General features: G+C 38.3%; 56 protein-coding genes, 2 tRNA genes and 1 other RNA gene (1 of these 59 running past the window's edge). 34 read left to right on the forward strand and 25 right to left on the reverse strand.

The window, feature by feature from the left end; all coding sequences use genetic code 11:
* Together N3C60_06450 and N3C60_06455 are read left to right on the forward strand one after the other, a co-directional pair.
* Nucleotides 1–369, forward strand: a 369-nt coding sequence (locus tag N3C60_06450; protein ID MCX8084541.1) for a PD-(D/E)XK nuclease domain-containing protein, incomplete at its 5' end; no start/stop codon positions are given.
* Nucleotides 370–481: 112 nt separating this feature from the next.
* Nucleotides 482–554: transfer RNA gene (locus N3C60_06455), tRNA-Arg, on the forward strand.
* A gap of 1 nt (nucleotide 555) precedes the next feature.
* Here the strand turns inward: N3C60_06455 and N3C60_06460 are convergent.
* From N3C60_06460 to N3C60_06490, 7 genes are read right to left on the reverse strand one after another with little or no spacing between them, the layout of a single operon-like run.
* Nucleotides 556–2106 (reverse strand): long-chain-fatty-acid--CoA ligase, encoded by a 1551-nt coding sequence (locus tag N3C60_06460; GenBank protein ID MCX8084542.1) that lies wholly within the window; start codon nucleotides 2104–2106, stop codon nucleotides 556–558.
* Entirely contained in the window at nucleotides 2096–2692 is a 597-nt protein-coding gene (locus N3C60_06465; protein MCX8084543.1) for a Maf family protein, read from the reverse strand. Before N3C60_06465 ends, N3C60_06460 begins: the two co-directional genes overlap by 11 nt.
* Nucleotides 2667–3188: a Gx transporter family protein gene (locus N3C60_06470; protein ID MCX8084544.1), complete on the reverse strand. Its 522-nt coding sequence runs from the start codon at nucleotides 3186–3188 to the stop codon at nucleotides 2667–2669. The genes N3C60_06465 and N3C60_06470 overlap by 26 nt, the downstream gene beginning before the upstream one ends.
* Nucleotides 3169–3534, reverse strand: coding sequence for a NusG domain II-containing protein (locus N3C60_06475; GenBank protein MCX8084545.1), 366 nt, complete (start codon nucleotides 3532–3534; stop codon nucleotides 3169–3171). The genes N3C60_06470 and N3C60_06475 overlap by 20 nt, the downstream gene beginning before the upstream one ends.
* On the reverse strand, nucleotides 3531–4481 hold the full coding sequence (locus N3C60_06480; GenBank protein ID MCX8084546.1) for an FAD:protein FMN transferase: 951 nt from the start codon (nucleotides 4479–4481) through the stop codon (nucleotides 3531–3533). The genes N3C60_06475 and N3C60_06480 overlap by 4 nt, the downstream gene beginning before the upstream one ends.
* Entirely contained in the window at nucleotides 4442–5416 is a 975-nt protein-coding gene (gene amrS, locus N3C60_06485; protein MCX8084547.1) for an AmmeMemoRadiSam system radical SAM enzyme, read from the reverse strand. The genes N3C60_06480 and amrS overlap by 40 nt, the downstream gene beginning before the upstream one ends.
* A complete protein-coding gene (locus N3C60_06490) occupies nucleotides 5413–6384 on the reverse strand; it encodes a polyprenyl synthetase family protein (protein MCX8084548.1) in 972 nt (323 codons plus the stop codon). Before N3C60_06490 ends, amrS begins: the two co-directional genes overlap by 4 nt.
* Before the next feature lie 82 nt (nucleotides 6385–6466).
* Between N3C60_06490 and N3C60_06495 the strand changes: the two genes are divergently transcribed.
* The 7 genes from N3C60_06495 to meaB all read left to right on the forward strand — a co-directional run bounded on the left by N3C60_06495 (nucleotide 6467) and on the right by meaB (nucleotide 14505).
* Complete coding sequence (locus N3C60_06495) at nucleotides 6467–7168, forward strand: hypothetical protein (protein MCX8084549.1); 702 nt, start codon at nucleotides 6467–6469, stop codon at nucleotides 7166–7168.
* Nucleotides 7169–7179: 11 nt separating this feature from the next.
* Nucleotides 7180–7557 carry a RidA family protein gene (locus N3C60_06500; GenBank protein ID MCX8084550.1) on the forward strand — a complete coding sequence of 126 codons (378 nt, stop codon included), beginning with the start codon at nucleotides 7180–7182 and terminating at the stop codon, nucleotides 7555–7557.
* A gap of 145 nt (nucleotides 7558–7702) precedes the next feature.
* A complete protein-coding gene (locus tag N3C60_06505) occupies nucleotides 7703–9247 on the forward strand; it encodes a methylmalonyl-CoA carboxyltransferase (GenBank protein MCX8084551.1) in 1545 nt (514 codons plus the stop codon).
* 18 nt (nucleotides 9248–9265) lie between these two features.
* Nucleotides 9266–10783, forward strand: a complete 1518-nt coding sequence (gene accC / locus N3C60_06510; GenBank protein MCX8084552.1) for an acetyl-CoA carboxylase biotin carboxylase subunit — start codon at nucleotides 9266–9268, stop codon at nucleotides 10781–10783.
* A 12-nt stretch (nucleotides 10784–10795) separates the two neighbouring features.
* Nucleotides 10796–11329, forward strand: a complete 534-nt coding sequence (locus tag N3C60_06515; GenBank protein ID MCX8084553.1) for an acetyl-CoA carboxylase biotin carboxyl carrier protein subunit — start codon at nucleotides 10796–10798, stop codon at nucleotides 11327–11329.
* A 48-nt stretch (nucleotides 11330–11377) separates the two neighbouring features.
* Nucleotides 11378–13525 carry a methylmalonyl-CoA mutase gene (scpA, locus tag N3C60_06520; protein ID MCX8084554.1) on the forward strand — a complete coding sequence of 716 codons (2148 nt, stop codon included), beginning with the start codon at nucleotides 11378–11380 and terminating at the stop codon, nucleotides 13523–13525.
* Nucleotides 13525–14505, forward strand: a complete 981-nt coding sequence (gene meaB, locus N3C60_06525; GenBank protein ID MCX8084555.1) for a methylmalonyl Co-A mutase-associated GTPase MeaB — start codon at nucleotides 13525–13527, stop codon at nucleotides 14503–14505. The genes scpA and meaB overlap by 1 nt, the downstream gene beginning before the upstream one ends.
* 4 nt (nucleotides 14506–14509) lie before the next feature.
* Here meaB and N3C60_06530 read toward each other — a convergent pair whose 3' ends face one another.
* From N3C60_06530 to N3C60_06560, 7 genes are all read right to left on the reverse strand, one after another.
* Nucleotides 14510–15940, reverse strand: coding sequence for a sodium:solute symporter family protein (locus N3C60_06530; GenBank protein MCX8084556.1), 1431 nt, complete (start codon nucleotides 15938–15940; stop codon nucleotides 14510–14512).
* Between the two features lie 189 nt (nucleotides 15941–16129).
* Nucleotides 16130–17530, reverse strand: coding sequence for an adenosylhomocysteinase (ahcY, locus tag N3C60_06535; protein ID MCX8084557.1), 1401 nt, complete (start codon nucleotides 17528–17530; stop codon nucleotides 16130–16132).
* A 53-nt stretch (nucleotides 17531–17583) separates the two neighbouring features.
* The gene (locus N3C60_06540) at nucleotides 17584–20127 is read right to left on the reverse strand and encodes a PhnD/SsuA/transferrin family substrate-binding protein (protein ID MCX8084558.1); all 2544 of its coding nucleotides are present in this window, start codon (nucleotides 20125–20127) and stop codon (nucleotides 17584–17586) included.
* 1 nt (nucleotide 20128) lies between these two features.
* A complete protein-coding gene (locus tag N3C60_06545) occupies nucleotides 20129–21064 on the reverse strand; it encodes an ABC transporter substrate-binding protein (GenBank protein MCX8084559.1) in 936 nt (311 codons plus the stop codon).
* Between the two features lie 20 nt (nucleotides 21065–21084).
* The gene (locus tag N3C60_06550) at nucleotides 21085–21663 is read right to left on the reverse strand and encodes an epoxyqueuosine reductase QueH (GenBank protein MCX8084560.1); all 579 of its coding nucleotides are present in this window, start codon (nucleotides 21661–21663) and stop codon (nucleotides 21085–21087) included.
* A 34-nt stretch (nucleotides 21664–21697) separates the two neighbouring features.
* Nucleotides 21698–23047, reverse strand: a complete 1350-nt coding sequence (locus tag N3C60_06555; protein MCX8084561.1) for a TrpB-like pyridoxal phosphate-dependent enzyme — start codon at nucleotides 23045–23047, stop codon at nucleotides 21698–21700.
* Between the two features lie 66 nt (nucleotides 23048–23113).
* Complete coding sequence (locus tag N3C60_06560) at nucleotides 23114–23665, reverse strand: XRE family transcriptional regulator (protein ID MCX8084562.1); 552 nt, start codon at nucleotides 23663–23665, stop codon at nucleotides 23114–23116.
* Nucleotides 23666–23760: 95 nt separating this feature from the next.
* On the opposite strand from N3C60_06560, the gene N3C60_06565 reads away from it, so the two are divergent.
* The gene (locus N3C60_06565) at nucleotides 23761–24444 is read left to right on the forward strand and encodes an AzlC family ABC transporter permease (protein ID MCX8084563.1); all 684 of its coding nucleotides are present in this window, start codon (nucleotides 23761–23763) and stop codon (nucleotides 24442–24444) included.
* On the forward strand, nucleotides 24413–24757 hold the full coding sequence (locus N3C60_06570) for an AzlD domain-containing protein (protein MCX8084564.1): 345 nt from the start codon (nucleotides 24413–24415) through the stop codon (nucleotides 24755–24757). The genes N3C60_06565 and N3C60_06570 overlap by 32 nt, the downstream gene beginning before the upstream one ends.
* 30 nt (nucleotides 24758–24787) lie before the next feature.
* Here N3C60_06570 and traF read toward each other — a convergent pair whose 3' ends face one another.
* The 3 genes from traF to N3C60_06585 are packed head-to-tail and all read right to left on the reverse strand — an operon-like array spanning nucleotide 24788 to nucleotide 27055.
* Nucleotides 24788–26275, reverse strand: a complete 1488-nt coding sequence (gene traF / locus N3C60_06575; protein MCX8084565.1) for a conjugal transfer protein TraF — start codon at nucleotides 26273–26275, stop codon at nucleotides 24788–24790.
* A gap of 2 nt (nucleotides 26276–26277) precedes the next feature.
* Nucleotides 26278–26730, reverse strand: a complete 453-nt coding sequence (locus tag N3C60_06580) for an ATP-binding protein (protein ID MCX8084566.1) — start codon at nucleotides 26728–26730, stop codon at nucleotides 26278–26280.
* Nucleotides 26708–27055, reverse strand: coding sequence for an STAS domain-containing protein (locus N3C60_06585; protein ID MCX8084567.1), 348 nt, complete (start codon nucleotides 27053–27055; stop codon nucleotides 26708–26710). The genes N3C60_06580 and N3C60_06585 overlap by 23 nt, the downstream gene beginning before the upstream one ends.
* Nucleotides 27056–27149: 94 nt before the next feature.
* Between N3C60_06585 and N3C60_06590 the strand changes: the two genes are divergently transcribed.
* From N3C60_06590 to N3C60_06600, 3 genes are all read left to right on the forward strand, one after another.
* Entirely contained in the window at nucleotides 27150–28793 is a 1644-nt protein-coding gene (locus N3C60_06590) for a putative manganese-dependent inorganic diphosphatase (protein ID MCX8084568.1), read from the forward strand.
* A gap of 142 nt (nucleotides 28794–28935) precedes the next feature.
* Nucleotides 28936–29463 (forward strand): TRAP transporter small permease subunit, encoded by a 528-nt coding sequence (locus tag N3C60_06595; protein ID MCX8084569.1) that lies wholly within the window; start codon nucleotides 28936–28938, stop codon nucleotides 29461–29463.
* A 10-nt stretch (nucleotides 29464–29473) separates the two neighbouring features.
* Nucleotides 29474–30784, forward strand: coding sequence for a TRAP transporter large permease subunit (locus N3C60_06600; protein MCX8084570.1), 1311 nt, complete (start codon nucleotides 29474–29476; stop codon nucleotides 30782–30784).
* A gap of 40 nt (nucleotides 30785–30824) precedes the next feature.
* Here N3C60_06600 and N3C60_06605 read toward each other — a convergent pair whose 3' ends face one another.
* A complete protein-coding gene (locus N3C60_06605; GenBank protein MCX8084571.1) occupies nucleotides 30825–31916 on the reverse strand; it encodes a TRAP transporter substrate-binding protein in 1092 nt (363 codons plus the stop codon).
* Nucleotides 31917–31997: 81 nt separating this feature from the next.
* Nucleotides 31998–33836 carry an ATP-binding protein gene (locus N3C60_06610; GenBank protein ID MCX8084572.1) on the reverse strand — a complete coding sequence of 613 codons (1839 nt, stop codon included), beginning with the start codon at nucleotides 33834–33836 and terminating at the stop codon, nucleotides 31998–32000.
* 101 nt (nucleotides 33837–33937) lie between these two features.
* Here N3C60_06610 and N3C60_06615 point away from each other — a divergent pair, with 101 nt between their 5' ends.
* The 5 genes from N3C60_06615 (at nucleotide 33938) to N3C60_06635 (ending at nucleotide 38209) form a co-directional block, all read left to right on the forward strand.
* Nucleotides 33938–34183, forward strand: coding sequence for a hypothetical protein (locus tag N3C60_06615; GenBank protein ID MCX8084573.1), 246 nt, complete (start codon nucleotides 33938–33940; stop codon nucleotides 34181–34183).
* Between the two features lie 59 nt (nucleotides 34184–34242).
* Nucleotides 34243–34332, forward strand: a tRNA-Ser gene (locus tag N3C60_06620).
* Nucleotides 34333–34366: 34 nt separating this feature from the next.
* Nucleotides 34367–34464: signal recognition particle sRNA small type (ffs, locus tag N3C60_06625), an RNA gene on the forward strand.
* 43 nt (nucleotides 34465–34507) lie between these two features.
* Nucleotides 34508–36379, forward strand: coding sequence for a SurA N-terminal domain-containing protein (locus N3C60_06630; GenBank protein ID MCX8084574.1), 1872 nt, complete (start codon nucleotides 34508–34510; stop codon nucleotides 36377–36379).
* A gap of 114 nt (nucleotides 36380–36493) precedes the next feature.
* The gene (locus N3C60_06635; GenBank protein MCX8084575.1) at nucleotides 36494–38209 is read left to right on the forward strand and encodes a methyl-accepting chemotaxis protein; all 1716 of its coding nucleotides are present in this window, start codon (nucleotides 36494–36496) and stop codon (nucleotides 38207–38209) included.
* A 22-nt stretch (nucleotides 38210–38231) separates the two neighbouring features.
* On the opposite strand, the gene N3C60_06640 is transcribed toward N3C60_06635, so the two are convergent.
* Nucleotides 38232–38564, reverse strand: coding sequence for an STAS domain-containing protein (locus N3C60_06640; protein MCX8084576.1), 333 nt, complete (start codon nucleotides 38562–38564; stop codon nucleotides 38232–38234).
* 108 nt (nucleotides 38565–38672) lie between these two features.
* Here N3C60_06640 and lnt point away from each other — a divergent pair, with 108 nt between their 5' ends.
* A complete protein-coding gene (gene lnt / locus N3C60_06645; GenBank protein MCX8084577.1) occupies nucleotides 38673–40142 on the forward strand; it encodes an apolipoprotein N-acyltransferase in 1470 nt (489 codons plus the stop codon).
* On the opposite strand, the gene N3C60_06650 is transcribed toward lnt, so the two are convergent.
* The 3 genes from N3C60_06650 to N3C60_06660 are packed head-to-tail and all read right to left on the reverse strand — an operon-like array spanning nucleotide 40139 to nucleotide 42259.
* The gene (locus N3C60_06650; GenBank protein MCX8084578.1) at nucleotides 40139–40324 is read right to left on the reverse strand and encodes a hypothetical protein; all 186 of its coding nucleotides are present in this window, start codon (nucleotides 40322–40324) and stop codon (nucleotides 40139–40141) included. The two genes, lnt and N3C60_06650, sit on opposite strands and share 4 nt — an antisense overlap.
* Nucleotides 40325–40382: 58 nt before the next feature.
* Complete coding sequence (locus N3C60_06655; protein MCX8084579.1) at nucleotides 40383–41690, reverse strand: HD domain-containing protein; 1308 nt, start codon at nucleotides 41688–41690, stop codon at nucleotides 40383–40385.
* Nucleotides 41669–42259 (reverse strand): hypothetical protein, encoded by a 591-nt coding sequence (locus N3C60_06660; GenBank protein ID MCX8084580.1) that lies wholly within the window; start codon nucleotides 42257–42259, stop codon nucleotides 41669–41671. The genes N3C60_06655 and N3C60_06660 overlap by 22 nt, the downstream gene beginning before the upstream one ends.
* 18 nt (nucleotides 42260–42277) lie before the next feature.
* Here N3C60_06660 and N3C60_06665 point away from each other — a divergent pair, with 18 nt between their 5' ends.
* Genes N3C60_06665 through N3C60_06710 form a run of 10 tightly spaced genes read left to right on the forward strand, consistent with a single transcriptional unit; the run spans nucleotide 42278 to nucleotide 49507 of the window.
* Nucleotides 42278–42751, forward strand: a complete 474-nt coding sequence (locus tag N3C60_06665; protein ID MCX8084581.1) for a YfcE family phosphodiesterase — start codon at nucleotides 42278–42280, stop codon at nucleotides 42749–42751.
* A gap of 8 nt (nucleotides 42752–42759) precedes the next feature.
* Entirely contained in the window at nucleotides 42760–44112 is a 1353-nt protein-coding gene (locus N3C60_06670) for an NAD(P)-binding protein (GenBank protein ID MCX8084582.1), read from the forward strand.
* Between the two features lie 3 nt (nucleotides 44113–44115).
* Entirely contained in the window at nucleotides 44116–45123 is a 1008-nt protein-coding gene (gene hemE / locus N3C60_06675; protein MCX8084583.1) for a uroporphyrinogen decarboxylase, read from the forward strand.
* Nucleotides 45116–46078: a ferrochelatase gene (hemH, locus tag N3C60_06680; protein MCX8084584.1), complete on the forward strand. Its 963-nt coding sequence runs from the start codon at nucleotides 45116–45118 to the stop codon at nucleotides 46076–46078. Before hemE ends, hemH begins: the two co-directional genes overlap by 8 nt.
* Nucleotides 46078–46932, forward strand: a complete 855-nt coding sequence (ubiA, locus tag N3C60_06685; GenBank protein MCX8084585.1) for a putative 4-hydroxybenzoate polyprenyltransferase — start codon at nucleotides 46078–46080, stop codon at nucleotides 46930–46932. The genes hemH and ubiA overlap by 1 nt, the downstream gene beginning before the upstream one ends.
* Complete coding sequence (locus N3C60_06690) at nucleotides 46932–47534, forward strand: UbiX family flavin prenyltransferase (GenBank protein MCX8084586.1); 603 nt, start codon at nucleotides 46932–46934, stop codon at nucleotides 47532–47534. Before ubiA ends, N3C60_06690 begins: the two co-directional genes overlap by 1 nt.
* Nucleotides 47518–47910, forward strand: coding sequence for a hypothetical protein (locus N3C60_06695; protein ID MCX8084587.1), 393 nt, complete (start codon nucleotides 47518–47520; stop codon nucleotides 47908–47910). Before N3C60_06690 ends, N3C60_06695 begins: the two co-directional genes overlap by 17 nt.
* Nucleotides 47911–47926: 16 nt before the next feature.
* Nucleotides 47927–48238: a hypothetical protein gene (locus N3C60_06700; protein MCX8084588.1), complete on the forward strand. Its 312-nt coding sequence runs from the start codon at nucleotides 47927–47929 to the stop codon at nucleotides 48236–48238.
* Nucleotides 48231–49067 (forward strand): HDOD domain-containing protein, encoded by an 837-nt coding sequence (locus N3C60_06705; protein ID MCX8084589.1) that lies wholly within the window; start codon nucleotides 48231–48233, stop codon nucleotides 49065–49067. The genes N3C60_06700 and N3C60_06705 overlap by 8 nt, the downstream gene beginning before the upstream one ends.
* Nucleotides 49064–49507 carry a hypothetical protein gene (locus tag N3C60_06710; GenBank protein ID MCX8084590.1) on the forward strand — a complete coding sequence of 148 codons (444 nt, stop codon included), beginning with the start codon at nucleotides 49064–49066 and terminating at the stop codon, nucleotides 49505–49507. The genes N3C60_06705 and N3C60_06710 overlap by 4 nt, the downstream gene beginning before the upstream one ends.
* Nucleotides 49508–49511: 4 nt before the next feature.
* Here the strand turns inward: N3C60_06710 and N3C60_06715 are convergent, their stop codons facing one another.
* A complete protein-coding gene (locus tag N3C60_06715; protein ID MCX8084591.1) occupies nucleotides 49512–51938 on the reverse strand; it encodes a FapA family protein in 2427 nt (808 codons plus the stop codon).
* 138 nt (nucleotides 51939–52076) lie between these two features.
* Here N3C60_06715 and N3C60_06720 point away from each other — a divergent pair, with 138 nt between their 5' ends.
* Genes N3C60_06720 through N3C60_06730 form a run of 3 tightly spaced genes read left to right on the forward strand, consistent with a single transcriptional unit; the run spans nucleotide 52077 to nucleotide 56464 of the window.
* A complete protein-coding gene (locus N3C60_06720) occupies nucleotides 52077–54410 on the forward strand; it encodes a hypothetical protein (protein ID MCX8084592.1) in 2334 nt (777 codons plus the stop codon).
* Entirely contained in the window at nucleotides 54389–55387 is a 999-nt protein-coding gene (locus N3C60_06725) for a phosphatidylserine decarboxylase (GenBank protein MCX8084593.1), read from the forward strand. Before N3C60_06720 ends, N3C60_06725 begins: the two co-directional genes overlap by 22 nt.
* A gap of 15 nt (nucleotides 55388–55402) precedes the next feature.
* Nucleotides 55403–56464: a prolipoprotein diacylglyceryl transferase gene (locus N3C60_06730; GenBank protein MCX8084594.1), complete on the forward strand. Its 1062-nt coding sequence runs from the start codon at nucleotides 55403–55405 to the stop codon at nucleotides 56462–56464.
* Here the strand turns inward: N3C60_06730 and N3C60_06735 are convergent.
* Nucleotides 56443–57105: a CPBP family glutamic-type intramembrane protease gene (locus N3C60_06735; protein ID MCX8084595.1), complete on the reverse strand. Its 663-nt coding sequence runs from the start codon at nucleotides 57103–57105 to the stop codon at nucleotides 56443–56445. The two genes, N3C60_06730 and N3C60_06735, sit on opposite strands and share 22 nt — an antisense overlap.
* Nucleotides 57106–57318: 213 nt before the next feature.
* Between N3C60_06735 and N3C60_06740 the strand changes: the two genes are divergently transcribed.
* Nucleotides 57319–57671: the start of an alkaline phosphatase gene (locus tag N3C60_06740; protein MCX8084596.1), read on the forward strand. Its footprint extends 1192 nt past the window's final position; 353 of the gene's 1545 nt are visible here — the first part of the coding sequence; the start codon lies at nucleotides 57319–57321; the stop codon falls past the right edge of the window.

Consider the following 57671-nt stretch of genomic DNA (forward strand, 5'->3'; position numbering starts at 1 on the left):
GATCTGGATGGATTTATCTCTGTTGTTAGCTCAATATTTGCCTCAATACCTTATGATGATGGGATGAGGCTTAATGAGGGTAGTTTTCACACGTTATTTTATCTTATGGTATCAGCTGGTGGCCTTCCAGCGAGGAGTCAGATGCTCAACTACAGTGGTAGGATAGATATGGTGTTGGAGATGAGGGATAAGGTGTATATCTTTGAGTTTAAGTGTAATCAGAGTGCAGAGGTTGCCCTTAATCAGATCAAGGAGAAGGACTATCATAGGCAGTACTTATTCAGCGGTAAGACCATATTCCTTATCGGCATAAATTTTAGTACCGAAAAGAGAAATGTCCAAGAGTTTAGATCACTAAAACTCAGCTAATCAGATCAGCCTATAAAAATTGAACAGGAAATCTGTGGGCTGATTACATTATTACCGCTTGCTTTTTAAATTCTAATGTACTAAAATCCCAATAAAGACTGCATTTTATATAGGGCGATTAGCTCAGGTGGATAGAGCATAGGTCTCCGGAACCTAGTGCGGGGGTTCGAGTCCCTCATCGCCCGTTTATTGCAACTGCTCCCTTTCTTGAAGCACCATCTCTTTAAGTTTCCTTTTCAAAACTTTACCTGTAGCTGTCATAGGGATATCTTCTTTAATATAAATACTTTTGGGAAGTTTAAAGTTTGCCAAATGCTTCTTTAAATACTCCCTTAAACCATTTATATCTACTTTTGCACCCTCTTTTGGTTTTATAAATGCTATAGGTACCTCACCACTCTGCTTATCCGGAATCCCAATAACCGCAGCTGCCTCCACACCTTCATATTGATACAGGTACTCCTCTATCTCCCTAGGATACACGTTAAGCCCTTTTACTATTATCAGATCTTTCTTTCTGTCGACTATATATATGTAGCCCTCTTCATCCAATCTTGCTAAATCGCCGGTAAAAAGCCATCCATTTCTTATTGTAAGAGCTGTAGCATCCTCCATCTTCCAATAACCTTTCATAACATTAGGGCCTTTGACGATCAACTCCCCCACCTCACCCACAGGCACTTCAACCTCATCATCATTAACTATCTTCACCTCTACACCCGGTAAAGCAGGCCCCACAGAATATGGTTTCTGTTTATTCAAAGGGTTTACAGATACGACAGGAGAAGCCTCTGAAAGCCCATACCCTTCGATAATAGGTTTTTTAAACTTATTATAAAACTCTTTGATAATCTCCTCGGGTAAAGGTGCACCACCACTTATATGAATTTTTATAGGATAAAGAAACTTGGCAAACCATGATGGTATGTTGGCTCTGGCAAGAGCTGTGTATATTTGAGGAACACCGAGAAAAAAGTTAGGCCTTTGGAAAAGCAGTATCCTTTTAAAAGATCTCTTCTTTAGCTCCATAATAGATGCTAGCACTATAATACCACATCCCACATAAGTAGGTAACAATACACTTGCAGTAAACGTATAGGAATGAAACATCGGTAGCACCAAAAGCACCTTGTAGGTATGATCAATCTTAAACACCTGCAAACATGCGTCCACATTGCTCAATAGATTGTTATGGGTGAGCATCGCACCTTTTGGGTGTCCAGTTGTCCCTGATGTATAGATAAACACCGCAAGATCTTCCCGGTTAATCTTTACACCGGGATGACTGTTCGATTCAGACATTGCAAGCTGGTAAAGGTTTAAAGATTCGAAATCACTATGATCAAACGTAAATATATTTTTTAAACAACTGTTAAGTTTCTTCTGATGTTTTACCACATCGGTGAACTTCGACGAGGTAACAAGCACTTTTGCCTCAGCATTTGAAATGATATACTGTATCTCCTCCTCCTTAAGAAAAGTATTAAGAGGTACAGCAATCCCCCCCGCTTTTGCAATGCCAAAGTATGTGATTATGAACTCGGGAGAGTTCTCTAAAAGTATACAAACCCTATCCCCTTTTGTAATACCAAACTTAAGAAACACTTTGGCTATTCTATTAGTAAGTTCATCTACTTCACTGTAGGTAAACTTCTTCCCTTCAAAATATATATACGTCTTATTTGGCCTAATCTTTGCATTAAAAGAGAGGATCTCTCCTAAATTGTTAAATTTCATGAAAACCCCCGTAAGGTCTTATTCCAAGCTTAGCAAACACCTCCAAAAGCTTCCCCACAGGTAATCCAACAACAGTATCATAGTTGCCATAAATCTTTTCCACAAACAGGCTACCCTTACCTTGAATACCGTAAGCACCAGCTTTATCCATAGGCTCTTCCGAATCGATGTACCAATTGATCATCTCATCAGTAAGCTTTTTGAAATAGACATCTGTTTTGTCATAAAACTGTTCGTGGATTTTATAATTTTTGTTAACAACCACCACCCCAGTAATCACTTCATGCTTTTTACCACTCAAAAACCTAAGCATTTCCTGGGCATCCTTCACATCCTTAGGCTTACCCAATATCCTGCCCTCACAATAAACTATAGTATCCGCAGCCACAATAAAAGCTTCATCATAGATCCTTGCTACGTCATAAGCCTTTATGGCTGCAACCCTCATCACCTGTTCCTCTATGGGATCTGTTTCATTAAACTCCTCTTTGGTGTTACTCGTGACATATTGAAAATTTATCCCCAACTTTGTAAAAAGCTCCCTCCTTCTCGGTGAACCACTAGCCAGTATAATCTTTTGATACATACGAACCCCTTTTATTTAAAACACTGTTTGATAAATAGCCTATCAAAAAACCTGTTACAACCGCTAAAATTATGAAATAAGGCAAAATTTTTAGAAAAGCAAGATCTTTTACAACAAAAAGTTTAATAATAATAAATTGCATCGTTATATTTGTAACACTTCCTACAACACTAACAGATACTAACGATGAGTATCTATTTGTCAACTTATGATAAAAATACATACTAACGATGGCAACCATCAAGGAGGGGAAAGCGATAATGAGTCTGAAAATAAACCCCGTCGAAAAAATTGCAGTAACTATTGATTTTATAGCACCAAGAATAAAAAGGTATTTCAGATCCAAAAGATACACCCCCATAACAACAGGTATATTGGACAACCCTATTCTAACAAACGGTATAGGCATAGGTACAAAGTTTTCTAATAAGCCCAAAATAATCGAAAAAGAAGCCAGAGCAGCTACCGTTTTTTCCTTATCTTGTAACACCATCATAATCCCTTTTCTCACATTCAATAACTATAGCCACCCTATTTGGCACACACACCGCAGACTCACCACATGTTTCTATGTACCCAAACTGTAAGCATATTTTATCTTTACAATCAGAGCTTAGAAACCTCACCTTTCCATCCTTGATCTCCATCTTTACCCTTTTGCCAAATTCAGTCAGATCCAAGACCTGATTCTTACTAAGATCGAGGGGGTGCTTAACCCCATCAACTATAAGAAATGATCTCTTTTCACCCTCAACGGGTTTAATGATCGCATAGATGGGCAAAACCAAAAAAAGGATCAAAACGATGATATCAAACGCCTTAAGTTTAGTCCATTGTCTCAACGTCTAACCTCATACTGCTCCCATCCGCACAGTTTTTTCATTCTGCCATCTGGTAAATAGAGCAAAACAGGGGTATTGAGCTTTTGACAACTTTTTTCCACTTCGTCTGGACTCATAAGAAAATAAGCAGTGGATAATCCATCCGCCATTTCGGTGCTATCTGCTATTACACTTACACTTCTGTATCTATCAACAGGCTGTTTAGTTAACGCATCAAAGATATGAATATACTTTTTACCCTTTTCTATAAAAAATCTTTCATAATCGCCGGATGTTGCAATAGCCTTATCGGCAAGCCTAACGATAGCCAACACCTTTTTCTTATCATCCGGATGCTGAACCCCAATCCTCCACCCTTTCCCCCCTTTGTCCCCCAAACAAAACATATCTCCCCCAGCGTTAATTATCCCCTCTTTTACTCCCATCTTTTTGAGTAAACTTATAGCCTCATCAACGATCCACCCTTTAGCATAGGCACCAAGATCTATGCTGGCTTGTTTTTCCTTTATCAAAGTATCCCCTGATATCTTTATCTTTTCAAAACCTACTTCAGCATAGCTCTTCCTAAGTATAGCATCATTAGGCACAGAAAAGGGACCATCCGGGAAGCCATATAGCTTCATCACTGTATAGATAGTGACATCGAAGCGACCATTCGTTAAACTATAAAAAAACCCAGATCGTTTTAAAAGCTCAACAAATCTCGCTTCACTCTGTACCTCTTCAAAGATACCTGCCCTGTTTAGCTTATCAGTATTACTTACTACAAGGTAACTTAGCTCATCTATCCTTTTTCTCACAGGCAAAAACTGATCTTTATACCTGGAAGGTAACGTTACCTCCACTACCGTTCCCATTGAAAAAAAAGTATTTGTATCGTAGCTGTTGGAACAGGCTACCAAAAAAACTAAAGATAAATAGGCAAAGACTTTTTGCACGATGGACATACGTTATCTTCGATAAATAAACTAATCCTATAACCGTTTCTACCTATCAGTCTCATACCACAATAGGGGCAAAAAGTATCGTTGTTTGCTGACACATTCCCCAAATAGACATAATGCAAATAACCCTTAGCTATGTTAAAAAGCTCTTTGAGGTATTCCATATCGGTTGGTGGGAGATTGAGTTTATAGGAGGGGAAATATCGTGATATATGAAGTGGTATCGATCTATCTATCCCGGATAACCACCTACACATCTCTTTGAACTCCGTTTCGGTACTGGTATAGCGCTCAACGGCAAGATGGGTAATCTCCAGATGAACATCATGCCTATAAAGGTACTCAATGGTATAAAGTACCTCTTTTAGCCCTCCCCCTAACTTCCTGTACCCCTCTTCACTGAAAGCCTTTAGATCGATATTGGCAGCATCCAGATAATCCACAAGGGTAGCAAGGGGCTCACTGTTGATAAAGCCATTTGAGACTATAACGTTTTTTAATCCAGCTTGTCTAAACAGCTTAGCAGTATCATGTACATACTCGAACCAGATTGTTGGTTCGTTGTACGTGTAAGCAATCCCTATAGAAGCATTCTCCTTAGCAATCGACAACAACGCCTCTGATGTTATCTTTTCCCTAAAAGTGATATTCTTAGAAATAGTCCAGTTTTGACAAAAAGCGCAGGAAAGGTTACAACCGTTTGTCCCTATAGAGAGTATCTTGGACCCAGGATAAAAATGGTATAATGGTTTTTTTTCTATGGGATCAATGTTTATCGATGTCACCTCAGCATAGGATGTCTGATATAAAACACCATCTATATTCCTTCTGATGAGACAGGCACCTGACTTACCATCTGGAATAGTACAACGATGGGGGCAAAGATGACATCTTACCCTATTTGAATCTATCTTCTCATAAAAAGAAGCTTCTTTCATCTGTCACGCAGTAGGACATATTCCGATAAAAATGTCAGAGCATCACGATAAACATTTTGAGGAAAAGCTCTTAGGATCTCCTGAGCCTTTTTGGTGTAACTGTCCACAAATTGCTCAGCTTTGGACTTTATATTATACCTCTTCATCAAATCTGTTATATAATTGATATCTTCCTCTTCAGGTTCTGAAGATATGATCTTTTTCATCCTTTTAAGTTCTTCATCCCTTGCCAGATCCCTCAAGATGAACATAGGTAGTGTCATTTTACCCTCTTTTAGATCTGTACCAGGATTTTTACCTGTTTTTTCTGGATCTCCCAAGTAATCCAATATATCATCACTCATCTGAAAAGAAAGCCCTACTATCCTCCCAAACTCTGCCATAAGCTTGACATAATCTTCATCCAAACCACATAAAAGGGCACCTATTTCACAACATGCAGAAAAAAGCACCGCTGTTTTTGAATATATGATCTTTTCGTATTCCTCAAAGGACAGATCGAATTGGGCAGTCTTAATAAGCTGAAATACCTCCCCTTCGCTCATCGTTTTAGCCGCATTGGCCAAAATCATCTGCACCCTCGCATCACCATCTTTCACAAGATTGACGAATGCCCTCGAATACAAAAAGTCCCCACACAAAACGGTGATATCGTTACCAAAGATCTGGTTAGCGCTGGGTCGACCTCTTCTGAATTTGGCTCCATCAATAACATCATCATGCAATAAAGTGGCAGTATGTATATACTCCACAACACCACTTAAGATAACATCTCTGTCCCCTTCGTACCCCCCCAACCCGGTAGTCAAAAACATAAACACTGGTCTAAGTCTCTTACCTCCACTTTCAAAGACATAATAAGCAACCTCATTGACCATATTAACATCTGAATCCAAATTCCTTTTAAGCTCCACCTCAAGCTGCTCAAGCTTATCCCTAACCAAAGCCGTAACATCGTTTATATTCATCAACGTTCCTCAAAAAGTAGTGGACATTTTCTTTTTTTTGAACAATATATTATTATAAAAAAAAGGTTTTGTAAAATAAAAAATGAATACAGACATTAAAGATTTTGAAGAAAAAACCCATTGTTTTAAAAAAATAATAGAAAGCCTAAACTTACCCAAAGCCAAAGAGACTGTTGTTTTTGATGCTTCCCTTAAGGGGTTGTCCATACCCTATTATCTGCAAGATCGTATGGGCTATAAAAAGATATATAGTATAAACGATTCCCCAAAAATCCAAAACCGGCATATAGTGCTATTAAGCACGGATCAGAAACTGGAGACTATAATATCAAACCATAAATCAGACCTTTTCATTGCTCTATCTCCCCCCTTTCTCTTCGAGCATACCTTTGAGTCAGTATATGCAATCAGTAAAAACCTGAACGTAGGTGGTAAACTGATAATATCCACATACCCAGATCTTTACGATGAAAAAGGTCAGGATATTTTAGGTATCTTTAGCAATCTTATCGACATCCCCATCAAAGAAAAACTCCACCGTCAGCACCTAACCCTTCAAAATGCCTTAAGCAATATCTTTAAAAATATCTCATCGGAGGAGGTACTGGTTAAGGCAAGTAAAGAAGATATTATAGAACTATTTAATTTAGATCTATTTTATAAAAATCTGTTTTATAATGATATTAAAAATCTACTTGATAATGATATAATTTTCGAACAGGTGATCTTTGAAGCCTCCGACCTAACCCTTTTATGGCATATAATCTATGGACATAAATTTTAATGAGGTGAACAATGGAATATATCTTTACAGAAAAAGCTCCCCAGGCCATAGGACCCTATTCGCAAGCTACTAAAGTTGGCAACATGCTTTTTGTATCAGGGCAGATCCCCATCGATCCTAAAACAAACCACATCGTTACCGACGGGATAGAGCACCTTACAAGTCTTGTGCTGGAAAATATGCTTAATATCGTGCGCGCTGCAGAATTCGAACTCACAGACATAGCAAAAGTAACCATATATATCAAAAATATGGATGATTTCTCCAAAATCAACGCTGTCTATGAACAGTTTTTTGGCTCCCATAAACCTGCCAGAGCCGTTGTGGAGGTTTCAAGACTACCTAAGGATGTCCCCATAGAGATAGAATGCGTTGCCATTAAAAATTAAAACATCATTTTCTTGTTATAAAAACTATAAAAAATCTGCTTTTTTCTCGATATGTTTAATTTTTAATTGATCTAAAACTAACATCTTGACATATATTCAAAATTGTGTTTTATTATCGCAGCAAATAAGTAAGGGGGATTTGTTTATGGAAGAGTTGATAAAAAAGCTTCAGCAGTTAAATGAACAAGCTGAGCTCGGCGGTGGTATTGAAAGAATCAAAAAAATGCACGCCCAGGGTAAGCTCACCGCAAGGGAAAGGATCGAAAAACTCCTTGACAAAGGGACCTTTGTTGAACTTGACAAGTTTGTTGTACACAGGTGCAACTATTTTGGCATGGAGAAAAACAAGATTTTAGGGGATGGGGTTGTAACTGGCTATGGTAAAATAAATGGTAGAACAGTTTTTGTCTTTGCCCAAGACTTCACAGTCTTTGGTGGGTCATTGTCTGAAATGTTTGCTAAAAAGATATGCAAAATAATGGACCTTGCAATGGAGGTAGGTGCACCCGTCATAGGTCTAAACGACTCTGGTGGTGCAAGGATTCAGGAAGGTGTTTTATCCCTTGCAGGGTATGCCGATATATTTTTGAGAAACAGTTTGGCATCAGGCGTTATCCCCCAGATATCTGCCATCATGGGGCCATGCGCTGGTGGAGCTGTTTATTCCCCTGCTCTAACTGACTTTATCTTCATGGTAAAGGAAACCAGCTACATGTTTATCACAGGGCCTGAAGTTGTTAAGACGGTTACCAGTGAGGATGTTACCAAAGAGGAGCTCGGTGGTGCCATGACCCATAACACTAAGACGGGTGTTGCCCACTTTGCCGCTGAAAACGATACAGATTGTCTTTTAAAGATTCGAGAGCTATTAAGCTACCTACCATCAAACAATATGGAAGATGCTCCAATAGTACCCACAAAGGATGACCCCAACAGGACGGATATGTCCATTAGAAATATCGTTCCAGTAGATCCCAACAAGCCCTACGATATGAAAGAGATCATTATAAAAGTTGTGGACGATGGGAACTTCTTTGAAGTCCAAGAACACTACGCTAAAAACCTAATTGTAGGTTTTGGAAGGCTAAACGGTAAAACCGTAGGTATAGTTGCAAATCAACCTTCTGTTATGGCGGGAGCCCTTGATATAAACTCATCCATTAAAGGTGCAAGGTTTGTTAGGTTCTGCGATGCCTTTAATATACCATTACTCACATTCGTTGACGTTCCTGGATTTATGCCAGGCGTTGCTCAGGAGTACGGTGGTATCATAAAACATGGTGCAAAGCTGCTTTATGCTTACTGCGAAGCCACAGTACCAAAGGTTACAGTTATCACCAGAAAGGCTTATGGTGGTGCTTACGACGTTTTAAGCTCCAAACATGTTAGGGGTGATATAAACTATGCCTACCCAACAGCAGAGATTGCAGTTATGGGGCCAGATGGTGCTGTTCAGATCCTTTTCAGCAAAGAGGTTGCCTCCGCTCCAGACCCAGTAGCTAAAAAGAAAGAGCTCGTAGAGCAATACAGAGAGACCTTTGCAAACCCATACAGAGCAGCTGAATTGGGCTTTATAGATGAGGTGATTCTCCCAGAGGAAACAAGGCCAAAAGTAATTCAGGCATTTGAGCTTCTTGCTAACAAAAGACAGTCTATCCCACCCAAGAAGCATGATAACTTGCCACTTTAATCACTAAGGGAGGACACTATGCCTGAGATAAAAAAAGTACTGGTAGCAAACAGAGGCGAAATAGCCATAAGAATCTTCAGAACCTGCAGAAAAATGGGTATAAAGACAGTAGCCATCTATACCCATGTTGATAGAAAAGCACCCCACGTTAGGTATGCCGATGAGGCATACTGTATTACCGATGGCCCGGGAGATACAAGCTATCTTAAAAAAGATAGGATTGTGGCTATCGCAAAAAAGGTTGGTGCCGCAATCCATCCCGGCTACGGTTTTTATGCTGAAAATGGTGACTTTAGAAGACTCTGCGACGCAGAGGGTGTCATCTTTATCGGACCATCTGCTGAGCATATAGATATGATGGGTAGTAAAACAGGCGCAAGAGCCGTAATGGCTGAAGCTGGTGTTCCCACCGTACCAGGGACAAAGAACCCTATAAGGGATGTGGAAGAGGCCAAAAAGATCGCCAGAGAGATAGGATACCCCATAATGCTCAAAGCTGTTTACGGTGGTGGTGGAAAAGGGATGAGGCTTGTCCATAAAGAGGAGGATTTTGACTCCGCTTTTAGGATGGCAAGTAGCGAAGCCCTAAACGCCTTCGGTAATGGCGACGTTTATATGGAAAAGTTTATCGTCCAGCCCCATCATGTGGAGGTGCAGGTTTTGGGCGATATGCACGGCAACGCCATACACCTTTTTGATAGGGAATGTTCCATCCAGAGGAGGCATCAAAAGGTAATCGAAGAAGCACCATCCCCATTCATCTCCCAGGAGACAAGGGAAAAGATGTGTAAAGTGGCTGCAGAGGCTATCAAGAAGATAGGATACTTCAGTGCTGGTACTCTGGAATTTATAGTCGGCGCTGATCAAAACTTCTATTTCCTAGAAATGAACACAAGGCTTCAGGTGGAGCATCCTATCACCGAGATGATCACAGGTGTAGATATAGTAAGGGAGATGATCCTTGTAGCTGAAGGTAAACCTTTAAGCTACAAACAGGAGGATATCTCCATACATGGTCACGCTATAGAGTGCAGGATCTACGCAGAAGATCCCACAAACAATTTTGCACCATCACCCGGGCTACTTACCGTTTATCAAACACCAGAAGGTCCCAATGTAAGGGTGGAAAGTGGTGCCTATCAAGGGTATGAAATCCCTCTTTATTACGACCCGATGATAGCAAAAGTGTGTGCTAACAGCAAGACAAGGGAAGGCGCCATCGAGAATATGAAGCGTATACTTTCTGAATACATGATTTCTGGTATAAAGACTTCTATCCCATTCCACATGAGTGTTTTAAAGAATGAAACATTTTTAAGTGGGAACTACGATACTGGCTTTATAGACAATAAATTTGACATGGAAGAGTTGAAAAGAAGAGAGCATTTGGATCCTACCGTTTCTGTGATAGTGGCAAGTATAAAACAGTTATTATCAGAGAAGCTTGCCGCCTCCCGTGCCGTTACCAGACCTGATGTCGGTCAATCAGACTGGAAACGTTTTGGTAGAATGATAAATCTTAGCAAGACTGTCTAAGGGGAGGGTATCATGGCTGTTAAGAGACAATATTTTGCAACAGTAGAAGGCTTTGAAGGGGAATTTGAGGTAAACCTGACAGAAAACGCCCCCGCCGACTACACAGTTTCCGTAAATGGTAAGGAGTACAGAGTTGATTTCGAACAGATCAACGAAACGATTTACTCTGTAATAATCAATGGTCAGTCATACGCCGTCGATATGACCACAAAAGGGGATAAATACGATATTATCGTCAATGGTGACCACTTCAACGTAGAAGTTTTAGATGAGATGAAGAGACTTATGAAGATGAGGACATCCTCCACCGTAGAAGGGCGTCAGGTAATCGAAGCCCCAATGCCCGGATACATCTGGAAAATGCTAAAGGAAGTGGGGGATGAGGTCAAAGCTGGTGAACCTATAATGATACTCGTGGCCATGAAGATGGAAAATGAGATCAAGTCACCAAAGGATGGCGTAATTCAGGAGATCTTTGTCAAAGCAAGCGAAAACCCACAGGAAAGTACCGTCAACATCGGTGACAAACTGGCTGTTGTAGAATAATATAGGGAGGGGAAACCCTCCCAAATATTTTTAGTTAAAAGGTGACCTATGGCAGAATTCAAGAAATATACCTACAAAGAATGGGAAGAAAAAGCAAAAAAAGAGATAAAAAGTGACGCCTTAGATAGATTGATGTGGCATACACCCGAAGGCTTTACAGTAAAACCCCTCTACACTCTGGAAGATCTCAACACAGTTTCCCATGACATAAATAGCTTTCCAGGCTTACCCCCTTTTACGAGGGGACCTATGGCCACAATGTACGCTGGTAAACCCTGGACAGTACGCCAATACGCTGGGTTCTCTACGGCTGAAGAGTCCAACGCTTTTTATAAAAGAAATCTAGCTGCTGGGCAACAGGGGCTATCTGTAGCCTTTGATCTTGCTACCCACAGAGGTTATGATTCCGATCATCCACGGGTCATAGGTGACGTGGGTAAGGCGGGTGTTGCGATAGACTCTGTAGAGGACATGAAAATCCTTTTCGACGGGATACCTCTGGATAAGGTATCTGTTTCTATGACGATGAACGGAGCCGTTATCCCAATAATGGCTTTCTTCATAGTTGCCGCAGAAGAGCAGGGGGTATCACAGGATAAGCTTTCTGGTACCATCCAAAACGACATCCTAAAAGAGTTCATGGTAAGAAATACATACATCTATCCCCCAGAGCCATCTATGAGGATCATTGCCGATATCATCGAATATACCAGCAAATATATGCCAAAATTTAACTCTATAAGTATTAGCGGCTATCATATTCAAGAAGCAGGAGCAAATAGCGCCCTTGAACTTGCTTTTACACTGGCAGATGGGCTTGAATACGTAAGAGCTGCCCTATCGAGGGGTTTGGATATTGACGCTTTTGCGCCAAGATTATCCTTTTTCTTTGCTATAGGTATGAATTTCTTTATGGAAATAGCAAAACTTAGAGCAGCACGAACACTCTGGGCAAAACTGATGAGTCAGTTTAACCCAAAGGATCCAAGATCGATGGCACTTAGAACCCATTGCCAGACCTCTGGTTGGAGCCTAACGGCACAGGACCCATACAACAACGTAATAAGAACAACGATAGAAGCCTTAGCTGCAGTATTAGGCGGAACCCAGTCGCTACACACAAACGCTTTGGATGAAGCCATCGCACTACCTACAGATTTTTCAGCTCGCATTGCCCGCAATACACAACTTATCATCCAGGAGGAGAGCAACATCTGTAACGTAATCGACCCTCTTGGGGGTTCCTATTACGTAGAAGCCCTCACCGACGCCTTGATAAAAGAGGCTGAAAAGATAATCGCAGAGGTAGAAGCCTTAGGCGGTATGACAAAAGCGATAGAATCGGGTATGCCAAAACTAAAGATAGAGGAATCTGCAGCTAAAAAGCAAGCAAGAATTGATAGTGGGCTTGATGTCATCGTTGGTGTAAATAAATACAAACTGGAAAAAGAGGAGCCCATAGATGTCCTTGTTATAGACAATACCACAGTGAGAAACAAACAGATCCAGAGGCTAAATGAGATAAAAGCCAAAAGGGATAACAAGGCTGTAAAAGAAGCCCTCGAAAAGGTAACAGAAGCCGCCAGATCTAACGAGAAAAACCTTTTAGAATTTGCTGTCCAGGCAGCACGACTAAGAGCTACTCTTGGAGAGATTTCAGACGCTATGGAAGCTGTGTTTGGCAGATATAAAGCCGAGATAAGGCTGCAAACTGGTATCTATGGTAATGCTTACGGAGATAAAGGAATGATTGAAGAGGTAAGAACACTTGTTAAACAGTTTGAAGAGGAAGAGGGTAGAAGGCCACGTATCTTAGTGGTAAAGATGGGTCAGGATGGTCACGATAGGGGTGTAAAGGTTGTGGCTACTGCTTTGGCTGATATGGGGTTTGATGTGGATGTGGGGCCTCTTTTCCAAACACCAGAGGAAGCAGCTAAAATGGCTATAGAAAATGACGTCCATGCTGTAGGTGTTTCCACATTAGCGGCAGGCCACAATACTCTTGTGCCTGCATTGGTGGAAGAGCTCAAAAAATTGGATGGGGATGATATAGTTGTCTTTGTAGGTGGGGTAATCCCTCCTCAGGATTACGAGTTTTTATATAAAGCAGGAGCAAGTGCTGTTTTCGGACCAGGTACCAATATTGTAGAATCAGCAAAGGTTATCTTAGAATGTATAAAAAATAAAAAGAAATGATGAAAATAGATCAACTATACCAAGGGGTGCTTTCTGGAAACAGAAGGCACCTTGCTAAAGCAATCACTTTAATAGAGAGCAAAAAGAATACCGACAAGGTGTTAGCCTCCGAGCTCCTATCCCACCTTATGCCTTACACTGGTAACTCCATTAGGGTTGGTATCAGTGGCGTACCCGGCGCTGGGAAAAGCACCTTTATAGAAACTTTTGGAAAGTTTCTCATAAACAAAGGGTATAAAGTGGCGGTACTTGCGGTGGATCCTTCATCCCAGATATCCGGTGGTAGTATTTTGGGAGACAAAACGAGAATGGAGGAGCTCTCCAAAGAGGAAAATGCCTTCATACGCCCATCACCATCAGGGGATTCCTTAGGTGGTGTAGCGAGAAAAACAAGGGAAGCAATGCTACTATGTGAGGCAGCAGGATACAACTTTATTATAATAGAAACAGTGGGTGTTGGTCAATCTGAGGTAACCGTATCAAATATGGTGGATATCTTCACCCTTATCCAGGTACCCAACACAGGTGATGAGCTTCAGGGGATGAAGCGGGGTATCATGGAGATAGCCGATATCATACTCATAAACAAATCTGAAGGGGATAACAGGCAAAAAGCAGAGTTAGCAAAAAAACAGATAGAATTTGCCCTTCACCTGACATTAGAACAAAACCCCCTGTGGAAAACACCAGTAATACTGGTAAGTGCACTAACTTCCGAAGGTGTGGACGAATTTTGGAGTATGATAATAAAATATAAAGATATAATGACCCGTTCTGGGCAGTTTGAAAAGAAGAGAGGGGAACAAAATGTATCCTGGATGTGGTCTTATATCATGGATAACCTCAAAGATAGCCTTACCTCAAACCAGAAGGTGAAACAACTCATCACAGAAATAAACGATAAAGTGAAGAAAGGGGCAATGAACCCAACAAAAGCTGGTGAAGAGATCCTCAGCTGCTATTTTAGTTCATTTAATTGAACTGTTAAAACTCCTCTAACGTGTGCTTTTTACCATCATACGTAACCAGGCTAACCAATATTATAGCAACACAGCTAGCCAAGAAACCAAACATCTTTGATGGTAAATCTTCAAACATCAAGCTAAAAAATATCCATACCAACAGCCCAGTGATAGAACCTGTGATAACCCCTTTTGCTGTGGTTTTTTTCCAAAATATGGCAAAAAGGAAAGGAGCAGTAAAGGATGTCAAAAGTATCGTCCAGGACTCAAGACAGAGCTCATAGATCTTTTCAAAATATAAAGCCAATAAAAGGGATAACATACCAATAACTACCACAGAAATCCTACAAACTTTTAACTTTTGCTCATCCGTAGCATCTTTCTTGAAGTAGGGATAGAGGTTTTCACCAATCAAACTTGCTGGAGCAAGCAGTGCCGTATCAGCAGTACTCATCACCGCAGACAAAAGGGCACCTATGAATATAATGAGCAGTGGAAAGGGTAAATATAGTTTAGCAAGATCTATTATGATAGAATTTTCAGAGCTTGCCTGCTGGGGTAGAAGCTTAATAGCCCAAATACCTAACAACACTGGAACAAGCCCTAATGTCCAATAAAGAACTCCAGCGGTAATTGATGACGACCGAGCAACCCTAACATTTTTAGAACCCAAAATCCTTGCAACAAGATCCTGTCCCCCCAGCGAACCAAACCCCACTATCATCCAAGCTTCAAGATAATTGAGCCAATCAACAGGCTTATCAGAGTTTGGGAAAAAGCTGTACATCTCAGAAGGGATACCTACTATTTGACCAGCATGGTTAACAAGTATTTGAATAAAAAGGAACACTACACCTATAACTATAAATACCATCTGAACAAGGTCGGTAACAGCCACAGCATAAAGACCGCCAGAGTATGTATAAGTGATCACAACAGCAGCACTTATTAGTATCGCCACCTTTATATCTATCGGCATAAACGCCGAAAAGATGGTGCCAAAGGCTAACATCTGAGCCCCAATCCATCCAATATAGGGTGGGAGATAAATTAAAGCCATTATAAATCCAACATGCTTACTAAATCTTCTTTCAAAAAAGTCTATATTGGTGGTAATATTATATTTATAAAGAGCAGGAGCTATAAAAAGACCAGATATGATAAGACACAGACCAGCACCAAAAGGATCAGCAATAACGCCCAATATTCCTTCTTTGTTTGCCGTAGTGGAAGATCCTAAAACAGTCTCAGCACCAAACCAAGTGGCAAAGACAGTACCTAAAGCCAAAGGAAAAGATAATCGTCTCCCAGCGATGACAAAGTCTATAGAATTTTTGATATACTTGCCAGCCCAAAAACCTATAATCAACATCGCCACAATATATACAATAACACCTACAAGTATATATTGATTAAACTCTCCCACACCATACCCCTTGCCGTTTTTTGACATGAAATGTATTAAATCGATAAAAAAGTCAATAGAAAAATTAAACATTAATAAAAAAGCCGGAGCACTTGGCTCCGGCAATCTCCATATATTTTAAGGAGGGGGGAGGAGGGTCTTTGTAACCTTCTGCGTTTAATATATTAAACATTTATCATTTTGTCAATAGGAAAAATTAATTTTTTTAATATTTTTTTAATACCTGTAGTGGGCAGGCTTGTAAGGCCCATCCACACCTACTCCAATATATTTTGCCTGCTCCTCTGTCAGCCTTGTAAGCTTTACACCAATCTTTTCAAGATGTAATCTTGCCACCTCTTCATCAAGAAGCTTTGGAAGGATATAAACACCGGGCTTATAGATACCTTTATTTTTCCATAGGTCTATCTGAGCAAGGACCTGATTGCTAAAGGATGCCGACATAACAAAGGATGGGTGTCCGGTAGCACAGCCCAAATTAACAAGGCGCCCCTCAGCAAGTAGATAGATGGAATGTCCATCTGGGAAAGTATATTTATCCACCTGTGGCTTGATATTTACCTTTTTGATACCGGGATAGGAGTCAAGCTTGGCCACCTGGATCTCGTTGTCAAAATGTCCTATATTGCACACTATCGCCTGATCCTTCATCCTTTCCATATGCTCTATGGTTATCACATCTCTGTTACCAGTAGCTGTAACATAAATATCGGCAATGCCCAACGTATCCTCCACAGTAGTCACCTGATACCCTTCCATTGCCGCTTGAAGGGCACAAATGGGGTCTATCTCAGTCACTATCACCCTTGCCCCTTGTCCCCTCAAAGCCTGAGCAGAGCCTTTACCAACCTCACCATAACCACACACAACGGCCACTTTACCAGCTATCATCACATCCATAGCCCTTTTAATCCCATCAAGCAGGGACTCCCTACAACCATATATATTGTCAAATTTTGATTTTGTAACCGAATCGTTTACATTTATTGCTGGGATAAGCAACTCACCTTTTTCCATCATCTGATACAATCTATGGACACCTGTGGTAGTCTCTTCAGAAACGCCGTAAAGCTCTTCAAGTACCTTATGCCACTTGCGATTATCCTGGCTGAGTATCACCTTTATCCTTTTTAAAAGCTCCCTTTCATCCTCAGAGTCAGAGTTGTATTCTATTACGGATGGGTCTTTCTCCGCTTTGTACCCAAGATGGACCATCAATGTAGCATCACCGCCATCATCCACTATGAGATTTGGGCCTTTTCCACCCGGAAAGGTCAAAGACTGTTCAATACACCACCAGTACTCCTCAAGGGTCTCCCCTTTCCATGCAAATACAGGGATACCAGCTTTTGCGATTGCAGCAGCTGCGTGATCCTGCGTGGAAAATATGTTACAACTGGACCATCTTACTTCAGCCCCTAATTCCACAAGGGTCTCAATCAACACAGCAGTCTGTATCGTCATGTGTAAAGAGCCTGATATCCTTGCACCCTTTAAGGGCTTATCCTTTGCATATTTTTTTCTAATAGCCATAAGACCAGGCATTTCATGTTCTGCTATCTCGATCTCTTTTCTACCCAACTCCCAAAGGGATATATCTTTTACCTTGTAATCCATCGCTAATCACCTCGATAATATTTATTTATTTATACAAAATTATTGAAGATTATTCAACTTGATTTTGCATGTTTAAGGATCAACTCTTTTATCTGAACAAGGGTAAAAGGCTTTGGCAGTGAATCGTTAAAACCGAAATCTCTGCACCTTTCCATTAGATAACTATCAGCATAACCACTAACTGCAATAATGGGTACATTTTGGTCGACTCTTCTTATCTTTGACGCAAGTTCTACTCCGCCCATCTTGCCGGGTACTGTTAAATCTGAAATGATTATATCAAACCTTTCATTCTTTTCCAGTGCCTCCAGATAGATTGATAAAGCTTCCTCTCCAGATTTTGTGGTAGTAACATCCAATCCTATCTTGGATAGCATATTCACATAAAAGTCTAAAATAAACTCCTCATCATCCATCACCAACACCTTCAGTTTCTTAGGCACCTTTGTAAACTGAGAGTGATCACCACTGGTGGCTTTTTCCCCTTCGGCTATAGGTAGATATATATAAAATTTAGTGCCTACACCCACCTCAGAATCCACATCTATGGCACCACCGTGCTTTTCGATAATAGAATAACATATAGATAAACCCAACCCCGATCCAAGCTCCTTTGTGGTAAAAAAAGGATCGAAAATCTTACTCAGGTTCTCCTTAGGTATGCCAGGTCCATCATCGGCAAAGGTGATCTTTACATACCTACCATCTTTTAGCTTATAAGGGTTATTTGGGGGAAGTACCACATTTTCACATTTGACATAGATATTGCCACCATCTGGCATCGCTTGTTTAGTATTTAATGTAAGGTTATCAAAGACTCTACCCAACTGCTCCAAATCTACATACACATTATGTAGATCTTTAGGGATATCAAAATGGGCAGCCACATTGGAACCAGATAGGTGAAATTTTATCGTTTCCTCAAGCCATGGATGAAGGGCATTTATCTTACACATGGGTGCTCCACCCTTTGAAAATGTTAGTAGCTGGCTGGCAAGGTTTTTACCCCTTTCTATGGCTATTTTTGTTTTCTCAAGAAAATGTTTTACCTTATCCTCTGAAGAATAGATTATACCCAATTCCACATACCCGAAGATCCCCTGTAAGATATTGTTAAAATCATGGGCTATGCCACCAGCAAGATACCCAAGGGATTGAAGTTTTGAGGTTTTATTAATATGTTCCATAAGTTTATGCTTTTCTGTTACATCAATGATGATACCAACAATCTTGTTAGGGTTGCCTGTACTATCCCTTTCCAATACACTGCCATAATCGCTGACCCATCTCCATTCTCCGTTTTTGTGTCTTAATCTAAACTCCACTGCAAAATGATCTGTTTCCCCTTTTATAAATCTATTTAATTCGTCAAAGGCTTTTTTGAAATCTTCAGGATGTGTATGCTGCTCCCATACATCGTAAGTGACAGATACAAGCTCTTCTAATCTATATCCAAACATCTCTGCTATCTTTTCATCGATGGTTATATGACCCGTCTTAATATCGAGAATCCAATAGCCAGCGTTTGATCCCTTTAAAGCTGCGTTCAAAATCTCTCTGTTCTTATCTGCCTCGACATGTAATCTCTTTATCTTTCTACTATATGAAGCTAAATAAAAGACCAAAACAACAATCACTGTACCCAAAAACAAAAAACCATAAATCTGTAGCTTATAATTATACCAAACATCTTTTAATTCTATCTTAAAAGGGGTATCAAAGGGTCTAACCCTCATAGCCTTCATGATCTCTTCCACTAGTAGATAGTTGTTTGGAACGTCAAACATGTATATATCGGTTTTTTTCAAAAACTCATCATTATGACTCATGCTTAGCAACAATGACATTACCCTATTTTTCAGATAATCGTCGGTATAGCTCAATGCCGAAACCACCCATCCGGGATAGAGATCGGTTGATAAAGCAAAAGGGTAAGCTTTTAGACTTCTAATATTAATTATTTTCAGTTTACTAACATCTACTCTATGCTGAAACCTCTCCAAAATACCTGCCCTAATAAACCCAGCATCCACATCACCTTTTATAACAGCCTCCACAATCTCCAACTGTTTTGTGGATATCTCCTTAAACTTCAAACTGCTAACTTCTACCCCAACCTTCTTAAGCTCATACAACTGGGCATAATACGCATACAAGCCAGCATTCATCTTAGGGATACCGATAGTTTTCCCTTTTAGATCCTTTAAATTATTGATATCTATTCTATCATACCTTGTTATAATCACTCCACCCTCCGCATATACAGGACTATCATTATACCTACTAATGATAGTGGAGATGGGGGTCATAATGTTTTTCTCATGTTTTAATTGGATATAGAAGGATGGGTTTACCACTACAAAATCTATCTTTCTTAGGTCGATATGCTTTTCCATCTCATCATGGGTAAGCGGCAGGATGTTAAATCTATATCCCTTACAGTGGATCGTGAGATAATCGGCAATAGGTTGCCAAATTTTTAAAATATATTCCCTTTCCAAATAGTGCAAAACACCTATATTTATAGTTTTTATATCTTCTGCATAACTATAGGAAAGAAACAGAATAAAAAAGATGAAGGCAGATATTTTTCTCATCTCAATCCCCCAGAAATTCATCGGTAACAAAATTAGTGGATACCCTCCCTCCTTTAACAATCTCCCAATTCGTCATCAGTGACTCCAATTCCTTTGCAGTCTTAAGTACTTGGCCGGTGACTTTAAGCATATCCCTGTTGTGAGTAAGAGAGGGGATGTTAACCCCGTCAAATGACTTTTTAATACTCTCTACATCAACATCCATATAACTTGCGATGGAGTAATAGAAGTCCCACTTGTTATAAACGCTTTTCTCTAACGCTTTAAAATACCCTTTTAAAAGCTTTTTAAGCTCTGTTTTTTTATCCTTTAAAGCCCCCCTTTTAACCACAAGGACATCAACAACAGTATCCGGAATCTCTCTACTATCAAAGATAACTTTCCCCCCTTTTTTTATCATCGCATCAGCAAAGGGTGAAAAAGATATGGAAGCATCGATATTACCCTTCTCCCATTCGGCAAGATGCCTGGAAACAGGCAGATCTACCACCTCAATATCTTTGGTGGATAGACCCCTTTTTTTGAAGAATTTATTAAGCATTAGAGCACCAAGCCCATTATGCTCCACAGCTACCCTTTTCCCTTTTATGTCAGAATACTTCTCCTTTAACACCACCATATCAGCACCAACAGATATATCAAATACCAAAACAACTACCACATCCACCCCTTCATTTAACACCCTAATAGCTTCATCAAGGGTAAGCCCACCGGCGTCTATACTACCGTTTTTAAGCTTGCTAATAGTTTCAGATGCTGATGCTGTTCTAACGATCTCCACATTACCTACAAATCGATTTTCTTTAGCAAATGTGATAATTTCGTAAGGTGCCCAATGATGAAAACCAATTTTAAGAGGTGTATTTTCATACAGACAGCCTGCCGTTAACAAGATAATAAAAACGGCAATAAACAGCTTTAATGAATACTTTAACATAATCACCCTCTAATACTATTTTAGATGGGTGGTCTTGATTTGTCAAATAAATCTGGCAATTTTTTTGAACAATCCTTTATGTATCTCTCCCCTTCACTGTATATACAGCCACAATACTGTTGTCTGTAGATATTCATCTGTTTACTAAGTGTAATCCCCTCTTTCCACCCTTCCCTAAAATCTTCATAGTAAAACTCCAAACCATACTCTCCAGCATAACGTTCACCTAAAGCCTTTATCTCCTCATGGTTTTGGTATTTACTGTATAAGAGGGTGGTACTGAAAATACTGAAATTATACTTTTTTGCAAAATGAGCTGTATTTTTCAATCTCATCGCATAGCATTCACGGCATCTATCTAACTTTGAAACATCTTTGAATCTAAAGAAATCAGTCAAGCCATAATATTCATCATAGTGGGTTGCTACACCAAACTGTTTATTAACTATTATTGTGTTTTCCAATCTCCTATAAAACTCTTGAGATGGATGGATGTTAGGATTATAGAAGTAGCCCACCACCTGAAATCTATCTTTAAGCACCCTTATCGGATATATGGAACATGGTCCACAACATTGATGTAGCAATATCTTTTTCATGTCATTGAGATTGGGGATGGATAGACATCCCCGTTTATATTTTTGGTAAATGCTTTAAAGATTCTTTGATAGCTTCTTCTGGGTATTCATAATCGGACAATTTACCTTCAAGGAACGCATCATAAGAACCCATGTCAAAAAGCCCATGTCCACTAAGGCAGAAAAGTAGTGTCTTACTTTCCCCAGTTTCTTTACATCTGATGGCATCTTTGATAGTAGCAGCTATAGCATGGGAGGATTCAGGTGCAGGCACGATAGCCTCTGTTTGAGCAAAAAGCAAACCAGCCTTAAACACCTCTGATTGCTGGACAGCCTCAGCACCTATCAAACCTTTGTGATACAGGTAACTCACTATAGGGGAATCCCCATGATACCTAAGCCCTCCAGCATGGATAGCAGGTGGCTCAAAATCGTGTCCCAATGTGTACATCTTCATAATAGGGGTTAATTTTGCCTCATCACCAAAATCGTATTCATACACCCCTTTCGTAAGGGTAGGGCAACTTGCCGGTTCTACAGCTATCGCCTCCACTTTTTTATCACCCTTTAAAAGCTTTTCCAGAAAAGGAAAAGCTATTCCACCAAAATTGGATCCTCCGCCACAGGATGCGTATATCTTATCTGGGTAATCCCCTATGATTTCAAACTGTCTTATTGCCTCAAGCCCTATAACCGTCTGGTGTAATAGAACATGGTTGAGCACACTACCCAAAGCATAGTTTGTATCCCCCCTACTTGCAGCCTCTTCAACAGCTTCACTTATTGCAATACCGAGACTACCGTTAGATTCTGGGTTACGTTTTAGGACCTCTCTGCCAGCATTAGTAAGATCAGAAGGGCTGGGGATAACTTCAGCCCCAAACAACCTCATGAACGACTTCCTATAAGGCTTTTGGTAATAACTGACTTTTACCATATATACACGACACTCGATATCAAACATCTTGCAGGCAAGGGATAGGGCACTACCCCACTGGCCTGCACCTGTCTCCGTTGTAAGACGCTTTACATTGTTGATTTTGTTGTAATAAGCTTGGGCCACAGCAGTATTAGGCTTGTGGCTACCAGCGGGTGAGACCCCTTCATATTTATAATAGATTTTCGCTGGTGTCCCAAGTGCCTCCTCAAGTCTTTTGGCTCTGATTAGGGGTGAAGGCCTCCAGATTGAAAGCACATCCAAGACCTTTTCTGGTATATCTATCCATTTCTTTTCAGACATCTCCTGCTCAATCAACTGGGGCGGGAATATGACTTTCATTTCATCAAAGGTAACAGGTTTCCCTGTAAATGGACTAATAGGTGGATCCATAGGGGATGGAAGATCAGCAAGTATATTATACCACTGTTTTGGCATCTCCTCTGTTTTTAGATATATTTTACTCATAGTGTCCTCCAAGAAAGTTAAAAATCTTTTAACAATTTTTAATAAATAAATCAAGTTTTAATAACATCAGTGGTAGATAAGTACCATTACAGCTTTCAATGTCTCACCAGCTGGGTTTATATAACTATGTTGGTTATGAGCAAAAAAACTTATATACTCATCCTTCTCTATTTTAAAGACATTTCCATCGATAATCATCTCAAGACAACCCTCAACAACCGCTACAAACTCTTCCACATTACCCTTATGGGGTTCCGCATCATATCTTATCCCCCCTTCCATCTCCAAAAAATATATCTCAAAAGGTACTTTGGGATCAAAGGGAATCACCGGATAAACTCTATATCTGCCATCCAACTCTATTAACGCATTTTGATGTTTTATCCTACCCACTTTTACATCGGAAAAATTCTTAGAAAAGAGAGATGTAAAAGATACCTTAAGACCGTTTGCTATCTTCCAGACTGTCGCAATCGTGGGGACAGAATTGCCTGTCTCTATCTGCCTCAACATACTTTTACTAACACCAGTAAGTTCCGATAGCTGTTCGAGACTCAGCCCCCTTTCCATTCTGATTTTTTTTAGATTTTCTGAGATATCATTACAGATCTGTTCCATATAACATTCTCCTTGACAATATATTAAACACAAGGTATTGTTTTATATATTATCCTAACAGACAATATATTGCAACAACATATTTTGAGGTAAACATGAACGCTTTTTTAAAAGGTACGAAAGATGTTTCACCCTTTATCACAGGAGTAGCTCCATTTGGGCTTATCTACGGTGTGACAGCTGCCCAATCAGATCTAAGCTTTTTACAATCCTTTACCATGTCCCAGATAATCTTTGCTGGAGCATCCCAGATCGCTCTTATAGAGCAGCTTAAAAGCAATAGCTCTTTTTTTATAATTGTGATAACAGTTTTTATGATCAATTTGAGAATGGCAATGTACAGTGCTTCCATTGCACCATATTACAAAGAAATACCCCTCTATAAAAAAGCTATCATGGCCTATTTTTTAGTTGATCAAGCCTATGCTGTCACAATATCCAATATCCTAAAAGATGACCAGACTGATAGGTTTTGGTACTACATGGGCACTGGGGTTACAATGTGGTTTGTCTGGCAGATTTCATCCCTCTTAGGGATCTTGGTAGGCGCTACAATCCCTACATACCTTTCCCTCGAATTTGCCATCCCCCTTACTTTTATAGCTCTGCTGGTAGGTTTTTTAAAAGAAAAAAGATATATTGTCACCGCATTGGTATCTGGAGCTCTTATGGTCGTCCTCAAAAATCTACCTTTTAACACAGGATTCTTCATTGCAGTATTTGTAGGAGTATATGTCGGGAAAGCATATGAGAGATGGTTCTATGCAGCAGATGAATGATATTACGATCTGGTGGCTGATCATTGTTTGTGGGGTAATCACTTTTTTCATAAGATTTTCCTTCTTTCAGCTGGTAAATGACAAAATGGTAAACAGGATCAAAGATCTTTTGGGATATATGCCTGCAAGTATCTTTGCCGCCATTGTAGCAGGTGGTGTATTTAACAATGGCTTAAATAGCCTAACCCTTAACAATTTTAAGATCTATGCCGCAATAGTTGCCTTCTTCATAGCTATAAAATTCAGAGGCACCATCATAACGATACTATCAGGTTTATTGGTGCTGTGGAGCTTGAAGTACTTTATTGTATAGCATTAGAGGGGTTTAGCCCCCTCTAAACATTTAAAACTCTATGGATAGATTTGCCTGCAATCTTGCTTCATTTGGGTAATCCTTCCCATCATATTGGGACTTTTTACCAGAAAAAGCCACACCAAGATCAGCTCTTATAAGATACAGATTGATCCCTAAACCTGCCGTATACATAAGCCCTATATCAGTTTCTGCTATGTTTTTATAGGCACCCGCCCTTAACGCCAAAAACTTTAACACATCCCATTCCACTCCAACACCCACATTCTGACTCTTATACCCTTCAACTGCCGTTTCATTTTTTGTGACATCAGCATCAGCAGCTACCGTAAGCGTCTCAAAGGGGTTCCAAGCTATACCAATTCTGCCTTGAGGTTTGATCTTATACTCACCACTACCAAGTCTATCGAATTTAGGAGAGTTCAGATATTTTGCCACAGCACCCACTTTTAACCAATTGTTTGGCATCCAAAGGGCACCCACATCAACTGCAACATTGTTGGACTCTTCATATTTATCTTTTATATCTTTTACAACATCTTTAGAATCATTATTGAAAATCGTGATCTTATGCTCATAAACCCTACCTTTCATAAGCTTAAGATTTACACCCAAAGCAAAAGAATCCCCTATAGGATGACCATAGGTTATGGGTACCTCTAATAGGGCTATACCATTTACATCTATGGAACTGGTATTCTTATCTATCGTTTTACCATTTGTAGAAGCACTGACAGAATTCCCGATCAGCTTCACAGCATCTGCTACATAAGTAGAGGGTATGCCAGAATTAGAAAGCTGGGCAGCAGCTTGGTTGATTATATCAATCGCTTGATCACTCGTAAAACCAGCATTTGTAAGCACATTTTGTAAAGTCGAAACCGTTGAGGATCCGAAGTAACTATTTGCAGTGGAGGAAATTGTACTGGATCCATTACCATCGGTAGTGCCGTTTACAATGGCATTTATAACATTAGCTGTGTTAGTCGAAGCTGTAAAACCGATATTTTCCAAATCCAGTGTTGGCCTACCAGAAGCCTCCAATAGACCATAAATACCTATGCCCACCCTTTTTATTCTACTTGCAAGAGCAGCATTGCTATTTAGTGTAAGGGCACCACCCTTATCCTTTATTTTAGTAAGATAAGATAAAAGCTTTACAGCATTTTCATAATCAGATGGACTAAGATTTGATGCGTTTGTTGCAATATTGGATAGGGCGTCATAGTTTATTTTAGACAGCTCATCCACACTCTCACCGAGATCGTTATTAAGTCTGACCCCAGCACCCAACTGCGCATTTATACCAAACTTCTTCTTTTCAAGGGTCTCTTTACCCTCTTTACCATAAAATCCAAATATTGCAGGGTTATAATACTGAGCCGTAGCATCAAAAGTAGATGCAACACCCACACCACCCATACCCAACTGCCTTGCACCTATCGGCTGAAACTCCATAGCATTTGCAAGGCTGACCGTAAGTCCCAACATTGCTAATATAGCTAATATCTTTTTCATGATTAACCCCCTTTTGTCCTACTGGATAATTTTTTTGTCATGTAAAACTTGTACTCACCATTTTCATAGCTATAGGAGACTTCATCCACTATCTTTTTGATTATATAAAGCCCACGCCCAGAATCCTGTGTCTCTTCGATATCTTCAATATCCACCTTAGTCCGTTCGAAATTGAATCCTTCACCGAAATCAGTCACCTCTATCTTCAATTCATCCTTGCCGATCTCAATCAAAAGCTTCACAGGCAGTTCCTCTTTCTCCCTATTGCCATGCTTGATGGCATTAGCAATCGCTTCAGTGACCGCCAGATTGAGCTTGAAAGATAGATCCTCAAAATCCCCATTGCTCAACTCACTTTTTGCTCCACTGATGAAGGTTTCCACCAGATCACCTATGAGTGGTAGTAGCTTTATATTGCTCGGCAGTGTAAGCTCAAGCTTGATTGTTTGACTCATCCCTAAACCTCTTGTAATCCTCTTCAGACTTAAAAATTTTTACAATCCCTAAAAGCCCAACAATCTGTAAGATCCCAGCTACTCTGTCGTTTACACCCATCAGCCCAAAAACTCTGTTCGATTTTTTAAATTTTTTGTAATATCCCACTATTATACCTAACCCAGAGCTATCAATAAACTGTAGCCCAGACATATCCAACAAAATATCTTTATCCATTTTAAGTTTATTCAGCTCTTCATTTAGCTCATTCACATTACTGACATCTATACGCTTTAGATCGATTCTGGCGATGGTATAGCCATCTTTTTCTGAGATATGTAACATTACACCCCCTTTAATTAATTATAGCACAGAAATCAATTTTTTGTTGAAAATATAATAAAAATTTCATACATTCTAAAAAAATATGGGGGCATCTATGGAAAAAGTTTATATAGTAGGTCATAAAAATCCAGACACAGACTCCATCTGCTCTGCATACTGTTACGCCTATCTGAAAAATAAAATAGATCCAAAGTTCAACTACATACCAGCAAGATGCGGAAACCTCAACAATCAAACCAAATATATATTCTCAAAGTTTAACATTGAACCCCCGATCTTTCTAAAAGATATCTACCCAAAAGTTTATGATGTAATGACTAAACATGTCTTCGCCAACAACTACAACGATCCATTATCAAATATCATGAGAAATATAAAAGAGCTTGGTATAAGGCTAACACCGATAGTGGACGATAACAACAGGTATCTCGGAATAGCCAGTGTTTTCGAAATCGCCGCTTTTTTTATGCAAAATGAGGATGGAGAAAGGCCCTATTACACCTTTAGACTCGACAATTTTCCAAAGGCAATCTCCGGTTATTTCCTAAAAAGGTCAAATATAGATGAACTTAAAGCAACAATCATGATAGGTGCAATGCCTTATGAAAGGTTTGTTAAAAGGCTCGATTCATTAGGTGCTAAAAACGTAGTGTTAGTTGTTGGCAAACGCAGGGACATCATAACCTATGCTATGGAAAAAGGTACCCCTGCAATCATTGTAACAGGTTTAGAAAACGAAAAAGATTTTGATATAGATTTTTCTAGGTATGGTGGCAGTATATATATCTCGAACTTAGACACTGCAGAATCTGTTAGGAGACTCACCCTCTCCGTTCCTTGCAAGTCCATCATGGGGGAAACAAACACAATTCGCCCAGAAGACTATATAGAAACAGCAAAAGAACTCATGCTCAAAGAAAACAGAAGGGGTTTACCAGTAGTAGATGATGATGGTTTTCTCATTGGAATAATAACCCGTTCGGATATCATTAAAAAACCAGAAAACAAAATAATACTCATGGATCATAACGAACTTAACCAAGCTATTGATGGTGCAGAATCCGCTGAGATATTAGAGATAGTGGACCACCACAGATTAGGAACGATAAAGACCAAAAAGCCCGTTATGTTTTATGCAAAACCTGTTGGTAGCACCTGTACCCTTGTATATCAACAGTTTAAATTGAACAATGTCCAGATCCCCAAAAATATCGCCTATCTACTCGCATCAGGTATCCTTGCTGATACTATAATACTTAAATCTCCCACAACAACTGATGAGGATAAAATTGCATTAGAAGAACTCTCATCCATTGGTGGATTCGATTTCGTCGAGTTTGGGAAAGAGATCTTTTCTTCAACGGATAGTTTAAAAAATAGAACACCATCAGATATCATAAATACCGATTTCAAGACATATACAGAGTTTGGTATAAATTTTGGTGTGGGTCAAGTGGAGTTAGTGAACATCGACGAGCTAAAAGAAGTTAAGTCAGACTTAATCTCGGAACTTCAAAATATCAAAAATAAAAACAACTTACATTTTGCCATGCTCCTTGTAACTGATATCATTACAGAAAATAGTATCCTTTTATGCACAGGATTCAAACCCATCGAAAAGATCATCAAATATAGAAAGATAGACGATAACTCCTTCGATCTACCCGGTGTACTTTCACGAAAGAAACAACTTTTGCCAGAAATATTAAGAACTCTTGAGGAGCTAAGTTCAAAGTAAAGCCTTTCACCACACCCCTTTATACAATATCCAAAACTTTCTATTAATTATACAACATATTTTATTGACATCCTTTTAAATTTAATTTAACATGACCCTAACGTTTTTTTCAATAAAATGAACAGGAGGTAGATAACAACAAATGAAGACCATTATTAAGATAGCCGACAAAATCAGCGGTTTTTTTGGTTATATCGGTGCTTGGCTAACCACTGTCCTTGTGCTCGTGATCATGTATGATGTTATTACTCGTTACCTTTTAAGCAGCAGTAAGATTTGGATCCAAGAGATGGAATGGCATATATTTGCCGTCATTATACTTTTTGGTTCTGCCTATACTCTACGCCAAAACGGTCATGTGCGAGTAGATGTTATCTATGGCAAGCTTTCTGCTAAAAAAAGAGCAATTATCGATTTATTAGGTGTCCTTATCCTTCTTATACCCTTTAGCATACTTATCATCTATACCTCTAAAGAGTTTGTTTTGTCATCCTGGCAGGTTAGAGAAGGATCACCTGATCCCGGCGGACTTCCAGCTCGTTACATTTTAAAAGCTCTCATACCCTTCGGTTTTATACTGCTCATAAATCAAGGGATCTCAATGTTTCTTAAAGCAGTTTTAACCCTTCAGGGGGACACAAGTTATTACAAAGAAAAAACACATCATTAGGAGATAGACGATGAGTGCATTATTCTTATTTGTGGTGGTGTTTGGATGCTTGCTCATAGGTTTCCCCGTTTCTTTCACTTTAGGCGGTGTATCGATGATTTATGGGCTAATAAGTTTTGGACCGAGCCTTTTCGATCTTATGCCACTGAGGATATGGGGTAGCATCACAAACTTTGTTTTAGTCGCAGTACCCCTTTTTGTTTATATGGGTGTAATGCTCGAAAAATCTGGTATAGCTGAAGAGATGCTCGAGACGATGGCTTTGCTCTTTGGTAAAATCAGAGGTGGCATGGCCATTTCAGTTATTGTGGTAGGTGCTATGCTTGCAGCAGCAACAGGTATCGTTGGAGCTACTGTGGTCACAATGGGTCTGTTAAGTTTACCTACTATGGTAAAAAGAGGTTATAACATACCCCTTGCCTGTGGTACCATCTGTGCAGCAGGAACATTGGGGCAGATAATACCTCCAAGTATCGCTCTCGTTTTAATAGCCAGTGTTTTCAATCTTTCAATAGGGGATATTTATCTGGGTGCTTTTTTACCGGGCTTTTTACTGGTTGGATTATATCTAATATATATTTTTATAATTGCAATATTTAAAGGTGATCAGGTACCTGCCATGCCTGAAGAAGAACTGGCACGTTTTAAAAAAGATAAAATGCTTAGACGTGTTTTCTTTGCCTTTTTGTTACCTATGTCACTGATAGTGGCAGTTTTAGGTTCGATATTTGCTGGGATTGCTTCCCCCACTGAATCAGCAGCTGTTGGTGCTTTTGGTGCTACGATACTTGCCCTTGCCAAAAGATCGTTAAACTATAAAAAGGCAATGGCAGTTATGTATGATACAATGAATTTGACAGCCATGGTTTTCATTTTGCTCATAGGTGCTGCAGCTTTTGGACTCGTTTTTAGAGGATTGGGTGGTGACAATGCAATCATAGAATTTATAGAAAAAACTAATATGTCCCCTATGGGCTTTTTAATACTCGTCAATATTATTATTTTTATAGCTGGTTTTTTCATAGATTATATAGAGATCACCTTTATAATCCTACCAATTGTCGGCCCTATTTTCCAGCAGATGGGGTTGGATCTCCTCTGGATAGGTGTACTTATAGGCCTCAACTTTCAAACCAGCTTCCTAACACCACCTTTCGGTTTCTCCCTGTTTTATCTACAAAGTGTTGCCCCAAAAGGTATAACAATAACACACATTTATAGAGGGATTATCCCTTTTATCATACTCCAGTTAATTGCTCTTGCTATCTTGATTATCTATCCAGATTTAGCCCTGTGGCTACCAAAGGTATTGTCCAAATAAAAAGCTTTTTAAAAAAAAGCGGGGAATAAACCCCGCTTTTTTACATAAGGCTAGTATAGTAGGGTATCTCAGATATCTTAGCCCAGTCATCCACTTTCTTACTAAAAGCATTAAAACTATTAAATACTTTTTTAGATATTGGATCCTTTGATGTAATCTCCTCGATAACTTCCACAGATGCCTTTTTAAACTCCTGTAAAACATCTTTAGGGAAAGGCTTTAGATTTACTTTGTGCTCATTGATCAACTTTTGCAGGTACTCATTGTTTTTCGCTTCAAAAGTAGCAAGCATCCAGGCATTAGATCTGTACATAGCTGTGTATACAATCTCCTGCAGATCTTTTGGTAGAGAGTCGTAAACCTTTTTGTTTATAAATGCTTCAAGTACCGTTCCTGGCTCATGCCATCCTGGATAGTAATAAAATTTGGCAACCTTATAAAATCCCATCAGGTAATCATGGTATGGGCCAACCCACTCTGTAGCATCTATAACACCTCTTTCAAGGTTTGAATAGATTTCACCACCTGCCACATTTATAGCTGATCCACCTAACTTAGTGATAACTTTGCCTCCAAGACCAGGTATCCTCATCTTAAGGCCCTTGATGTCAGCTACAGACTTGATCTCCTTTCTAAACCATCCACCCATCTGTACACCTGTGTTACCTGCAGGGAATGGTTTAAGGTTAAACGCTGCATATACTTCATCCCAAAGCTGCTGTCCACCACCAGCATAAAGCCAGGCATTCATCCCTTGAGCATTCATACCAAATGGCACTGCAGCAAAGAATTGAGCAGCTTGTGATTTACCAGCCCAATAATAGGATGCCCCATGCCCCATCTCAACGGTACCAGCACTAACAGCATTGAAAGCCTCTAATGCTGGTACAAGCTCACCAGCCCCATATACATGGATCTTGATCCTACCCTCAGACATCGTTTCAATCCATTTGGCAAGCATAACTGCACCTTCACCCATAACCGGGAAATTGGGTGGCCACGTGGTAACCATCTTCCACTGGTATTTTTGACTTGCATGAATTGCAGGGGCCCCTATAGTAAGAGCAGTCCCCGCAGCTGCTGCAACACCTGCAGTCTTAATGAACTGTCTTCTTGAAATTTTTTTACTCATTATAAACCTCCATGGGTTAAGTTATATGTATATTATTCATTTATTGATTAAAAATCAAGTTTTTTATTCTTTTTTTTCAGTTTATATTCTTAAGTCTGTTTTGATCTGTTCTAACGTCTTTTCAGCATAATAGGGAAGATAGATATAAAAGGTAGTACCCACCCCTTTTTCGCTCTCAACAAATATATATCCATCATGCTCCAAAACCACCTTTTTTACAAGAGCAAGGCCGATCCCTGTCCCTTCCGGTTTGGTACTATAATAGAGATCGAAGATCCTCTCCTTATCCTCTTCTGCAATACCATGCCCATAGTCTTTTACAGTGATCTCCACATATCTCTTCTTTGGTAGATTGCTGTAACCGCCATTGGTGTTATCGATATTTCTTATGGTTATCTTAATTGGATTATTAGAGATACCATATTGAGCCTGAAGAGCATTGATAAGCAGATTTTGAATAGATTGGGAAAGGCTTATTTCATCACCATATATTAACCACAAATTGTCATCACAATCGATATCAAAGCTGATAAAAGTACCATCTATTTTACACACCTTCGATGTGGACTCAACTATCTCCTTTAAGTCAACAAGCTTTTTCTCAGCCACCTTAGAGGAGGTAAGCTCTAACATCTTCTTAGCAATATCCGCAGACTTATTAAGGGATGTCGCTATCTCGTCTATTAGTTTGGAAACTTCAAAGTTATCAGCAAACCTTTTTTTAAGAATATATACTCTTGCATTTGCAGAAAAGATCGAATTTCCAATATCATGGAAGATCCCACCCGCTATGATCTTGATGGCTTCATTTTTAGCCATATCCAGAAGTCTCTGCTGGGAGCTTTTAATATTATCTATTAGTTCATTTAATTTATCTTTTATTAGGCTAAACTCCTTATAGTCATATTTTTCATCTATTTCGAACCTTTTTATTTTGCCAAGACCAACATCTATCATGGAAATGCTACTGGCAATACTCAATAGAGGATTGTTAAGATATTTAATAATTATTATACTACATATCATAACAACTACAGTTATGATTATTGTAAGCGCTAAAATTTCGTTTTTCGTTTTGTAATAAGGCACGAGAGCTTCCTCAATGGGGTAATTACCCCCTAAGATCCATCCAAACTCTTTTATATGGACAAAAGTGGACAAGAAATGCAACCCTCTGGAATTTACAGTCTCACCAACACCCTCAAAACCCTCTATCGCAGCATCAAATAGCCTATTCACACCTACAGGCACATCATTTTTGGCTATTCTCTCATTGTCTGGATGAAAGATAAAAAACCTGTTTTTGTTATATATAAAGTAGTAGCCATTGTAACCAATTTTATGATTCTGGAGAGCACCTATCGGATTGGAAGGAGACTGTATGTTTATCCCTCCAGCAACGATATATTTAATCTCATCCTTTACTATAACCGGAACTGTTATCATAATAGCATACTTCCCACTCTTAGTGGAAACATAGGGTTCTGAAACATAAGGCTTTTTCGTCTGTAAGGTTTTTCTGTAATACTCTCTGAAGGAGAAATCTAAGCCTATCCGCTCATTTCTTATAAAAGGGGTCTCTGCTAAGAGCTTACCAGATGCATCAAAAACAAAAAGACCGTTATCAAACACATTCAACAATGTCTTATATCTATCAAGAACCTCTTGAAGCTTTGTTGGGTTAGGATCAATGTTTTCTACATGTATAGCTACATCAGCCAGTATCCGTTGGGATCTTATAATAAAATTCTCTATATTTTTAGCTACTAGTTTTGCTTCAGTAAGACGTAGTTCACCAGTGGTCTTTATGACATTACTCCTTATAGATGGAATAAGGAGATTATAGGCAACCGTAGCCACAATGATTATAAAAAGAATTGAGACAACAATTATCCTATTTAAAATAGACTTTTTTTTCATAATTTTTAACCTATATTGCAAAAATTAAAATTATTCAACACGTATTATTTTAGTATTTGACAAATATGAAGATATACAATATCATGCATTAGGCGGATTAGATGAGATTTATCCTAATTACGATTTCATCCATAATAATATCGGGATTTTCTTTTGCAAAAACCTCCCAAAGCGACTACGATGTTTTTGTTCAGAAATGCAGTACCTGCCACGGATTAGAACTTATAGAGAAGAAGAAAAAAACTAAAGATGAATGGAAAAACACGTTAAAGAGGATGCAAAGGTATGGTGCGAAATATGATGGAAAGGAAAACCAAATTCTAAACTATTTAATAAATAAGAAATAGCCTCTTGCTTAAAAATATATAGACAAATCCCGAAATATTGTTATAATAGTTTTTCACTTGGAGAGGTGTCCGAGCCCGGTTTAAGGAGCACGCCTGGAGAGCGTGTGTAGGGTAATCCCCTACCGCGGGTTCAAATCCCGCCCTCTCCGTTTGTCCACTAAGCTTTAGTGGATATTAATAGCTCGATGGGGACTTTGCAATGATAAGGCTGTGAACCCCGCCAGGTCCGGAAGGAAGCAACGGTAGCAGTCAAGTCATGTGCCGAAGCAACCCTATCGGGCTTTTATTAAAAATAAAAAAGACAAAACTCATATAGAGGGAGATATGTTAAGACATTTCAGAAATCAGAAAAAGGTTTTATCTATTTTTTTGTGGATAGTAATTGCTTCCTTCATCGGTACAATCTTTTTAGTCTGGGGGGTAGGTGGTAAAAGTGGACAAAAAACCTATGCCATTAAGATAAACAACCATGTAGTCAGCTTTAATGAATACAAATCCGCATACGAAAGTATATCCAACACCTACAAACAGATATTTGGAACAAACATAGATGCAAAGATAATATCCAAACAGGTCACTGATGAATTGATAGCTAAATATCTGCTCTTAGATGAAGCAAACAGACTCAAGATACCTGTGACCGATGCCGAAGTCCTCGAGGAGATCAAAAAAACCCCTGCCTTTTCTGTAAATGGACAATTTGACAAAAATCGTTATTTAGAGGTTTTAAGACTAAACGGTCTAACCCCAGAAGCCTTTGAAAATGAGATAAGGGTCAACATTCTCCTTACCAAGATGAAAAGTTTTATTGCCACTACCGTTTACGTAAATGATGCAGAGATACTTAAAGAATATAGAATGCGCAATAAATCGGCAGAGATATCCTATATCAAAGTAACCCCATCCCAGTTTTTAAACGATGTAAAAGTAGACGATAAATCGCTGGAAAAATTCTATCTCGATAACAAAAATCAGTTTTTAGAACCTACAAAGATCAAAGTGAGGTACGTGGAGTTCTCACCAAATATGGTTAAATTCACAGATAACCTTTCGGAACAAGAGCTCCAGAGCTATTACCTAAAAAACAAAGACAAATACAATCAAACAGAACAGATAAAAGCAAGGCATATACTGATCAAAATAGACAACTTTCAGGACAACACTTCATTATCAAAAGCCCTCTCAAAAGCAGAAGACATATATAAAAAAGCTAAAAGCGGTGCAAAATTTGAAGACCTGGCAAGGGAATTCTCGGATGATATTTCAAAAAACAATGGGGGTGATCTCGGTTTTGTTAAAAGGGGGATGATGGTAAAAGAGTTTGAAGATGCTCTTTTTGCTCTCAAAGAAGGTGAAATTAGTAAACCTGTCAAAACCCCTTTTGGCTATCACATTATAAAAAATGAGAAGTACATCCCAAACAAAACCTTCACCTACGAAGATGTCAAAGAACAGATAAAGAAAGAGCTTTCAAGCGAAAGATTTAATACAATCTATAGACAAGAGGTCCAGACAAAATACAAAGAGATACAATCTGCCGGTAACATATCCGCCTATACACTGAAAAATAAAGATGCTCTAAACGTAAAGGAATCCGATTACATAACCGAAGCCGACAACACCACCTTTATACCAGCTGACATCAAATCTGAGTTATTAAAAATGGAAAAGTCCGAATTATCATCAATTTACACTATAAATGGCAAATATTACATTTTTGAAATAGCTGATAAGATAAACCCCACAGTTCCCCCACTTGATAAGATCAAAGAAAATGTAAAAAAGGCTTTTATAGAACAGGAGGCATTCAATATAGCAAAAAAGAAATCCGAAGAAGCTGTCAAAAAGCAAAACATAGAAGAAGCAGCTAAGTATCTCAACCTTCAAATTCAAAACCTTCCTCCTTTCCGAAAGATCGACCCTATTCCTACCATCGGTATAAACAGTACCATCACTGAGGCGATCTTTAATACGAAATCACCAGGTATGGTGTCAAAACCTTTACAACACGGTAACGACTTTTATGTTATCTTTGTAAAAAACTTTATCCCGGCAACAGACGAAAAACTTACAGAGCAGAAAGCTTCCATTTCCCAATATCTATTGAACCTAAAACAGACCGAAGCCTACAACAGCTATTTGGCAAAACTAAAAAAGGATGCAAAAATAGACATATCCAGCAATCTCATTGAATAAAAGGTGGCCCAACCACCTTTTTCCCCTAAACATATACAAATTTTGTTCGATAATGATATTGATTATTTTTTTTTCCTGGCTATAATTATACTTAGTTAGTTTTAGGAGGTTAGAATGAAGCTTAGCACGAAAATTAATGGTATCATCGCTGTTGTTCTCCTTATTTTCTTTAGTATTGTTTTCTTTGTTAGCTCCAAAGTAGCAAAAGATACCGCCATCACCTCAGCAGTCAATAATTCAAGATCTGTTGTAATAGTTGCTGAAGGTGTAAGGGAATTTATGGGTAAAAAACTTGAGGCTGATATATACAATATGGAAGCAGCCAAAAAGGATATAAACAAATTTATGCTGGTTGTCCCCGTTGTCAGCTCTATGAAAATCATGCAGGCCAAAGCAGAAGAGATGGGGATAAAATTTAAAGCTCCAAAAATTCAGCCACGAAATCCCATTAACACACCAGATGAATTGGAAGTAAAGATACTTGAGATGCTTGCCAAAAAAGATACTGGTAGTGGTCCAACGCCCGAGCATTATGAAATAGATGAAAAGTCTGGATATATCAGATATTTCAAAGCAGTAAGGCTAACCAAAGAGTGCGAATGGTGTCATGGAGATCCTGCCACATCCAAGCAATTGTGGGGCAATGATCAAGGGCTTGATCCCACCGGCGTTAAAATGGAAAACTGGAGGGCAGGGGAGATCCATGGAGCTTTTGAAATCTTCACCCCCCTTAAACCGATCATGGCTACTATCAACAAAAACCTCATCAGGGATTTTATATTTTTAATTATCATCATCATACTAATTACTCTTTTTATCTACTATTTCAATCAAAGATTTATCATAAAACCGCTACAAGATGTCTCAATGGCCCTTAATCGTGTGGCAAATGGAGATTTCACAGTATCTCTCGAGGTGAAGTCAAACGACGAAATCGGCATGTTAGCAAAAGATCTAAACAAAATGGTTAACGATATAAAATCATCTTTAGATATCGTTGCCAACTCCATCGATCAACTCGCCTCCACATCTGCTGAGCTCTCATCAAATGCAGAGATGATTGCTGCAGGAGCCTTAGAACAAGCAGAGCAAGCATCTACTACAGCATCAGCTGTTGAAGAAGTGAATGCCACAGTTGTAGAAGTGGCTCAAAATGCTGCAAATGTTGCAAACAGTGCCAACATAGCAAAAGAGCAGGTTATAAAAGGGCACGCAATAGTTTCAGAAACCAAAAAGATGATGGAAAAGATCGCAGAAACTGTATCCCATTCTGCCAATACAGTCAGAACGCTTGGTGAATCAAGTGAACAGATCGGTCAGATCATTCAAGTCATCGATGATATAGCAGATCAAACCAACCTTCTTGCCCTTAACGCAGCTATAGAGGCTGCCAGAGCAGGAGAACATGGTAGGGGCTTTGCAGTCGTGGCGGATGAAGTAAGAAAGCTTGCAGAAAAAACTGTGAAAGCTACTAAAGAGATCGCTGAAATGATCGAAAACATACAGGCAGATACTGGCGGAGCTGTAGCAAGCATGCAAGAGGGTGTAGAACATGTGGAAGAAGGTAAACAGAAGGCAGAAGAAGCAACTGCAGCCCTTGATGAAATCAAAGCAAGCGTAGAAAGTGTGAGTTATGAGGTTTCCCAGATAGCAAGAGCTACAGATGAACAGTCCAAAGCAACAGAATTGATGGCTCAAAGTGTGGAAAACATCTCAAAAGTAGCTTCAGAAAACTCCATTGCTTCAAAGGAATCTGCTCAGGCTGTTGAACAGCTATCCAGACTTGCCTCAGACCTACAGGCGATGATAAACAGGTTTAAACTAAGATAAGAGGGCCAAAAGCCCTCTTTTTTTATTTGAGGGCATCATTTTTTGATTTATAAATCTTAAGCACTTTGTCCAGATTCGTTATCTGCAGTATTTCAACAACCCTTTGGGTTGGAGCAATCAATCTAACATCCCCACCATTTTTTCTACAGGTACTTATCTTACCCACAAGAGCTCCCAAACCACTGGAATCGATAAAATTCGTCTGGGATAGATCTATAAGCAATAAATAATAACCTTTATCCACGAGTTCTGTCATCTTATCTTTGAAGGGCATTGAGTTACTGGCATCAAGACGGTTTGGTATCTTTATCAGCGCTGCTTTAGATTCTTCAATTATTTCACAAATAACATCCATATAACACCCCTATTCATTTATGTAAATCATACTTTATATTAAATATTAAAAGGGAAAAATCAATAAAAATATTGAAATATCATGCGCAATCTGTTAACTAAAATCAGTATGAATATATTTACCATCACAAAATCGAAAACGATATTTATCTTACCTCTTGTATCAGCCCTTCTGCTTACACTTAGCGCTCCAGGGCATGATCAGTCCTACTTCCTCTTCATAGCCTTTGTCCCCATTATGATCTCTATCCTTTTACTACCTAATAGATGGCTCCTACTAACTATACTCTTTACTTATACCTATTCATTGTATAACTTTTTCTGGGTCACAGAGACTGTTAACTATTTCGGAGATGTAGATCTCTGGATAAGAGCTGTACTATGGTTTTTAATGGCGACATATATATCCCTTTATTACATCCTCTTTTTTTATATTTTCAAAAAAGTAGAATCCCCCCTAAAAAATAGTTTAGTTTTTGCTGTGTTAGAATTGGTAAGGGGTAAACTATTTACAGGGTTCCCCTGGATGAATGTGGGGCTACACGCATTAGGATACAAACCATTAGCTCTTAATGCTTTTTTGTTGGGGGAGATAGGTGTTAGTTTTTTGGTGATACTCATAAATATTTACATTACATACACTATTTTTAAAGGGAAAAGATATCTATTTGCTCTTATTATCATCATATCACTTTCACACCTAACATACCTCTTACCAAAACCTATAAAGAAATCAGCCACTTTAGATTTTTCCATCGTTCAGCCATCTTACAACTATCTAAAAAAATGGGATCCGGAGCAAAGGGAGAATGTTACTATTGAAGTACTGTCACTCTTGGATCAGGCTATTAAAACTAAATCGGATATAGTAGTATCACCTGAATCCTCTTTTCCATTCTTTGTCCAAAATGATCCACATATCTGGAGCTATCTCCTCACCCAATCCAAATCTAAACCGATCCTTTTGGGCAATATAAGATACTCCGTAATAGATGGAAAAACTGATCTGTACAATAGCAACTTTTTTTTCAATGACGAAACCGTAGCTTTATACGATAAAATACATCTTGTCCCATTCGGTGAATACTTCCCCCTAAAGATTATTACAGCACCAATTCAACGCTATTTTTTTGGAGATAACTTCGATTTTAAAAATGGTGAAAAGATAGTTTTCTTTGACCTAAAAGGCACAAAAATAGGTAACCTAATATGCTATGAAGATGCGTTTTATGAGCTGATGCTAAAAAACATAAAAAATGGTGCCGAAATAATGGTAGTAACCACAAATGACAGTTGGTTTGGTAATTCCCTGGGGCGTTACCAACACTTTGCTATCAGCCTAATGAGAAGTATTGAAAGTGGTAGAAGTATAATAAGAAGCTCCCAGTCTGGGATTTCAGCCTGCATTCAACCTTATGGGGAGACAACCGCCCAAAAAGGTCTCAATGAAAAAGGGGTCTTAGAATGCAAAGGTATTACAAACAGTGCAATGACACCCTTTTCCATAATAAGCTACTGGTGGCTTTTGCCGGTAGGAATAGTAGCTTTTGTCAGAAAGAGTAAAACTTCAAACAGTTAAGATCCCTCCGATTCCCCTTTTTTCTTATGCTCTTTATAAGGGATCGGCTCAGGCTTGCAAAGTTTCTTTTCCTTGTTGGCCACTCTTCCACACGACTTACAATAGTACTTTGGATCTTCTATCGCATCCAAAAACTTTTCCAGATCATCCTTTGGGGAGATTTTACACATCGTTTTTGCCATTTTATTCCTCCTAACTAAAATAGGAATTTAAAAAAAAGAGTTCAAGTACTTATCCCAATCAAATACAATATCCTTTCACAAACTTAATGGCTTCCTCATAGCTAACCAACAGACCAGCTACCAGACGAAACTGGGTCTCTTTGAGTACCACCCCCAGCTTCTTCCCTTTAGGAAAACCCATTTCAATAAGTATCTCCCCATTGATTATGCTCTTTCTGGAAAAATCAAGTCTCGACGATAACAGCTTGATTCTTTCGATGGTTGAATAAAACGATTCATCATCCCTTTTTTTAGATCTGGCATCGGCAATAGAAAGTAAGATTATCTTATCCAGATACTCATAGTTTTCATAAGCAAACCTTAACAGTGTTATATCTTTTGTGTTGTTGCTACTGAATTTCCTTATATCTCCATGCCTTTTTACCAGTATTGACACATCCCTGATGATTTTATTGGAAAAAGAGAGCTTCTTGAGTTCCTTTTCAACGATATATGCACTTATCTCTTCATGACCTAAAAACTTACCCGGTGTAAGCCTGTATCTTTCATCCCCTTTTCCTGTATCATGCAAAAGGGCAGCAAGAATCATTACAAGACGATCTTCTACACTTAGATGAAAGGGTAAGATGCGAATTAGCTCTTTTGCAACTGATACGGAGTGGGTAAACACATCCTCAATATGATATTTACCACCATAAAGGGAGATAAGTGACAATGTGGACTCAAACAAAATAGGGATTAAAGCATCATCCACCATCTGCTCAAATGCCATACCCACATAATCCCCAGTAAAAAGATATACCAACTCCCTGTTGATTCTTTCTGAGGGTACTGTTTTTAAAAGCTCCTTCTGCTCAATGAGCTTTTTTCTTGTCATTTCATCCACATGAAACCCAAATTCCGAAACAAACCTGTAACATCTTAATATCCTCAAAGGATCATCCAAAAACACCCGATCGTAAACCATTTTTATTTTACCATTTCGAAGATCCTCAGAATCACCAATTAAACCCTGTTCAAAATGATAAGCAAGGTTATTGATGGTAAAATCCCTATAGGATAGATCTTCATGGATACTTTTACCCCTTAGTTTTGATACATCGATGGTATGCCCTTTTGCAGAGATTCTCACATTATCCTTGAAATGAATGACAGTCCCTTTAATATACCTATTCAGTAAACGGGAAAACTCAAGGTAATCCATTTTTTCAGTTACCACATCAATATCCTTTATAGGTCTATTTAATAGCATATCCCTTACAAAACCACCTACGAAATAAAAATCTATCTTTGTATCGTTGTAAAACGTCAAAAAAAGGTCCTTAAAAGGGAAATCAGGTAGTATCAGTAGTCCCTGGGGCGGCATATAATCTCCCTTATCCTAATAAACTGCAAAAAGTTATTTTGATAAGCGGCTCTTAAAACTATCGCTGTATCCAGGCCAGATACAGTTCCACCTATAGATACAATATCTCTGGTGATATCCTTGATAAGGCCACCGTTTGCAGCCATAACTGCTACCTCAATAGCAGTCTTAAAGCCATTACCAAGTATCTTCAAAGTCTCACCTACTATCTCTGGCATGTAAAGACCTTCCCATTTCAAGCGAAAGGAACGGGATATCGACGAAAAAAGATGAGTCCCAGTATGTACCTTAATTCCCAGATTTAGCAGTTTTTCATAAGTAGCTTCACCCATAAACTGCTCATTCAAATCATTAAAACCGGTGTGATACCTTACAGCAACGAGTTCCCCGTTATAGCCCATCTGATCAGCCATCTCCTTTAGCATCAATGCACTTCTGCCTGTTTCTGTAGGCACAACTATGGTATTGATACCACTGTTTAATGCTTTTTTTAATGCAAATTGTATCGTTAATTCTGTATTGACAACACCTGCTCTATCAAAGTAATATATGGTTGACTCTTTATACATAAAAACCTCCGGTGATGTATGCAGGTACTTATTATATCAGATACCCATGTTGATTCAATACAAAAATTGCCCCCAGTTTTAATATCCCTCTTCCCATCATGCGATGCAGTTATACATGCGGGGGATATTGTGGGATTAAACACCTATGAAGAGATGAAAAAACTCAACCCCAAGCTCTATGCAGTAGCTGGCAACATGGACGCATCCTACGGAGTACTTGAGCACACTTTAAGAATCGATCTTGGACAGATGAGGATAGGTATAACCCATGGTCATATCTATACAAATCTCTACAATGGTCTCATGTACGACTTTAATGACTGTAATATGGTTATCTTTGGACATACCCACTCACCCTACTTTAGAAAAGAGAACAATCTTTGGCTTCTAAATCCCGGTAGCACATTTAAAAATAGGTGGAAAACTAAAAATTCTTATGCTATATTAAAAATTTACAACAACGACTTTAGAGTAACGTTTTATGATATATAGAGGTGCTCATGTTTAAAGTAGCTATCGTAGGAGCTGGCAGTGCTGGGATTTTTACAGCATATAAGCTCGCAAATCTTAACGGAATAAGTGTAGATCTTTACGAAAAAGGTAGGGATATCACCACCAGAAATAGACAAGAGGTAATGTCAGGTTTTGGTGGTGCAGGTGCCTTTTCTGATGGTAAATTAACCCTTACCACAGAATTCGGTGGATGGTTAACAGATTTTCTGGATGAAAATAATCTTGAAGAATTGATAAAAGAAGCCGATGATATCTGGAAAGATGTATCAAACGTTCAGCAAATAGATAGCTCACAAAATTATGAAAAGATCAAAGACCTCGAGTATCTTTGTTCAAGACACAACCTCAGGCTATATGCAGCAAAGATAAGACATTTGGGTACTGACAACTGCTTATTAGCCGTAAAAAACCTCCAAACCTTTCTAATCAATTCAAAAAATATACATGTACACTTCGAATGTGCTGTAAAAGATGTAATAATAGAGAATGGGGAAATCAAAGGGCTGATATTGGAGGACGGGACTAAAAAATATTACGATATCGTTGTTCTTGCTGTTGGAAGAAGTGGCAATAGTTGGATGCAGGAGATAGTAAACAGGTATCATATAGAATCTTTTATAAACCCCGTTGATATTGGAGTCAGAGTAGAAGTCCCCCGTTCCATCACCGACCATTTCACCGACTATCTATATGAGTTTAAAATAAAATACTATACCTCTGAATTTGAGGATGAAGTAAGGACCTTTTGCGTGAACCCTGGGGGTTTTATCACCATAGAGAAAAATGAAAACAATCTTCTCACTGTCAACGGTCATTCCTACAAAAACAGAAAAAGTAGCAATACCAACTTTGCCCTTTTGGTATCCACAAAGTTCACAGAACCCTTCAAAGAACCGATAAAATATGGACAGTACATCGCATATTTGGCAAATATGCTAAGTGGTGGTAGCGTTATAGTTCAAAGGTTTGGTGATCTGATCAGAGGTAGAAGGTCTACCGAAAGTAGGATCAGAAAAAATTTTGTTCAACCCACACTGAAAGAAGCCATGCCGGGAGATCTATCTTTTGTTTTACCATACAGGTATCTTTCAAATTTGAAAGAAACCATTATTCAGCTTGATAAGGTAATGCCGGGGATGGCAGATCCCAATACGCTTCTATACGGTGTTGAAGCAAAGTTTTATTCCCTTAGAATAAATGTGGATAACAATATGCGATCTGTAAACATCAAAAACCTTTACTGTATCGGTGATGGCGCCGGCATAACTAGGGGTATAATTCAAGCATCGGTATCAGGGATTATCGCTGCAAATGATATAAAAAATATCTTAAGGGGCTAAAGTATGAACACTCTTTTACTAGATGTTTTAGAAGGGAAAAAAGTGAAAAGGCCACCCGTCTGGCTCATGCGTCAAGCTGGTAGGTATATGCCTGAATACATGGAGGTACGGAGAAAGGTTACCTTTCTTGAGCTGTGCAAAACACCAGAATTAGCAGCAGAAGTGACCCACCAGCCAATAGATATCCTCGGTGTGGATGCAGCAATCCTATTTTCAGATATTTTGATACCCATCGAACCTATGGGTGTAAACCTTGATTTTAATCCGGCACCAATTATATCAAACCCTGTAAGAAGTGAACAGGATGCAAATAGACTACGATTGTTAGATCCATACAGTGATGTCCCCTTCGTGATAGAAACAGTAAAGCTTTTAGTGAAATCTCTAAAAGTTCCCCTTATTGGGTTTTCTGGAGCCCCTTTTACCTTGGCCTGTTATATGGTAGAAGGGGGAGGAAGTAAAAATTTCATAGAAATTAAAAAGATGATGCATACAAATACAAAAGCTTATGAAACATTGATGGAGAAATTGACCATAAGCACAACAAAATATCTACAGGCACAAATCGATAATGGCTGCCCTGTTGTTCAGATATTTGATACCTGGGCAGGTATACTCTCCCCAATGGAGTACCAGACAAAAGTTCTTCCATATGTTAAATCGCTTATAGAAAATCTCAAAAATGCCCATATAATCTATTTCGCAAAGGATAGTGCAACCTTTTATAAATATATTTCAGACTTAAACTGTACAGGTATTGGTGTTGACTGGAAAATAGACCTTGATGATGCGGATATATCTCTCGGTAGAGGTAGGTTTGTTTTACAAGGTAATCTTGATCCCGTGATCCTTTTCTCTGACAAAGATACCATATCAAGACACGTTAAGGCAATCATAGAAAAAGGTAAAACCCTAAAAGGGCATATATTCAACCTTGGGCATGGTATTTTGCCTAATTCTCCCGTGGAAAATGTCAAATTCCTTGTGGATCTGGTGAAAAACAGTGTCTAATAAATCAGATCTTCTTTACGTGATGTATATGGGTGGCCCAGACTGTTTGGAAGCGATAGAACCCTTTTTATACAATCTTTTTAACGACAGAAATATAATAGATTTCGGGATCGGTGAGTTACCCCAAAGACTCTTAGCTAAATTTATTGCAAAAAAACGTAGCAAAAAGGTGGCTAAGGAGTATGAAAAAATGGGGGGGGCGTCACCCCAGCTACCAATAATGAATAGTTTATTGAAAAAGGTTAGCATGTTTTATCATGAAAGGTATGGGAGGCATCTTGAAACTGCTGTGGGGATGTGCTATTATCATCCTTATATAAAGGATACAATAAAATACCTCCAGACAGGTGATTTTGACAATATCTACGTAATGACCATGTATCCCCAATACTCATATACCACAGCTGGAGCTTGTTTCTCAAGATTTTTCAATGCGATAAATATCTTACCACCTAAAAAAAGTTTCAAGGTTATCCCCCATTGGCATCTGAATCGATCCTATAACTCCATTTTAATAAGAAATATATTAGAATCCATAAAAGAGCTCAATATAACAACAGATCAGGCACATATCTTATTCTCCGCCCACTCACTCCCCTACTACACCATTGACAAAGGGGACCTCTACGTAAAACATATTACAGAACAGATCCATTTTATCATCGACCAGATAAAGCCCAGATCCTTCTCCTTGTCATATCAGAGCAAAACTGGTAAGATAAGATGGTTAGAGCCTTCTACTGAAGATGAGATAAATAGACTTATCAAAGAACGTTACAACAATATCGTAATCTGCCCCATCTCATTTGTTTCTGATCACATAGAAACACTCATAGAAGTAGATGACCAGTATCTGAGTAAACTTAAGGCAAACGGAATAAAAGCAAACAGGAGCAAAAGCCTCAATGATGATGATGACTTTGCAAAAGCACTAATCGATATTCTGGTGGAGTAATGCAAAAGTTAAAAGATTTTTTGAAGATGATCAAGTTTGAACATTCATTATTTGCTCTACCCTTTGCCTTTACCGGTGCCATTATAGCAGCAAATGGACTACCGAGTTTCAAGCAGATCTTCTGGATTGCAGTAGCCATGATTGGTGCAAGAAGTGGAGCAATGGGGTTAAACCGGGTTATAGATGCCGAGATAGATAAGTTAAACCCAAGAACAGCCCAAAGGGAGATCCCAACAGGCAAAATAAAAAAAGGTGAAGCTATAGTCTATATTATCATTTCATTTATCTTGTACGAAATAGCAACCTACCAATTGAATATGTTAAGTTTTATCCTATCACCTATCCCCATATTGATCTTTTTTATCTATTCTTATACTAAAAGGTTTACTGCCCTATGTCATATCATACTTGGTATAGCACTTGGGCTTGCACCAGTTGGTGCCTATGTGGCTATTCTTGGTAGAGTAGATATTTCCATACTCCTATTGGGGTTGGGGGTTATGTTTTGGGTAGCAGGCTTTGATATAATCTATGCCATACAGGATATAGACTTTGATAGGGAAAAGGGGTTATTTTCCATACCAAGGTTTCTTGGTATCAACGGATCGTTGTGGGTTTCAAGGGTATTTCATATCATAGCCTTTTCACTGTTTATCTCTGTAAAGTACTTTAGTAACTTGGGTTATTTTTACCTTGTTGGGGTACTGGGCTCAGGATTGTTTATGATTTATGAGCACTATATTCTAAAAAAGAGCAATCTACAAAAGCTTTCTATAGCTTTTTTCAATATAAATGCCTACATTAGTCTCGTAATATTTATCTTTACTTCAATAGATATTTTTGTGGGGAATTGATGAAAGTTTTTGTGGGAATTACCGGTGCTAGTGGTGCCCAATATGGGATAAAACTGTTACAGGAACTAAATAGACTTAATAACATCGAGTTACACCTATCTATAACCCCTGACGGTATAACAAATATAAACCTTGAGAGCAGCTTGAAACTTAATTATGGTAAAGATATAATAAACGCATTAGCCCTTAATAAAAACAAAACATTTTATCACGACTATCGTGATTTTTCTGCCCCAATATCCAGCGGCTCCTTTAAAATTGAAAAATATATCGTATGCCCAGCATCTATGGGCTTCGTTGGTCGAGTTGCATCAGGTATAAGTTCAAACCTTATAGAACGTGCCTCTGATGTAGCCTTAAAAGAGTATAGGGAACTTGTAATAGTTTTTAGAGAAGCACCCCTAAACCAGATACACTTAGAAAACCTGCTCAAACTAAGTAGGGCAGGAGCTAAGATTGTCCCCGCTGCTCCAGGCTTTTATCACAAACCAAAAACATTGGAGGATATAATTTCATTTGTAGTTGGAAAAATCTTTGATATAATATCAATAGAGCACAATCTTTATGAAAAGTGGGGTACCTTTTATGAAAATGATTTGTAAAAAATGTAATGCAGATATCGAAACAGATAAAAAGATCTTTAGTTGCAACGTCTGTGGTGAATCCTACGACCTTAATCTTAAAACAGAGGAATATGAGATAAAGCTTTTAAATGGCTTAAAGGTCTCCTCTTTGACCTACGAAGAGATCAAAGAAGGTATCGCAAGGGGCAAGTATCTTTCTGTGGACTATATAACTTTTCAGGGAGCACCTTGGATGAGGTTGAAAGACTCCGATTTTAGTACATTTCTTCCATCTCTACTTACTGACTCTAAAAAAACTGTTGCTAAAACCAAAAATTGGTTTTATCTATTTATCCTATCCTTAGCTGCAAATATTGTAATGTTAGTCTTGATATATATAATTACAAAAAAATAGACCTATGGAGGCTTATATGTTTGATAAAGAAAAAAGTATGGACTGGCTTAGAACAAAGATCGAAAAAGGGAAAGAGGAACTTATTAAGTTTTCTAAAATCAGCAAACTGAAATTGGAGATCTCCACCCTTAGAAAAAGAAAAGATGAACGATACAAATCTATGGGGAAAAGGGCATTTAAAATGGTAGAAGATGGTCTTTTGGATGATCCCCAGATAGTAGCTGACTATGATGATATAATCAGGATAAACCAAAAGATTGAAGATCTAGAGCTGGAGATAAAGGATATAAAAGAGAACAAAACCAGCGATAGAACCGATAATGAATGATACTGATAAAATAAAAACGATTCTATCAGACATCACTGAATTGCCTCCTATGCCCCAGGTGGCAGCTCAGGTTTTACAGATAATTGAAAAACCTGACTTTAGTTTCGCTGATCTTGTAGCTGTCATCTCAAAGGATATGAGCATCACCGCAGCTATTTTAAAATTAGCAAACTCACCTTTGTTTGGATTAAAGGTGACAATTCAGAATCTCACCCAAGCCATATCCCTATTGGGTATCAACAATCTCAAAAACCTTGTAATTGCGCTATCCACAAAAGGTCTTTTTGAAGCATCAAAAATAACCTTTTTCGAACAAAAACTCTGGGAACATTCCGTTGCCACAGCCATCTATGCCCGGCTCTTCTCTATTAAATACCACAGAAGCATTGCAGAAGAGGCCTTTATAATAGGGCTTTTACATGACATAGGGCAGGTTGTCTTATCCATGTATGTGCAAAAGTATTCCCTCGTTAAAGAGTTATCCTACGCCCAGGAAGTAGATATTTCCCAATTAGAAAAAGAATATTTAGGTGTGGATCACTCAATGGTGGGAAGCTATCTTTTGAAAGAATGGGGGTTACCAGAGTTATATATAGACGTTGTAAGAAATCACCACAGTGTTAGTACCTCCTACTACCAGGATATGGCAAAGGTCATCTACATAGCCAATAACATGGTAAAGCGATATGGGTTTTCCATCACAGCTGGTTACGATAAAGGTTTTGACGAGTGGTATAGCTCCTTGGGCTATCCAGAAGAGGAGATCACAGAACTTGAGATGTTCTTTCATGAAATAATACAATCTGAAAAGGAAATGTTAAAACTATGAAAACCTATTTATATCTATTAGTTATTTTATCAGTTGTTTTTGGTTGTTCGGTATCTTTTAATTACAAAACCGATAAAACTTTAAAAGAAAGGTACACCTATACTCAAAAAGCCTCCGATCTAAACTTTTATTACAACATTAAACATACAGACAGAGAAAAAATCATAGATCTAAATATCAAAAATATCTCAAATATGTTTATAATCGGGCTTTCATTCGATATCACAGACGAAATGGGTAAGTTTCAAAAATATGTATATGTGGGTAACTTAAAAAACTTGAACTCTAAAAATATTGAAATAGTAGTGGACAAAAACATCAATAGATTAAAACTATCTTATAGATATGAGCTAACACCGGAAGATGCCTTTTTAAATCCAGATGTTACAAAAGACCGCATATACGAAAAGAGCGAAACTACAATTTTGATCATAAAATAACCTACTAAATAGTGCTACCCATTACCAATTGATCATCTTCGTTTTTGGTGATCACTACCCTTGTTTCGTATTCATCCTTTGTGACCATGAGGGCATTGCCAATCCTTATCTTTACATCGCTAAACAGATTTCTGCGGATAATGATTATCTCCTTTTGATCGCTCACTAGAAACTCCATATCTGATTGTAAAGATTGGAGTTTTTCTTGCAAGATTGCATTCAAACTTTCCAGTTTTTTGAGTTTTTCCACATTAGTCTTATATTCCGTATCAAGAATTGCGTTTTCAAGGGAACCATAGCTGGTTATGATCTTTTTAATCTGCAATTTTATCTGACCAATGGATTTGGATATAGTATCTAACTTCTCTAAGGTATCCTGAATCTGTAATTTGATACTATTTTTATTGAGTTGATTTATAAAAAGTGACGTTCTTGTGTAGTTTTTAGCACCTGCAATATTGATATCTATCATTCTAGTAGCCTCAATGGTACTACCCTGAACCGAACCCACCCCTTTGTAGGAGATAAAATTTTTACAGTTTATTTTGCAATTTCTGGTGTAGTTTGTGATCTCAACAGTATCCCCTGCAATTATCTCAGCATCCTGAACAAAATCAGCTTTGACATTTTTCATAGCTTTTATCTTTGTTTGATTTTTACCAAAAACACCTGAGCTGATAATCACAGACCCCCTCTCCGACTCTATAAAGGCCCCTTCAACAACCCCCTTTATCTTAATATCTCCCCCCGCAAAGACTTTAAAATCAGGTAAAACATCCCCCTTTATCACCACATCACCTTTGTAGTTTATATTTCCAGTAGCAAAATTTACATCCCCATCGATGACTATCATCTCAATTACGTTTACTTTGCCATTGTCATAGTTTACTATGCCATCGGTTGTGGAAAGCAGCTTAAGACCATCCGAGGAGACATATACATTTTTACCACCCGGTAGTTTTATATCATTACCTGGGGTAGCCTTAATAATGTTTCCATATACATCGAAGCCATCTATACCCTTAGTTGCTGGTACTTTCAATACGAGGGGATCCCCCTTGTCCACCTGTTGAATAACACTTATATTCCTAAAATCGATATTACCCTCTTCATCCTCTTTAGGTTTATACCTATTTTCCTGTTCAAAGAAAAATACCAGATAAGCATCCTCACCCCTCGTGGGTTCAGATCCTTTTGCTACAAGTGCTATGGCACCTTCAGCCTCAGTGGAGACTTTGGATATATTATCTATCAAATGCCCATGACGAATATTGTTCTTCTTGAGGTAAAAAAGTACTTCTCTTGGATCAAATCTCTGGGACGTTAGTTTCTTTATGTAACATTCCATATTATCATCCGAGACACTGATATCAAAAGCTGAAAAGATCTTGTTGTCGATCTTTTTGAAAACTTCACCTATCTCGACCGGTTCACCTGTGGATGAATGTATGGCTGATTGTATCTTCTCTAAATCGTAGTTATAAATATTTTCATTTAGTAATCTCTCCTCCAAATCCTTTATATCAATATGGGCAGTAGGATTTGTCTGAATATACATTCTGTTGTTTTGGATGAAAAATCGGTAGGTACTTATATCGTACTTTTTATCTTTTATCTTTTCTATAATCTTCTTAAGATCTATAAACAGCTCATTAACTGTCTCATATCTCTGGGCAGGGTTTTTTGACAATGCCTTGTTTATGATTTTTGCTAAATCAACTTCTACATCGGAATAATAAGCTGGATCTATATAATCAGAGTTTTTTATCTTTAAAATAGTTTCATCATTTAATGTATCACCAAAAGGGTGCTCCCTACAAAAGATAAAGTACAAGATACAACCCAGTTGATAGATATCACCTGCAACCGAAGGCTCATAGCTGGAAAAATATTCAGGAGGCACATAGGGTGGAGGAGAGCTATAGATCCCAAGCTCACTTATAAATGAGTTTTTAGCGATAAAACGCTTAAGATCAAAATTATCTACTTTAACAATATCATCAGCATAATATATTGAGTCCACAAAAAGATTTTGATGCAATACCTTAAATGAATGGGCAAAGTCCAAAGCCTCAACAATAGCAGTAGCAATCTTGAGCTTTTTATTCAAGCTCATATCAAACAATATCTCTTTATTTAAAAAACTATTTTTTATATCGAAATACTCTAATATTTCATAAAGTCTATTTGCTTCATCCACATGGTAATCTATTACATTCAAGATATTCTTATGGGTTAATTTGGAGGCATTGGTGATATGCCTTATGAACCTATTTTGGATGTTTACAGCTTCTGTTTGTCTAAAGATATCCACAATCCTAATAAGTATATTACGACGGAATTGTGTATCGATTCCCTTGTAAACTTCCCCAGATGGCAGGGAACATAAATGCTCCCTGATATCATATCTTTTCAAAAAATAGTTATCCATAATTATTTAAATATCATAACAACAACATTATTTCAATAGATTATAAGTGCGTCAGGGGTTTAAACATTTTAACTTTTTTTTACATATAAATAGACTTTTCTTTACATTTTCCTGATATTGCTTTCCTTGAGGTGATATATGGGAATTATAGATTTTAACAATAGCCGCAAAGAAAGGTTTTTGGCACCCTGCATATTTTTAAGCGGTGATGTAACCGCAGGGATCGAAAGTGAATATCAAACAGCTGTAGAAGGGGATAAAGAGATTGTTGATCTACCAGTATATTTAAGGAGATCCTCCTACTATTCAAATCTCATAAAAAGAACAAAAAATGGTGAATACCAACCCTACAAACTAAAAGAGATAGAGGATTACCTAAACGATAACAAAAAAAAGATATGGGAAAACAGTTTTGTCATAATACCCAAAAAACATCTTAATAACTATGTCTTATCACTCATCGATTACGATATGTTAAGTGATAAAACAGATCCCTCTCTCGGATATAGAAAGGACAAACATCTCTTCGAAACAGTCAACAGAAATGGAGAAAAATGTTTCAGATTCCCCGTAAGTTATATGCTAAGAATTGCATTAGCAGATTTCATAGGTGAGGTGAAAACCCAAAGCAGTATTGCCGAAAGAGTTGGTAAAAAGTTGTTAGATCATTTTTCAAACGATAATACCTCTCCTGAAGTAACCTCCTTTTATATCTGCGAAAATATAAAAGAGAACATCGGCGCCCATTTAGCCAAAGAGAATGTGAAAAGGTACCTTTTTACACAACTACTAACTGAGTACAGCAATAAAAAGTTCGGACTAATGGACAGCGGTCAAAGGGTCTACGTATACCACTCCCCCTTAACTCCCACAAGACAACAGAAACTTAATAGTCTGATACCCGACAGTCTCTACAGAGAACTTTTTATAAGCCCATGCCTTGCTGGCTGGAACAGAGGTGAAGAAAAAAAGAAATACATGGAACTTTGTCACCTTGCCCTATCTAGAAGTCACCTAAACACCCTTGAAAAATTGAAGGATGCTGGTTTAATAAAAAACAATCTCATCGTTTTACCAAATACCTCCAACACATCTCTTACCAACAACGGCATCCACATCAGTATTGGGAGCAAATTTCTCACGGATAAGATAAAAAAAGATAAATCACTGTTCAATCTGTCAGCAGAGAAATATTATTCCGATCTCGTGGTCAAGATTGTGGAACATTTTATCCCCCTTTTAACAGTAACTTACTCCGCATCAGTCTACAGAATCCCATTTCATAAAATACATCCGGAGACCATATTAGGCTTTTTACCCCATGAGCTTGACTTCACCCATCTAAGGATGATTTACCGCAGATGGATAAAAAAAGTTCATAACAAGCGTTTTGGACATCGATTTATGCCAAAAGGTCCCCTCTGGTGGGATATGATCCTTGAAAAAGGGCTAATGCTTAAAGGGGACTATTTACCTGATTTTAGGGTGTTGGATTATTTTGTATCCATTCTTAGCACAGAGACCGCTTCTGGGCTCGATGGAAAACTCAACAACCAACAATTATTAAAAAAAGAACTCCATGAGATGGGCATATTCGATGAAAGGCTTTCCTTTTATGCTCTTTATAGGGGAAGATACGTAGAAAATAATGGTTATAGTGGGTTTGAAGGGAGATTTTATAGCTGTTTTTACAACCTTTTCGATGATACCAAACACTGTACCAACCTGCAAACCCTTTTTACAGCCCTTGCCTATAAATATATCATGTCTGGCAAACTTACCCATCAAGATATTCCGGACACCCCTCACATCGAAAGTGAACGAAGACAGATCTTTTTTGCAACAGCTATTGGGCTACCTACCGTATACATAAAAAGCGATACAAAAAACAGCTTTATGCTTTATATCCTCTCCCACTGCGAAAAGATTAGAAACAGCAGAAGATACCCCGGTTATCTTCGGTTAGAGATAAAAGATTACATGTCAGCTCTATTAAAAATAATAAACAAAGATGCCATCGATATAGCTGAAAATCTCTCAATAATAGATAGCCTCAATGATCTTAAGATCAGAATAAAAAATGAAAAAGAAACAAATGCATATAAAATTTCAAGAAGTATTACAGCACAACATAATAAAAAATCCCCATTAGATATAAACAGTGATATTTTCAACAGCGAAATAGAGGAGTTTTATCGCAATCAGCTCCGCTTAAAGCACATAGAGGAAGGGTTTGAGATATTAAAGAATGACATCCTTAAAAAAATTAAAGAAGGTCTTATCACCAATTATCATACAAAAGATCTCTATCTTTTTGATGAACTTGATAATCTTCTACAAAGAGCTAAAAATAGATTCAACAACGGAATACTAACCCTTGAAGATATTACAAAACTACTTTCAATAATGCTCATCGATATCAGTGTCGAAATGGGTTATGGAGGTAAAAATTGCGCAGACATTGCTTTATAGATAGAAGATCTGGCAAAATGATAGAAGAAAAGCCTTTAGGTGACAAACTCATACATTTTTTATACTCTTCTGTTCGAGAAAAAGCACCCTTTATCTTTAACTTAGCCATAAGTAAACATACAACGAAACTCCTAAAATACATAAAGTACAATAAAAGCCTAACCAACAATGAGTTTTTAGAATATTGCAATAGCCTAAATATAGATACTAGTGAATTATACGAGGTAGAAAAGATCAAAACCATCGAAGACCTTTTCATGAGAAAGATCAGATACTGGGAAACAAGACCTATGGATGAAGACATTAACATAATCGTTTCCCCTGCAGACTCTAAAATGGTGGTTGGTTCCCTCTACGATGATCCTTTACTATTGCTAAAAAACAAGTTCTTCACCATAGAAGAACTACTCTACAAAATAGAATGGATAAAAACCTTCGCTGATGCAGACTATGCCATCTTTAGACTTACCCCAGATGAATATCATTATAATCATCTACCGGTATCAGGAGTTGTTCTTGATCACTACGAACTTGACGGAGTGTACCACTCATGTAACCCAGAAGCAACAGTTGCCGTTTATACCCCACTATCCAAAAATAGAAGAGTCGTCACAATCATCGACACAGATGTCCCAAACGGTAGTGGTGTAGGTATTGTAGCATTCATCGAAGTGGTCGCCATGATGATAGGTCAGATATGTCAAGCCTATTCAGAAGTCAAATACGATGATCCTAAACCTTTAACTACAGGGCAATTTGTCAAAAAGGGCCAACCCAAATCGGTCTACAAACCGGGTAGCAGCACAGATCTTGTCCTTTTTGAAAAGGGGAGGGTAACTTTCGATGAGGATATCCTCTTACAAACAAGAAGAAGCGATGTGGATAGCAGATACTCTATGGGTTTTAAACAGCCTTTAGTTGAGGTTAGAGTTAGAGTTAGAGAAAGGATCGCTACCAATACTAAAAGCAAACATTAATAAGGAGTTTTTATTATGGAAAAACTTTTTTTAGCTGTGTTAGCTTTATTTTTAACAATATTATCCTATATCGGAATAAAATATTTTCCCCATGAGAGATTTCAATTCCTATTTGCATTCCCCTACAAGAAACTTTCAAACGGCAGTTGGCTATCGTTAAATATCACCTTTTATGGCCTTTTTAATGCTATAGCTTATACGACCGGTTCCCTCTTGGGGGTAATCCTCATGCTCTCTGTTGGTCTTAAACCGATACAGATACTCGTTACCCTTTTTCTGATATTTGTCATCTGTATCCCTGCATCAAAACTAATTGCCAAAAGTATAGAGAAATCAAAATCTGGATTCACCGTAGGTGGTGCTGTTTTCGTAGGTGTTTTGATAAGCCCCGTCGCAGTTTTTGTAGCTAGCCTGTATGGTGATTGGAACTGGGCTCAAATGCTACTTCCTACAATCTCCTCCATGGCGATAGCTTACGCAGTCGGTGAAGGTATAGGTAGACTCGGCTGTTTGAGCTTTGGATGCTGTTATGGCAAGGCTGTAGATGATATCAACCATCCTTTGCTTAGATCTTTTTTTGAAAGATTTTATACAATCTACACAGGTCGATATAAGAAAGCCTCCTACTCATCAAATCTTTGTAACAAAAAAACAGTACCTGTTCAAGCTGCGGCCAACATTATCTATTCCATTGTAGCTTTTTTATCCATAATTGCCTACATCTATGGCTTTTTTGTTTTATCCACACTTTTAGTAACCTATACCACCCAGCTTTATAGATTCTTTTCTGAGTTTTTAAGAGCTGACTATAGGGGTGAAGGGAGAATATCCACCTATCAGAAGATGGCTTTACTGAACATGTTGATTATTTCTTTTTATGTTTTTTTAGTTAATGCAGACAACCCCAAACCGGATATAAACAATGCCTTAGACCAACTATCCAATGGATGGTTTATACTGAGCTTGATCATTATTTTCTGTACAACCCTTGTTTATACTGGCGTGAGTACAGCTACCTACAGCATAATAAACTTTAGGCTTTCCAGCAAAGCGATTCAGCCAGCAAAGCCAGAATAGAAATAGTTACCAAAACCGATCGTATAAAGGATCAACCCGTATAAAAGATGCTCTAAATAGACTAAAGGTAGTGATCTTGTTCTTACATAAGTAAAAGAGAATATGTACCCACCCAAAAGGGAAAGTAGCACTGAAAAAGGATTAAGATATATTACATGTCCAAAAGCAAAGGCAAAGGCACTCAGATGTATTAGCCCCTTTTCCTCTTTTACGAGCGGTGCATATCTGTGAAATATAAGTGCCCTGTATATAATCTCCTGGGGGTATACCGCAAGAAAGGTATATATAAGTATAATGTTCACCCATAGGAAGATATCTTTTCTTATGAAAAAAAATAGGTATTTGGGGGTAAAATGGGCAATAAAGTAATAAAGCAAACCAGCAAATAGCACAACCTGTATTAAGATCCTAGCATACTCGAGGGTAAGAGGTGGAAGTCTATAAAATATCTTTTTGTCGAAGTGTTCATCATTGTATAATAGATAAAAAGCAATCATTCCACCCAACAATATGAAAGGTAGCGGTGTAACCTTTACTAAAAGAGCCATACCAACGGGTGCACATAAAAATATCAGAAAATACTCCAGCCACAAGTACCCCAGATTTTGTAAAGACAACACCTTTTCATTCAGCTTTTTCATAATGATATAATTAGCTATTTTTTGTCATATTGCAAGTTTTTGAAACTTTTTTTACAAACACTTAACAAACAAAATGTTACAATATATTCATATTCCTAACTAAAACTTAAATACATCATATTTTCCTATTTTAGATTTTTTTATATTTTTTTTAACATTTAAAAGAACTACCCTTAACAAATTACTGATATAAGATAATAAAGGAGGTGTTCCATGAAAAGACGGGAATTTCTAAAAGCATCAGGCTTTGCAATCGCAGCTTTAGCAACAAGCAAAGAGCTCTTTGCCAAAAAGATGGAACCATCAAGAGGACAAGGCATTATCTTTATGGTAGGGGACGGTATGCCACTTGGTGTCATGAAGGGTATGCAAACTATCTTCTCCAAAGAGCTTAGCTACAATTCAAAGATCTATGAATTGCTAAAAGATCCTAAAGCTGTATTAGCCCTTCAAAACACAAGCTCCCTTTCCAGCGTTGTAACCGATTCTGCACCTGCATCTGTTGCGTGGAGCACAGGATCTAAAACCCTTAATAGAGTCTTATCCACTTTGCCAGATGGTAGGAA

This window comes from Calditerrivibrio sp. (assembly GCA_026415135.1).
GTDB lineage: Bacteria > Chrysiogenota > Deferribacteres > Deferribacterales > Calditerrivibrionaceae > Calditerrivibrio.

What these genes read in the sequence shown, in the direction of transcription:
- N3C60_06710 (MCX8084590.1), top strand. Translation starts at nt 49,064, where the DNA reads ATGAAAACCTATTTATATCTATTAGTTATTTTATCAGTTGTTTTTGGT.
- N3C60_06695 (MCX8084587.1), top strand. Translation starts at nt 47,518, where the DNA reads ATGAAAATGATTTGTAAAAAATGTAATGCAGATATCGAAACAGATAAA.
- N3C60_06610 (MCX8084572.1), bottom strand. Translation starts at nt 33,836, where the DNA reads ATGAAAAAAAAGTCTATTTTAAATAGGATAATTGTTGTCTCAATTCTT.
- N3C60_06570 (MCX8084564.1), top strand. Translation starts at nt 24,413, where the DNA reads ATGAGAGATGGTTCTATGCAGCAGATGAATGATATTACGATCTGGTGG.
- ahcY (MCX8084557.1), bottom strand. Translation starts at nt 17,530, where the DNA reads ATGGATTACAAGGTAAAAGATATATCCCTTTGGGAGTTGGGTAGAAAA.
- N3C60_06655 (MCX8084579.1), bottom strand. Translation starts at nt 41,690, where the DNA reads ATGCCGCCCCAGGGACTACTGATACTACCTGATTTCCCTTTTAAGGAC.
- N3C60_06545 (MCX8084559.1), bottom strand. Translation starts at nt 21,064, where the DNA reads ATGTTAAAGTATTCATTAAAGCTGTTTATTGCCGTTTTTATTATCTTG.
- N3C60_06505 (MCX8084551.1), top strand. Translation starts at nt 7,703, where the DNA reads ATGGAAGAGTTGATAAAAAAGCTTCAGCAGTTAAATGAACAAGCTGAG.
- scpA (MCX8084554.1), top strand. Translation starts at nt 11,378, where the DNA reads ATGGCAGAATTCAAGAAATATACCTACAAAGAATGGGAAGAAAAAGCA.
- N3C60_06700 (MCX8084588.1), top strand. Translation starts at nt 47,927, where the DNA reads ATGTTTGATAAAGAAAAAAGTATGGACTGGCTTAGAACAAAGATCGAA.
- N3C60_06650 (MCX8084578.1), bottom strand. Translation starts at nt 40,324, where the DNA reads ATGGCAAAAACGATGTGTAAAATCTCCCCAAAGGATGATCTGGAAAAG.
- N3C60_06465 (MCX8084543.1), bottom strand. Translation starts at nt 2,692, where the DNA reads ATGTATCAAAAGATTATACTGGCTAGTGGTTCACCGAGAAGGAGGGAG.
- N3C60_06720 (MCX8084592.1), top strand. Translation starts at nt 52,077, where the DNA reads ATGGGAATTATAGATTTTAACAATAGCCGCAAAGAAAGGTTTTTGGCA.
- N3C60_06715 (MCX8084591.1), bottom strand. Translation starts at nt 51,938, where the DNA reads ATGGATAACTATTTTTTGAAAAGATATGATATCAGGGAGCATTTATGT.
- accC (MCX8084552.1), top strand. Translation starts at nt 9,266, where the DNA reads ATGCCTGAGATAAAAAAAGTACTGGTAGCAAACAGAGGCGAAATAGCC.
- N3C60_06595 (MCX8084569.1), top strand. Translation starts at nt 28,936, where the DNA reads ATGAAGACCATTATTAAGATAGCCGACAAAATCAGCGGTTTTTTTGGT.
- N3C60_06530 (MCX8084556.1), bottom strand. Translation starts at nt 15,940, where the DNA reads ATGTCAAAAAACGGCAAGGGGTATGGTGTGGGAGAGTTTAATCAATAT.
- N3C60_06640 (MCX8084576.1), bottom strand. Translation starts at nt 38,564, where the DNA reads ATGGATGTTATTTGTGAAATAATTGAAGAATCTAAAGCAGCGCTGATA.
- N3C60_06605 (MCX8084571.1), bottom strand. Translation starts at nt 31,916, where the DNA reads ATGAGTAAAAAAATTTCAAGAAGACAGTTCATTAAGACTGCAGGTGTT.
- N3C60_06540 (MCX8084558.1), bottom strand. Translation starts at nt 20,127, where the DNA reads ATGAGAAAAATATCTGCCTTCATCTTTTTTATTCTGTTTCTTTCCTAT.
- N3C60_06515 (MCX8084553.1), top strand. Translation starts at nt 10,796, where the DNA reads ATGGCTGTTAAGAGACAATATTTTGCAACAGTAGAAGGCTTTGAAGGG.
- N3C60_06635 (MCX8084575.1), top strand. Translation starts at nt 36,494, where the DNA reads ATGAAGCTTAGCACGAAAATTAATGGTATCATCGCTGTTGTTCTCCTT.
- N3C60_06555 (MCX8084561.1), bottom strand. Translation starts at nt 23,047, where the DNA reads ATGAGTAAAATATATCTAAAAACAGAGGAGATGCCAAAACAGTGGTAT.
- N3C60_06670 (MCX8084582.1), top strand. Translation starts at nt 42,760, where the DNA reads ATGTTTAAAGTAGCTATCGTAGGAGCTGGCAGTGCTGGGATTTTTACA.
- N3C60_06480 (MCX8084546.1), bottom strand. Translation starts at nt 4,481, where the DNA reads ATGTCCATCGTGCAAAAAGTCTTTGCCTATTTATCTTTAGTTTTTTTG.
- amrS (MCX8084547.1), bottom strand. Translation starts at nt 5,416, where the DNA reads ATGAAAGAAGCTTCTTTTTATGAGAAGATAGATTCAAATAGGGTAAGA.
- N3C60_06630 (MCX8084574.1), top strand. Translation starts at nt 34,508, where the DNA reads ATGTTAAGACATTTCAGAAATCAGAAAAAGGTTTTATCTATTTTTTTG.
- N3C60_06735 (MCX8084595.1), bottom strand. Translation starts at nt 57,105, where the DNA reads ATGAAAAAGCTGAATGAAAAGGTGTTGTCTTTACAAAATCTGGGGTAC.
- N3C60_06560 (MCX8084562.1), bottom strand. Translation starts at nt 23,665, where the DNA reads ATGGAACAGATCTGTAATGATATCTCAGAAAATCTAAAAAAAATCAGA.
- meaB (MCX8084555.1), top strand. Translation starts at nt 13,525, where the DNA reads ATGAAAATAGATCAACTATACCAAGGGGTGCTTTCTGGAAACAGAAGG.
- traF (MCX8084565.1), bottom strand. Translation starts at nt 26,275, where the DNA reads ATGAAAAAGATATTAGCTATATTAGCAATGTTGGGACTTACGGTCAGC.
- N3C60_06730 (MCX8084594.1), top strand. Translation starts at nt 55,403, where the DNA reads ATGGAAAAACTTTTTTTAGCTGTGTTAGCTTTATTTTTAACAATATTA.
- N3C60_06490 (MCX8084548.1), bottom strand. Translation starts at nt 6,384, where the DNA reads ATGAATATAAACGATGTTACGGCTTTGGTTAGGGATAAGCTTGAGCAG.
- N3C60_06580 (MCX8084566.1), bottom strand. Translation starts at nt 26,730, where the DNA reads ATGAGTCAAACAATCAAGCTTGAGCTTACACTGCCGAGCAATATAAAG.
- ubiA (MCX8084585.1), top strand. Translation starts at nt 46,078, where the DNA reads ATGCAAAAGTTAAAAGATTTTTTGAAGATGATCAAGTTTGAACATTCA.
- N3C60_06585 (MCX8084567.1), bottom strand. Translation starts at nt 27,055, where the DNA reads ATGTTACATATCTCAGAAAAAGATGGCTATACCATCGCCAGAATCGAT.
- N3C60_06470 (MCX8084544.1), bottom strand. Translation starts at nt 3,188, where the DNA reads ATGATGGTGTTACAAGATAAGGAAAAAACGGTAGCTGCTCTGGCTTCT.
- N3C60_06665 (MCX8084581.1), top strand. Translation starts at nt 42,278, where the DNA reads ATGCAGGTACTTATTATATCAGATACCCATGTTGATTCAATACAAAAA.
- N3C60_06500 (MCX8084550.1), top strand. Translation starts at nt 7,180, where the DNA reads ATGGAATATATCTTTACAGAAAAAGCTCCCCAGGCCATAGGACCCTAT.
- N3C60_06615 (MCX8084573.1), top strand. Translation starts at nt 33,938, where the DNA reads ATGAGATTTATCCTAATTACGATTTCATCCATAATAATATCGGGATTT.
- N3C60_06550 (MCX8084560.1), bottom strand. Translation starts at nt 21,663, where the DNA reads ATGAAAAAGATATTGCTACATCAATGTTGTGGACCATGTTCCATATAT.
- N3C60_06690 (MCX8084586.1), top strand. Translation starts at nt 46,932, where the DNA reads ATGAAAGTTTTTGTGGGAATTACCGGTGCTAGTGGTGCCCAATATGGG.
- N3C60_06590 (MCX8084568.1), top strand. Translation starts at nt 27,150, where the DNA reads ATGGAAAAAGTTTATATAGTAGGTCATAAAAATCCAGACACAGACTCC.
- lnt (MCX8084577.1), top strand. Translation starts at nt 38,673, where the DNA reads ATGAATATATTTACCATCACAAAATCGAAAACGATATTTATCTTACCT.
- hemE (MCX8084583.1), top strand. Translation starts at nt 44,116, where the DNA reads ATGAACACTCTTTTACTAGATGTTTTAGAAGGGAAAAAAGTGAAAAGG.
- N3C60_06600 (MCX8084570.1), top strand. Translation starts at nt 29,474, where the DNA reads ATGAGTGCATTATTCTTATTTGTGGTGGTGTTTGGATGCTTGCTCATA.
- N3C60_06495 (MCX8084549.1), top strand. Translation starts at nt 6,467, where the DNA reads ATGAATACAGACATTAAAGATTTTGAAGAAAAAACCCATTGTTTTAAA.
- N3C60_06705 (MCX8084589.1), top strand. Translation starts at nt 48,231, where the DNA reads ATGAATGATACTGATAAAATAAAAACGATTCTATCAGACATCACTGAA.
- N3C60_06565 (MCX8084563.1), top strand. Translation starts at nt 23,761, where the DNA reads ATGAACGCTTTTTTAAAAGGTACGAAAGATGTTTCACCCTTTATCACA.
- N3C60_06660 (MCX8084580.1), bottom strand. Translation starts at nt 42,259, where the DNA reads ATGTATAAAGAGTCAACCATATATTACTTTGATAGAGCAGGTGTTGTC.
- N3C60_06460 (MCX8084542.1), bottom strand. Translation starts at nt 2,106, where the DNA reads ATGAAATTTAACAATTTAGGAGAGATCCTCTCTTTTAATGCAAAGATT.